52 protein-coding genes, 1 other RNA gene and 1 pseudogene (1 of these 54 running past the window's edge) are annotated in these 57,671 nt (G+C 56.2%); 46 read left to right on the top strand and 8 right to left on the bottom strand.

All coding sequences use genetic code 11. The annotated features are described in order from the left end of the window. The 3 genes from WD823_RS06615 to WD823_RS06605 all read left to right on the top strand — a co-directional run. On the top strand, window positions 1-613 hold the 3' portion of the coding sequence (locus WD823_RS06615) for an NRDE family protein (protein ID WP_368428694.1). The gene continues 209 nt to the left of window position 1, outside the view; 613 of the gene's 822 nt are visible here — the last part of the coding sequence; the start codon falls outside the window, past its left edge; it ends in the stop codon at window positions 611-613. Between the two features lie 106 nt (window positions 614-719). Next, on the top strand, window positions 720-1,301 hold the full coding sequence (locus tag WD823_RS06610; protein ID WP_368428693.1) for a DNA-J related domain-containing protein: 582 nt from the start codon (window positions 720-722) through the stop codon (window positions 1,299-1,301). Between the two features lie 661 nt (window positions 1,302-1,962). Next, complete coding sequence (locus WD823_RS06605; protein ID WP_368428692.1) at window positions 1,963-2,658, top strand: glutathione binding-like protein; 696 nt, start codon at window positions 1,963-1,965, stop codon at window positions 2,656-2,658. A 273-nt stretch (window positions 2,659-2,931) separates the two neighbouring features. On the opposite strand, the gene WD823_RS06600 is transcribed toward WD823_RS06605, so the two are convergent. Then, window positions 2,932-3,585: an adenylate kinase gene (locus tag WD823_RS06600; protein ID WP_368428691.1), complete on the bottom strand. Its 654-nt coding sequence runs from the start codon at window positions 3,583-3,585 to the stop codon at window positions 2,932-2,934. Window positions 3,586-3,835: 250 nt separating this feature from the next. On the opposite strand from WD823_RS06600, the gene WD823_RS06595 reads away from it, so the two are divergent. Then, window positions 3,836-4,387: a peroxiredoxin gene (locus tag WD823_RS06595; protein WP_368428690.1), complete on the top strand. Its 552-nt coding sequence runs from the start codon at window positions 3,836-3,838 to the stop codon at window positions 4,385-4,387. A gap of 17 nt (window positions 4,388-4,404) precedes the next feature. Here WD823_RS06595 and WD823_RS06590 read toward each other — a convergent pair whose 3' ends face one another. After that, entirely contained in the window at window positions 4,405-5,499 is a 1,095-nt protein-coding gene (locus tag WD823_RS06590) for a phosphotransferase enzyme family protein (protein WP_368428689.1), read from the bottom strand. A gap of 173 nt (window positions 5,500-5,672) precedes the next feature. Between WD823_RS06590 and WD823_RS06585 the strand changes: the two genes are divergently transcribed. From WD823_RS06585 to WD823_RS06470, 24 genes are all read left to right on the top strand, one after another. Continuing rightward, window positions 5,673-6,461 (top strand): dienelactone hydrolase family protein, encoded by a 789-nt coding sequence (locus WD823_RS06585; RefSeq protein WP_368428688.1) that lies wholly within the window; start codon window positions 5,673-5,675, stop codon window positions 6,459-6,461. Window positions 6,462-6,470: 9 nt separating this feature from the next. Beyond that, entirely contained in the window at window positions 6,471-6,851 is a 381-nt protein-coding gene (locus WD823_RS06580; RefSeq protein WP_368428687.1) for a hypothetical protein, read from the top strand. Window positions 6,852-7,089: 238 nt separating this feature from the next. Beyond that, window positions 7,090-7,446: RNase P RNA component class A (rnpB, locus tag WD823_RS06575), an RNA gene on the top strand. A 271-nt stretch (window positions 7,447-7,717) separates the two neighbouring features. Further along, window positions 7,718-8,173 carry a division/cell wall cluster transcriptional repressor MraZ gene (gene mraZ, locus WD823_RS06570; RefSeq protein ID WP_368428686.1) on the top strand — a complete coding sequence of 152 codons (456 nt, stop codon included), beginning with the start codon at window positions 7,718-7,720 and terminating at the stop codon, window positions 8,171-8,173. Window positions 8,174-8,182: 9 nt separating this feature from the next. Then, entirely contained in the window at window positions 8,183-9,130 is a 948-nt protein-coding gene (gene rsmH / locus WD823_RS06565) for a 16S rRNA (cytosine(1402)-N(4))-methyltransferase RsmH (protein WP_368428685.1), read from the top strand. Next, entirely contained in the window at window positions 9,111-9,401 is a 291-nt protein-coding gene (gene ftsL / locus WD823_RS06560; RefSeq protein ID WP_368428684.1) for a cell division protein FtsL, read from the top strand. The genes rsmH and ftsL overlap by 20 nt, the downstream gene beginning before the upstream one ends. Continuing rightward, window positions 9,398-11,113 (top strand): peptidoglycan D,D-transpeptidase FtsI family protein, encoded by a 1,716-nt coding sequence (locus WD823_RS06555; protein ID WP_368428683.1) that lies wholly within the window; start codon window positions 9,398-9,400, stop codon window positions 11,111-11,113. The genes ftsL and WD823_RS06555 overlap by 4 nt, the downstream gene beginning before the upstream one ends. Beyond that, entirely contained in the window at window positions 11,110-12,579 is a 1,470-nt protein-coding gene (locus WD823_RS06550; RefSeq protein ID WP_368428682.1) for a UDP-N-acetylmuramoyl-L-alanyl-D-glutamate--2,6-diaminopimelate ligase, read from the top strand. Before WD823_RS06555 ends, WD823_RS06550 begins: the two co-directional genes overlap by 4 nt. A 220-nt stretch (window positions 12,580-12,799) precedes the next feature. Further along, window positions 12,800-14,167, top strand: coding sequence for a UDP-N-acetylmuramoyl-tripeptide--D-alanyl-D-alanine ligase (murF, locus tag WD823_RS06545; protein WP_368428681.1), 1,368 nt, complete (start codon window positions 12,800-12,802; stop codon window positions 14,165-14,167). Then, a complete protein-coding gene (gene mraY / locus WD823_RS06540; protein ID WP_368428680.1) occupies window positions 14,168-15,250 on the top strand; it encodes a phospho-N-acetylmuramoyl-pentapeptide-transferase in 1,083 nt (360 codons plus the stop codon). Between the two features lie 92 nt (window positions 15,251-15,342). Beyond that, complete coding sequence (gene murD / locus WD823_RS06535) at window positions 15,343-16,683, top strand: UDP-N-acetylmuramoyl-L-alanine--D-glutamate ligase (protein WP_368428679.1); 1,341 nt, start codon at window positions 15,343-15,345, stop codon at window positions 16,681-16,683. A 358-nt stretch (window positions 16,684-17,041) separates the two neighbouring features. Continuing rightward, window positions 17,042-18,205 (top strand): putative lipid II flippase FtsW, encoded by a 1,164-nt coding sequence (ftsW, locus tag WD823_RS06530; RefSeq protein WP_368428678.1) that lies wholly within the window; start codon window positions 17,042-17,044, stop codon window positions 18,203-18,205. Then, complete coding sequence (murG, locus tag WD823_RS06525; RefSeq protein WP_368428677.1) at window positions 18,202-19,278, top strand: undecaprenyldiphospho-muramoylpentapeptide beta-N-acetylglucosaminyltransferase; 1,077 nt, start codon at window positions 18,202-18,204, stop codon at window positions 19,276-19,278. Before ftsW ends, murG begins: the two co-directional genes overlap by 4 nt. Further along, complete coding sequence (murC, locus tag WD823_RS06520; RefSeq protein ID WP_368428676.1) at window positions 19,271-20,674, top strand: UDP-N-acetylmuramate--L-alanine ligase; 1,404 nt, start codon at window positions 19,271-19,273, stop codon at window positions 20,672-20,674. The genes murG and murC overlap by 8 nt, the downstream gene beginning before the upstream one ends. Beyond that, window positions 20,671-21,570: a UDP-N-acetylmuramate dehydrogenase gene (murB, locus tag WD823_RS06515; RefSeq protein ID WP_368428675.1), complete on the top strand. Its 900-nt coding sequence runs from the start codon at window positions 20,671-20,673 to the stop codon at window positions 21,568-21,570. The genes murC and murB overlap by 4 nt, the downstream gene beginning before the upstream one ends. Window positions 21,571-21,817: 247 nt before the next feature. Continuing rightward, window positions 21,818-22,738, top strand: coding sequence for a D-alanine--D-alanine ligase (locus WD823_RS06510; RefSeq protein WP_368428674.1), 921 nt, complete (start codon window positions 21,818-21,820; stop codon window positions 22,736-22,738). Beyond that, entirely contained in the window at window positions 22,725-23,540 is an 816-nt protein-coding gene (locus WD823_RS06505) for a cell division protein FtsQ/DivIB (RefSeq protein ID WP_368428673.1), read from the top strand. The genes WD823_RS06510 and WD823_RS06505 overlap by 14 nt, the downstream gene beginning before the upstream one ends. Window positions 23,541-23,542: 2 nt before the next feature. Then, entirely contained in the window at window positions 23,543-24,784 is a 1,242-nt protein-coding gene (gene ftsA / locus WD823_RS06500; protein ID WP_368428672.1) for a cell division protein FtsA, read from the top strand. Between the two features lie 65 nt (window positions 24,785-24,849). Further along, a complete protein-coding gene (gene ftsZ / locus WD823_RS06495; protein ID WP_368428671.1) occupies window positions 24,850-25,986 on the top strand; it encodes a cell division protein FtsZ in 1,137 nt (378 codons plus the stop codon). 407 nt (window positions 25,987-26,393) lie between these two features. Next, complete coding sequence (gene lpxC / locus WD823_RS06490) at window positions 26,394-27,305, top strand: UDP-3-O-acyl-N-acetylglucosamine deacetylase (RefSeq protein ID WP_368428670.1); 912 nt, start codon at window positions 26,394-26,396, stop codon at window positions 27,303-27,305. Between the two features lie 77 nt (window positions 27,306-27,382). Next, window positions 27,383-28,312: a M23 family metallopeptidase gene (locus WD823_RS06485; RefSeq protein ID WP_368428669.1), complete on the top strand. Its 930-nt coding sequence runs from the start codon at window positions 27,383-27,385 to the stop codon at window positions 28,310-28,312. Window positions 28,313-28,406: 94 nt separating this feature from the next. Then, window positions 28,407-31,115, top strand: coding sequence for a preprotein translocase subunit SecA (gene secA, locus WD823_RS06480; protein WP_368428668.1), 2,709 nt, complete (start codon window positions 28,407-28,409; stop codon window positions 31,113-31,115). A gap of 3 nt (window positions 31,116-31,118) precedes the next feature. Continuing rightward, the gene (gene argJ, locus WD823_RS06475) at window positions 31,119-32,339 is read left to right on the top strand and encodes a bifunctional glutamate N-acetyltransferase/amino-acid acetyltransferase ArgJ (RefSeq protein ID WP_368428667.1); all 1,221 of its coding nucleotides are present in this window, start codon (window positions 31,119-31,121) and stop codon (window positions 32,337-32,339) included. After that, the gene (locus WD823_RS06470) at window positions 32,320-33,315 is read left to right on the top strand and encodes a Nudix family hydrolase (RefSeq protein WP_368428666.1); all 996 of its coding nucleotides are present in this window, start codon (window positions 32,320-32,322) and stop codon (window positions 33,313-33,315) included. The genes argJ and WD823_RS06470 overlap by 20 nt, the downstream gene beginning before the upstream one ends. On the opposite strand, the gene coaE is transcribed toward WD823_RS06470, so the two are convergent. The 5 genes and pseudogenes from coaE to pilB all read right to left on the bottom strand — a co-directional run bounded on the left by coaE (window position 33,312) and on the right by pilB (window position 37,819). Continuing rightward, on the bottom strand, window positions 33,312-33,920 hold the full coding sequence (coaE, locus tag WD823_RS06465; protein ID WP_368428665.1) for a dephospho-CoA kinase: 609 nt from the start codon (window positions 33,918-33,920) through the stop codon (window positions 33,312-33,314). The genes WD823_RS06470 and coaE overlap by 4 nt on opposite strands. 11 nt (window positions 33,921-33,931) lie before the next feature. After that, window positions 33,932-34,420, bottom strand: coding sequence for an A24 family peptidase (locus tag WD823_RS06460; RefSeq protein WP_368428765.1), 489 nt, complete (start codon window positions 34,418-34,420; stop codon window positions 33,932-33,934). 21 nt (window positions 34,421-34,441) lie between these two features. After that, window positions 34,442-34,816, bottom strand: a pseudogene (locus tag WD823_RS06455) (A24 family peptidase); the annotation flags it as partial. Window positions 34,817-34,867: 51 nt separating this feature from the next. Continuing rightward, on the bottom strand, window positions 34,868-36,094 hold the full coding sequence (locus tag WD823_RS06450; protein ID WP_368428664.1) for a type II secretion system F family protein: 1,227 nt from the start codon (window positions 36,092-36,094) through the stop codon (window positions 34,868-34,870). 3 nt (window positions 36,095-36,097) lie between these two features. After that, window positions 36,098-37,819, bottom strand: a complete 1,722-nt coding sequence (pilB, locus tag WD823_RS06445) for a type IV-A pilus assembly ATPase PilB (RefSeq protein ID WP_368428663.1) — start codon at window positions 37,817-37,819, stop codon at window positions 36,098-36,100. 472 nt (window positions 37,820-38,291) lie between these two features. On the opposite strand from pilB, the gene WD823_RS06440 reads away from it, so the two are divergent. From WD823_RS06440 to purF, 17 genes are all read left to right on the top strand, one after another. Further along, window positions 38,292-38,714, top strand: coding sequence for a rubrerythrin family protein (locus WD823_RS06440; protein WP_368428662.1), 423 nt, complete (start codon window positions 38,292-38,294; stop codon window positions 38,712-38,714). Between the two features lie 78 nt (window positions 38,715-38,792). Further along, window positions 38,793-40,142 carry a heterodisulfide reductase-related iron-sulfur binding cluster gene (locus WD823_RS06435; protein ID WP_368428661.1) on the top strand — a complete coding sequence of 450 codons (1,350 nt, stop codon included), beginning with the start codon at window positions 38,793-38,795 and terminating at the stop codon, window positions 40,140-40,142. Between the two features lie 51 nt (window positions 40,143-40,193). Beyond that, complete coding sequence (locus WD823_RS06430; protein WP_368428764.1) at window positions 40,194-40,790, top strand: DUF3501 family protein; 597 nt, start codon at window positions 40,194-40,196, stop codon at window positions 40,788-40,790. 131 nt (window positions 40,791-40,921) lie between these two features. Then, the gene (locus WD823_RS06425) at window positions 40,922-41,470 is read left to right on the top strand and encodes a CNP1-like family protein (RefSeq protein WP_368428660.1); all 549 of its coding nucleotides are present in this window, start codon (window positions 40,922-40,924) and stop codon (window positions 41,468-41,470) included. Window positions 41,471-41,501: 31 nt separating this feature from the next. Further along, a complete protein-coding gene (gene parE / locus WD823_RS06420; protein WP_368428659.1) occupies window positions 41,502-43,394 on the top strand; it encodes a DNA topoisomerase IV subunit B in 1,893 nt (630 codons plus the stop codon). After that, window positions 43,394-45,712, top strand: a complete 2,319-nt coding sequence (parC, locus tag WD823_RS06415; protein WP_368428658.1) for a DNA topoisomerase IV subunit A — start codon at window positions 43,394-43,396, stop codon at window positions 45,710-45,712. Before parE ends, parC begins: the two co-directional genes overlap by 1 nt. A gap of 117 nt (window positions 45,713-45,829) precedes the next feature. Further along, window positions 45,830-46,516 carry a DUF599 domain-containing protein gene (locus WD823_RS06410; protein ID WP_368428657.1) on the top strand — a complete coding sequence of 229 codons (687 nt, stop codon included), beginning with the start codon at window positions 45,830-45,832 and terminating at the stop codon, window positions 46,514-46,516. 69 nt (window positions 46,517-46,585) lie between these two features. Beyond that, the gene (gene truA / locus WD823_RS06405) at window positions 46,586-47,371 is read left to right on the top strand and encodes a tRNA pseudouridine(38-40) synthase TruA (protein ID WP_368428656.1); all 786 of its coding nucleotides are present in this window, start codon (window positions 46,586-46,588) and stop codon (window positions 47,369-47,371) included. 99 nt (window positions 47,372-47,470) lie between these two features. Then, window positions 47,471-48,574 carry a Rieske 2Fe-2S domain-containing protein gene (locus WD823_RS06400; RefSeq protein ID WP_368428655.1) on the top strand — a complete coding sequence of 368 codons (1,104 nt, stop codon included), beginning with the start codon at window positions 47,471-47,473 and terminating at the stop codon, window positions 48,572-48,574. 73 nt (window positions 48,575-48,647) lie between these two features. Next, entirely contained in the window at window positions 48,648-49,268 is a 621-nt protein-coding gene (locus WD823_RS06395; protein ID WP_368428654.1) for a phosphoribosylanthranilate isomerase, read from the top strand. After that, window positions 49,265-50,464: a tryptophan synthase subunit beta gene (gene trpB / locus WD823_RS06390; protein WP_368428653.1), complete on the top strand. Its 1,200-nt coding sequence runs from the start codon at window positions 49,265-49,267 to the stop codon at window positions 50,462-50,464. Before WD823_RS06395 ends, trpB begins: the two co-directional genes overlap by 4 nt. Next, entirely contained in the window at window positions 50,464-51,306 is an 843-nt protein-coding gene (gene trpA, locus WD823_RS06385) for a tryptophan synthase subunit alpha (RefSeq protein WP_368428652.1), read from the top strand. The genes trpB and trpA overlap by 1 nt, the downstream gene beginning before the upstream one ends. Continuing rightward, window positions 51,303-52,217: an acetyl-CoA carboxylase, carboxyltransferase subunit beta gene (accD, locus tag WD823_RS06380; RefSeq protein WP_368428651.1), complete on the top strand. Its 915-nt coding sequence runs from the start codon at window positions 51,303-51,305 to the stop codon at window positions 52,215-52,217. Before trpA ends, accD begins: the two co-directional genes overlap by 4 nt. A gap of 15 nt (window positions 52,218-52,232) precedes the next feature. Then, window positions 52,233-53,552, top strand: a complete 1,320-nt coding sequence (folC, locus tag WD823_RS06375; RefSeq protein ID WP_368428763.1) for a bifunctional tetrahydrofolate synthase/dihydrofolate synthase — start codon at window positions 52,233-52,235, stop codon at window positions 53,550-53,552. A gap of 5 nt (window positions 53,553-53,557) precedes the next feature. After that, window positions 53,558-54,178 (top strand): SPOR domain-containing protein, encoded by a 621-nt coding sequence (locus tag WD823_RS06370; RefSeq protein WP_368428650.1) that lies wholly within the window; start codon window positions 53,558-53,560, stop codon window positions 54,176-54,178. 6 nt (window positions 54,179-54,184) lie between these two features. Next, window positions 54,185-54,679, top strand: a complete 495-nt coding sequence (locus tag WD823_RS06365) for a CvpA family protein (RefSeq protein WP_368428649.1) — start codon at window positions 54,185-54,187, stop codon at window positions 54,677-54,679. A 231-nt stretch (window positions 54,680-54,910) separates the two neighbouring features. Beyond that, window positions 54,911-56,440 (top strand): amidophosphoribosyltransferase, encoded by a 1,530-nt coding sequence (gene purF, locus WD823_RS06360; RefSeq protein WP_368428648.1) that lies wholly within the window; start codon window positions 54,911-54,913, stop codon window positions 56,438-56,440. A 183-nt stretch (window positions 56,441-56,623) separates the two neighbouring features. Here purF and WD823_RS06355 read toward each other — a convergent pair whose 3' ends face one another. After that, a complete protein-coding gene (locus WD823_RS06355; protein WP_368428647.1) occupies window positions 56,624-56,866 on the bottom strand; it encodes a hypothetical protein in 243 nt (80 codons plus the stop codon). 165 nt (window positions 56,867-57,031) lie between these two features. On the opposite strand from WD823_RS06355, the gene WD823_RS06350 reads away from it, so the two are divergent. Further along, on the top strand, window positions 57,032-57,541 hold the full coding sequence (locus tag WD823_RS06350; RefSeq protein WP_368428646.1) for a hypothetical protein: 510 nt from the start codon (window positions 57,032-57,034) through the stop codon (window positions 57,539-57,541). The last annotated feature ends 130 nt before the right edge of the window (window positions 57,542-57,671 follow it).

Raw genomic sequence — 57,671 nt, 5'->3', positions numbered from 1 at the left:
CGGAGGAAGCTGGTTCGGGGTTAATGACCACGGTGTGGCGGCCGTGGTCATGGATCGCGAGGGAACGCTCGGGCCGCAGGTCGGCAAGCGCAGCCGCGGTGAGCTGGTGCTGGAGGCGCTGGATCATGCGGAGGCGAAAGCTGCGGTCCACGCACTAAAGGATCTCGACACAAATGCCTATCGTGCGTTTAATTTGTTTGTCGGCGATCCGGTGTCATGTTTCTGGTTACGTCACCGCGGCGGAAATGGCGCTCCTGGGTGTGTCGAGGACTTCGAGGTGCCGCCCGGTTTGCATATGCTGACAGCCCGTAATCTCGACGACATGAGCGTCACGCGCATTCGTTTGCACTTTGCCCGATTTCTTGAGGCGGAGATACCGGATCCGTCGGGCGATGACTGGGCTGATTGGCAGACGCTGCTCGCCAGTCGAACTTTTCCGGAGCAAGAAGGCGCACATGCCGCCATGAATCTGGATTTTCCCAATGGTTTCGGAACCGTCTGTAGCCATCTGCTTGCCATCCCTTGTTATCCGGGTTACGGACATAAACCGAGATTTCTTTTTGCACCCGGGCCACCCGATTCTGCCCCCTATGAACTCGTAAATCTGGATTAGCGCTACTTCCGCAGCGAATTCCCAGAAGAAGATTCGGGAGAATGTCTGTCCGGATCAGCGCTCCAGATTCTGAAAAAAGGGGGGCTGATGGACTATATTTTCTCTAATGCCAGGAAATCCTTTCAAAGCCTCCATTCTTTCGCTGATCAAAGCTCACCCGTCCGGAATCAGCGAATACAACCTGATTCAACGACTGCTGGATTGCGAGGAGGAATTCAGTTTCGCGGAAGAAGGTGCGAATCTCGCGCTCTTCCGTCAGCATTTCGTGGTCATGAACGCCTTGTACCAGCTGCAGACCGAATTGTTCAACGAAGGCATGTATCTCTCCATTTCACCGCTGGATATTCGACTTGGGCCGGTGACGGATCCGGGACTGGCTTCTCTGCCCGACGATAATTCGGCTACGCCATTGCGCGATTATTATCTTGATTGGGAGAATTTTTTTCAGACCAGTTACGCGGATGTCGAGACCATGCTGACCCGCTTCATGGAAAGATATCTCGCCATCGACGAACGTTTAGACGCGTTGCAAATATTGGAGTTGCCCGCAGATGCTCCGTGGGAGGTGATCAAGCAAACCTATCGGCGACTGGCGGCGCAGCACCATCCGGACAAGGGCGGCGATCCGGTACGCTTCCGGGCGATTCGCGGGGCCTATGAAATACTGATACGTTGTCATGCGAATTAACCAACGCCCGTCGCCGGATTATTTTCATCCATGCTTGTTTCATGCCGGTTTTCCCGGCATTGGCACGTCTTTTGCCTGTTATTTGCTAGGGTACCTGTGGGGATGCTGGCGTGAGACAAATACTTATTCTGCTGGTGGGCGCGACATTTGCCTGCCATTTAATGCCGGGTGCAAAAGCCGATTCGTATTTTCCCGGCTTGATCCCGACTCGCCCTCCGCAACCAATTATTGGAGTGTAAGCCGTTTAACGGACACTAGAATGGCTAGTCGCGCCTACGCCGAGAGGGGGTTGCGGTTTTACCTCCCTCAACACCGGGCCAGTGGAACCGCAACGGGGTACGGCGTTAGTTACCGGCTTAATGACTTGCCGTTTTCATCCTGGTTGGCCGAAAGAAAAATATTCCATGCAGGAATGGCATACAATCCTCGTGATATGAAAGTTTTTTTGACGATTGAGACAAAATCCTGGAGATATGCGCCGATACCTGGCAGTTCCACGCGGCATTCTGATCCGGATGTCGACTTGGCAGGAACAGATATAATGGATCGTTTCTATCAAATCCTCATTAACATCCCATTTTAAACCTACTCGCTCCAATACAGCGGGGCCAGAACAATCCGCTAGTTTTTTCTGCACAAGTGTTGTATGTAAGTGTTCGTCATGATTGATTTGTATTATTGGACCACGCCCAACGGACACAAGATCGCGATTTTTCTCGAAGAAACCGGCCTCCCGTATGCGCTGAAGCCGGTGGATATCGGGAAAGGCAGCCAGTTCGAGGCTGCGTTCCTGAAGATATCCCCGAACAACCGCATACCGGCGATTGTCGATCATCAACCGGTGGACAACGGTGCGCCGATCAGTGTCTTCGAATCCGGGGCCATTCTGCAGTATCTGGCCGAGAAAACCGGACTGTTGCTGCCGCAGGAATTGCGCGCGCGGACGGAAGTAATGCAGTGGCTTTTCTGGCAAATGGGAAATTTGGGCCCTTTGCTCGGACAAAACCACCATTTTGTTCAATACGCTCCGGAAAAAATTCCGTATGCGATTGAACGCTATGTGAAAGAAGCCGAGAGGCTCTACAGCGTGCTCGATCACCGGCTGGCGGACCGTGAATTCATTGCGGGGGAGTATTCCATTGCCGATATTGCGGCCTATCCCTGGACCGTGTCCCATCGTAAACAAAAAATAAACTTGGATGAATTTCCCCACGCGCAGCGCTGGTTTCAGTCCATGAAGGCACGACCGGCCGTGATCCGTGCCTATGAGATTGCCAAACAAGTTAACACCGCACCGGTTATTACCGACGCATCACGGTCGGTCTTGTTTGGTCAGGGCAAACAGCCCTCACGTTAGCGGTTTACATGGCAGCGGGGTTTCCTGCCAGCGGGAGGTCTGAGAAGGAGGGGTGGGTGATTTAACCATTAGCCGGCCGTGCTCCAAGCCCCGTAATTTCTCCTAAATCCATATTCTCATAGGATTATTTGCGCTCACTGCGCTCGCCAGCAATAGTTTCCGCTTTCCCTGATCCAGGCAGGAAGTTGTTCAACTAAACAGGGTTTATAGACATTTAATTATAACGACGCGTCGCCCTGTCAAGAACGCGGGCCGTTATTGTCATCCCGCCTGTCAAGGATTAGGCGGCGAGTATTTCCTGATCGCTTCGATCACCGCCTCGCTCGATGTCGCGCTCACCGTAAGCAACAAGCCTTCCTTTTCGTAGAAGCCGATTAAAGGCGCGGTTTTTTGATTATAAGTATCAAGTCGGTGGCTGATGGCCGCCTCGATCTCGTCCTCGCGTTGTACCACCGGGCTGCCGCACTTGTCGCAGATCCCTTCCTTCTTCGGCGGCATGCTCTTGACGTTGTAGATTGCCTGGCACTTGGGATTGGAGCAGGTGCGGCGGGTTGTGAGGCGGTCGAGGATCACATTACGCGGAACATCAATGTTTACCGCCATGTCGAGCTTGAGGCCGAGTTTGTTGAGCAACACATTCAAGGCTTCGGCCTGTGGAATGGTTCGAGGAAAGCCGTCGAGCAGAAAACCCTTCTGACAGTCAGGCTCCTGCAGGCGTTTTTCCATGATTCCCATGATGAGCGTATCCGGTACGAGGTCACCGCGGTCCATGTATCCCTTGGCCTGCTTGCCGAGTTCGTTGCCCGCTTGTACCGCCCCACGCAGGATGTCTCCGGTGGAAATCTGTATGGAACCATCCAGTTGTGTCAGTTGTTTGGCGACCGTGCCTTTGCCTGCGCCCGGGGCTCCTAAAAGAATCAACTTCATCGATTTTTTCCTCTCAGTTAATATAACCGGTTGTGGCAATCGCCATTCGGAAGGATCTCCCGTCCAGCCGACTCGCTGCAAAGTGGCGCATTTTGCCCTTTGGATACAGGTTAGATCAACAGGAAATTGAAAATAGTAAAATCGAAAGATGGTGCGGCCAATTCCGCCCAATAAATGAGTCGGAGCGGGAGGGAGATGCCCTGGACCGGAAAACGTTAGCCTAAGTTAAAGAGTCAGTGGAGCAAGCCGCATGAAAAATTATATGGTCGTTTATTATCTGGTATTGGTATTTTATGGGCTGACAGCGGCAAGTCCTCGAGCCAAGGCAGAAGAGACGGAAATGAAAGTGGGTCAAATGGCGCCGGATTTCTCGCTCCCGGATCAAAGTGGTGAGCCACGCGCCTTGGCGGACTACCGCCAGCGATGGGTCGTGCTGTATTTCTATCCCAAGGACGATACACCCGGATGCACCAAGGAGGCCTGCCAATTTCGGGACAATTTTCTCGCCATCAGGAATCTGGGTGCGGAAATTCTCGGGGTCAGCGTAGACAGCCAGGAGAGCCACGCTAAATTTGCCGGGAAATACAAGCTTCCTTTTCCCCTGCTGGCTGACACCGACGGCCGTGTGGCGAAACAATATGGCGCGCTTTGGTCATTGGCGTTTTTTCATATCGCACGTCGACATACTTTCATCGTCGATCCCCACGGCAGAATCGCCAAGATATACCGCGAGGTAGAGCCGGAAGCTCATAGCCGGGAAGTTATTGAAGATCTCAAAGCATTGCAGCGTTCCAGGAGTTGACACTAATGCAAGTTTGGTCAGACACCGGGCGACAGTTCATCAATAAGTGACCTTATCCGTTTCTCAGAATTTTCAATGCTCTCCGTGAGCCGGAACTGTACCATCGCGCGGTGCAAGTTCTGCCCCGGCCAGTCAGTCCTGAAATGACGGTTGCCTTCCAGATGATCCGTGAGAAACCGCATTCCCAATTCAAACGGAATCAAGCGAATAGTGTCATATAAAAAGCGGTAATCATGCCGCGTCAGAAAGCTTTGCGTCTCGGCGAGGTAACTTTTGAGCAGCGCATGACAGATGTCGAGGTCAAAATATACGGTCTCCATATCCGTGGGCGATTCACCCGCCGTATTAGCGCAGGATCGCAGGCAATCGCCAATATCGAAATGAATCAGACCAGGCTGGATGGTATCAAGATCAACCAGACTGACTGCTTTGCCGCTATTCACGTCGAATAGAAAATTATTCACCTTGGTGTCGCCATGGATGGGGCGCAGGAAAAGCATGCCTTCGCGCATAGCGGACTCGAGCACCGGCGCCAGTGCTTGACGTGATTCAATGAATGTAAAACAGTAACGCCATTCCGCCTTTTCCAGAGCACTCCGGTGTGAGGTTTGCATGAAACGCGCGAGGTGACTGGCCGCGTTGTGAAAACCGGGCAAAGTTTCATGGAGTTGCTTCGGATTGAGATCACAAATGAGGGCATGGAAACGCCCCAATACATGACCCACTTCCTCGGCTTGATAAAGGCTGGTAATTTTTTCAAGCGTGAAAGTATTTTCGATGAAACTCATTGCTCGCCAATATTCTCCGGCGGCGTCAAGAAAGAAACTTTTGCCATCATGAGTTCTGAGAATTTCGGGAAATTTCAACGCGTATATCCCGCTACCGGTACTGGTCATTTTCCCCACTACATGGTTTGTAAGGATGCGCAGATTTTCGGAAATAAGGTCAGGTCTTGGAAACACGCGCCGGTTGATACGCTGCAATATCACCCGACGATCGGTATCGGTGGTCAAAAGATAGGTATTATTGATTAGTCCATAACCAGACGGTCGCAACTCACGAACCCGCCCGCCGAGTTCAAACACCGCGGCGATGTCTTTTTCATCTGTCACGGTATGGTTTTGATCGATGTTGACCGGATATCATTCTTTGGTACTGTCGGATACCGTAATATAATGTCCGAACAGGCGTTGGCCCCGTGGTTGAGGGTGGACACAAGCCGCATTTGTCCGACCGGGTTGATGCTACCGGATCCATAAGCCTCATCGACGCAAGGAGACAGAACATGAAGAAATGGATAATCACAGTCGCACTGAGCTTTGGCATTTTGTCTGTGTCTCAGGCGGGAATCAAGGAAGGGCCGGTTGAGTATCGGGCTGGCGGTACCGTGCTCAAGGGGTACCTGGTGTACAACGATGCGGTCAAGCAACCACGTCCGGGTATTTTAGTCGTGCACGAGTGGTGGGGCCACAACGAGCACACGCGCAACAGTGCCCGTAAGCTCGCTGAGGCTGGTTACGTCGCACTTGCCGTAGATATGTACGGAGACGGGAAACAGGCCGATCACCCCAATGAAGCCGGTAAATTCTCAGGAGAAATACGTAAAAACCTTTCCTTGATGAAATCGCGTTTCGAAGCAGGCATGCAACTTCTCAAAAACCAATCAACGGTTGACAGCAAAAAACTTGTTGCAATCGGTTACTGTTTCGGTGGCAGTGTGGTGCTTGAAATGGCACGCTCCGGTGAGGACTTGCGCGGGGTAGCGAGTTTCCACGGCGGCCTGAATACCGAGCATCCGGCCCGGCCTGGAAAAACCAAAGCCAAAGTACTGGTAATGAACGGTGAAGCCGATCCGTTCGTCCCGGCAGGGCAGATTGATACATTCAAAAAAGAAATGGACAACGCCAAGGTGGATTACAAATTTGTAAATTACCCGGGAGCCAAACATGCGTTCACCAACCCGGGTGCCGATGCCCTGGGTACTAAATTCAATCTTCCGTTGGCATATAATGCTGTCGCTGATCGGGAATCTTGGAATGAATTACAATCGTTTCTAAAACGGGTTTTCAAGTAAAAATCACCCGTGGCTTCGACACTGGTTTGCTGGAAATGTGGAGCTTCGATCGCTGACCTTCCCTTACCCTTAAGCCGCCTGGCAGAGTGTTCGAAATGCCGGGCTTATCTCCATGCCTGCCGCCTGTGCGAATTCTACGATCCTCGTGTCACCAGCCAGTGCCGCGAGGAGCGGGCGGAAGAGATAAGCGACAAGGAACACGCGAATTTCTGTGATTGGTTTAAACCCCGGCCAGACGCCTACCGCCCACCCGGAGGGGAAAAGACTCAAGCGGCCAAAGCAAAGCTCGATAGTCTGTTCGGCAGTGAGGCCAGTTCGGCTGGCAATACCGACGTAACCCGGGACAAGCTCGGAAAACTTTTTGGTACCGACCATGACCCCAAAAAATAACCGCTCTGACATGAAGTCAGACCACCCGAAACGCGCGCATGACTTTGACACTCTCACGACAAAGTTCCGCAGCCATAATCCACGAATACACGCTCAAACCCGTAAGATATTACGCGCCCATTACGCGGCAAAATATCGTAGCCGTTAATTCTTATTAGTAATCTTGTCGGGAAACTTTTCGCTCTGTTGCGGGCGGTCAGGCAATACTTCTTGCCGGCATCACTGTTATAATGAAAGCGGAGTTGGCCAGACAGTCGCCGCCCGACCACGTCCGCGTGGCCGAGCGGAGGAAAGTCCGGGCTCCATAGGGCAGGGTGCCAGGTAACACCTGGGCGGCGTGAGCCGATGGAAAGCGCCACAGAAAATATACCGCCAGATCCGAAATGACTGGTAAGGGTGAAATGGTGCGGTAAGAGCGCACCGCACGGCTGGCAACATCCGTGGCACGGCAAGCCCCACCTGGAGTAAGGCCAAATAGAGGAACGATGGTGTGGCCCGCACTGTTCCTGGGTAGGCCGCCAGAGGCTCGCGGTGACGCGGGCCCTAGATGAATGACTGTCCGCGACAGAACCCGGCTTAACGGCCAACTCTTTTTTATTTTAGTTTGATCATTTAGTTTTATGTTTTTCCTGAAGTTTCTAGTTTAGATTTCAGAGGCAATCTATTGTCATTTGGTCGTATTGGCGACCGAGAGTACATTAATCCCCCTTCCATTCAGTATCCCTTCTTAACTCGCTGACCCGCAAAGAATAAATTTCGTAGTAGCCGTAGTTATTGCTTGACACCTCTTGGTGTCGCTATCTATAGTGTCAGTAAGTGGTGAAATGTGGTTTTTTGTGGAATAGAGCGGGGAAAAGCGGGGAAAAATGTTTCGTGGCGTCAATGCCGTAACACTCGACAGCAAGGGGCGCATGGCCATTCCGACGCGTTATCGCGAGCAACTCGCGCGCGCGTGCAACGGTCTGATGGTGGTGACCGTCGACCGCGACCACTGTCTGCTCCTGTATCCGCATCCCGAGTGGGAAGAAATCGAACGCAAGATCATGAAACTCTCGAGCTTCAACAAGCAGACCCGGCAACTGCAACGACTGCTGGTGGGCCACGCCACCGAATGCGAACTCGACGGCAATGGTCGCATTCTTCTGGCGCCGCCATTGCGTGAATTTGCGGGACTCAACAAGGATGTGGTGTTGATCGGTCAGGGAAACAAATTCGAAATCTGGGACGAAGGCGTGTGGAACGCGCGACGCGCCGAATGGCTCGAAAGCGAAGGCGAGGGAGGCGACAAGCTGCCGCCGGATCTCGAATCGCTTTCGCTCTAGTGCGAACGCGTGAAGGCAGGTAGTCATGTTCCGGTATTGCTGGAGGAGGCATTGCAGGCACTGCAAGTGAAGGAAGGCGGAATTTATGTCGATGCTACCTACGGACGTGGCGGACATGCGCGTCATATCGTGGAACGTATCGGGAGACTCGGCCAATTGCATGTATACGATCGTGATCCGGCTGCCTGTGATCACGCTCGACGACAATTCGGAAATGACCGCCGTGTCATCATTCATCAAGAGCCATTCTCGATGCTGAAGCAAACCTTCAACAGGTTGGGACTGACCGGACGCGTTCATGGCATTCTTATTGATCTCGGCGTTTCATCTCCCCAGCTTGATGAACCAAAGCGTGGTTTCAGCTTTCAGACCGATGGTCCGCTTGACATGCGCATGGATCCGAATTCCGGGGAATCTGCCGCCGACTGGATTCGGCATGCGGAGGAGAACGAGATCGCGCGTGTCATACGCGACTATGGAGAAGAACGGTTCGCCAAACGCATCGCACGCGCCATCGTCCGAGAGCGCTCCATCAAGCCGATCACCTCTACCAACCGCCTAGCTGAAATAATCTCGCGCGCCATTCCCGTCCGCGAAAAGAGCAAGAATCCGGCAACACGCACTTTCCAGGCGATACGCATTCATATTAATCGCGAACTCGATGAACTCACGAAGGTACTCCCGCAAACGGTGCACCTGCTCGCCAGTGGCGGACGATTGGTGGTGATCAGTTTTCATTCGCTCGAGGACAGGATGGTAAAACATTATTTCTACACTGAAGCAAAAGGAGCCGCACTCCCGCCTGAATTGCCGGTTAACAGGGATTATTTCCGTCCAAGACTGAAAATAATTGGCAAGGCCTTGCGCGCGCGAGAATCGGAGGCACGTAATAATCCGCGCGCCAGGAGTGCCGTGTTGCGGATCGCAGAGCGCACGGATGAAAAACCATATGTATAGGCGCCTGATTGTGTTGCTGGCGGCTGTGATGGTTACTTCACTCGCTGTGGTAAAGACGCGTCATGAAAGTCGCCAGTTGTTCGTAAAATTGCAAACTTATCAGGCTGAACGCGATGCGCTCGTCATCGAATGGGGAAAATTGCTTCTCGAGGAAGGCGCCTGGTCCCAGCATCGGCGTGTCGAGGTGATGGCGCGTAACCGCCTCGACATGAGCACACCCGATTCAGCGCGAATTCGCGTCGTGCGACTCGTTCGGGGATCCACACCATGAGCCGCAGCGCCAAGAGCCGTTACTCGGCGCGTAATCTGATCGTGTTTCTGTTTTTCCTTGGGCTTTTGATTTTGCTCGCGACGCGCGCGGTTTATTTGCAGGTTTTCAATTCCAATTATCTGCAAGAACAGGGTAATGCCCGGCATATGCGCCTCGTCAAAGACAATGCACATCGCGGCATGATTCTCGACCATAACGGTGCTCCGCTCGCAGTCAGTACTCCCGTGGATTCCGTGTGGGCGCATCCGGCAACCCTGGCAGAAGAACGCAGAAAGTGGCCGCACCTTGCAGCATTGCTCGGAATGAACACACGTGAACTGGCACAGCTCATCAGCAAACATAACGGTCGCGAATTCCTGTATCTCAAGCGGCATGTCACGCCTTCCATCGCCGAACGAATCACTGCCCTGCAGATTCCGGGTGTGTCGCTCACGCGGGAATATCGCCGTTACTACCCGCTTGGTGCCGTCGCCGGCCATGTAATCGGGTTTACCAATGTCGATGATCAGGGCCAGGAAGGAATTGAATTGTCCTATGATTCCTGGTTGCGTGCGGTACCGGGCGCCAAACGACTTTTGCGCGATTTGCAGGGAAATGCCGTGGAAATGGCAGAGAGTGTGGTACTGCCAAAGCCCGGCAAGGATTTGATGCTTTCCATCGACCGGCGGATTCAGTACCTCGCGTATCGTGAACTGAAGTCGGCGGTCATCGGTCATCAGGCGCTTGCCGGAAGCGTGGTTGTCCTTGATGTTCGCACCGGAGAAGTGCTGGCGATGGTGAACGAGCCGGACTTCAACCCCAATAATCGTTCCGAGCTGCGCAGCAGCGCCTTTCGCAATCGTGCGGTAACGGATCTTTTCGAACCCGGATCCACGCTAAAACCTTTTATGATCGCCTCCGCGCTGGAAAGCGGAAAATTCTCATCCACTACCTTGATCGACACCTCTCCGGGTGTATTGCGGGTTGGCGATCGCACGATTCGTGATGTGCATAACTACGGAGTACTTACGGTCGCCGGTGTTATCGAGAAATCGAGCAATGTAGGCGCATCCAAAATCGCGCTCGCCTTGGACAAAAAGAGCATTTGGAATACGTTGAGGCACGCGGGTTTTGGCAGCACGACGGGGGTACAGCTGCCCGGGGAAGTGCCCGGACTGCTTAATCCACCGTCAAGCTGGGTCCCGGTGGATCAAGCGAGCATTTCCTTTGGATACGGAATTTCCGTGACTCCGCTGCAACTGGCGCGAGCCTATCTTGCGATTGCCAACGATGGCATGGCATTGCCGCTGACGCTGAAACGGATCGAATCGCCACCGCAAGGCGACCGTGTATTGTCCCCCGCGACGGCGCGACGGCTTCAGTCAATGCTGGAACTGGCGGTCAGCGAGGCGGGCACAGGGAAAGCTTCGCAGGTGGCGAATTATCGCGTGGCGGGGAAAACCGGAACGGTACGCAAACTGACGGCAACCGGCTATTCAGAAGATAAATATGTAGCCTGGTTCGCCGGTTTTGCGCCCGCGTCTGCACCACGCCTGGTAATGGTGGTGACGGTGGATGAACCGACGCACGGCGGCTATTACGGCGGGGTGATCGCGGCACCGGTGTTCGGACGTGTGATGACCGGTGCCTTGCGGCTGCTTGACATACCTCCGGATGCTCCGCGCCAGGAGCAGCGCCTCATGACCGTGAAAAGCGAACCGGCGGCCGAATGACATCAACGACCTGTTATCTGAGTGATTTACTTCACGGACTGGCGGACGTTTCTGATGCTGCCCATCGCAAAGTGCACGGCCTGAAAATTGACAGCCGCAAGGTGAAGCCGGGCGATATGTTTATTGCGATGCCGGGAATGGTGATGGACGGACGCGAATTTATCGGCGACGCCGTTGCCTCGGGCGCGGTAGCGGTCCTGTATGAAAAAGGAGACGATTTTGAATTTCCCGTCGCACCGGTTCCGGTAATCGCCGTTCCAAACCTACGGCAAAATATCGGATTCATGGCTGATCGATTTTATGGAGCCCCCACACGACACCTTGTCGTGGTCGGCGTTACCGGCACGAACGGCAAAACCACCTGCACGCACTTGATGGCGCAGGCACTGGATCAGGCGCCGACGCGCTGTGCGTTGATCGGAACGCTTGGATCCGGATTTCCCGACGCGCTCAACACCGCAATCCTTACCACCCCCGATGCCATCACGGTACATTGCCTGATGGCGGAATTTCTTGCGCAAGGCGCGACGCATGTTGCCATGGAAGTCTCATCGCACGCGCTGCATCAAGGTCGCGTGAGGGGCGTGGCCTACGACGTGGCGGTATTCACCAATCTTACGCGTGATCATCTTGATTATCACGGCGACATGGCGATCTATGGCCAAGCCAAGGCCGGGTTATTTGCGCTGGAAGGATTGAAACATGCCGTCATCAATCACGACGATGATTTCGGCCGTGGCATACTCGCACGCCTCTCAACGAACATTAAAACGCTCAGTTACGGTATCGAGGGCGGAGATATCCGCGCAAGCAATATCCGTCCTGCACCCGAAGGTCTTGCCATGAATATCGGCACGCCGTTCGGCAATACCGAATTGCGCAGCCCGCTTATCGGCCGATTCAATGTCTATAACCTGCTGGCGGTGCTGGCCACATTGCTGGCACTGGGCATGAAGCTGGATGAGGCGGTTACGCGCCTGGCAAGGGCCCAGGCACCCACCGGACGCGCACAAAAATTCGGCGGTGTGAACGGATTGCCTCTCGTGGTGGTGGATTACGCGCACACGCCGGATGCGCTCGAAAAAATTCTGCTTGCCCTGCGCGAACATACGCGCGGAAAACTCTGGTGTGTTTTCGGTTGCGGCGGTGATCGAGACCGCGGCAAGCGCCCGGTCATGGGCGAGATCGCCGAACGGCTCGCGGATGTGGTGGTACTGACCGACGATAATCCGCGGCACGAATCGGGTGATGCGATCATCGCCGATATCCATAACGGCATGCGTACCACGCCCCGTGTGATCCGCGATCGTCGCACGGCCACCGCCGAGGCCATCCGCAGCGCTGGCGAAGGCGATATTGTGTTGATCGCCGGCAAGGGTCATGAAGACTATCAGCAGATCGGCGATGAACGTTTGCCTTACAGCGATCGCCTCGCCGTCCACGAATTGCTGGGAGTAGCGGCATGAGCCGCGGAGCCGGGGCCCCACGCCGTGGGGATGCGACCGGCGCATGCCGCAGGACGCCGACAGTGCAGAGGCGCGGATATTTTTCAACCCTGACGGAGGCGGTGGGCATGAGCCGCGGAGCCGGGGCCCCACGCCGTGGGGATGCGACCGGCGCATGCCGCAGGACGCCGACAGGATGGCGGCACGGAAGTATTTCTGATCGCACGGAGGCGGAAGCGTGATGTCGCTCTTGATTCTCGCCGAAGTGTTGAAAGCACCACTGACCGGGCGCGACGCGGTATTCACGGGTGTCAGCCATGATACCCGGACCTTGCAGCAAGGGGACCTGTACGTTGCCATCAAGGGCGAGCGGTTCGATGGACACAATTTTCTCGCCGAGGCCATTGCCGCGGGCGCCACCGGCGCCCTGCTGGGGCGCAAAATGGAAACGCCCTTGCCCTACGTGCATGTCCCGAACACCCGTCTGGGTCTCGGGAATCTCGGCGCATTCTGGCGCGGTCAATTCAGGATTCCCGTCATCGCCGTCACCGGCAGTAATGGCAAGACCACGGTCAAGGAAATGATCGGCGCGATACTGGAACAGACCGGTGCCGGATGTGTCACGCGCGGTAATTTCAATAACGATATCGGCGTGCCTTTGACGCTGACGCGCATGCGCGCCAGCGATCGCTATGCCGTGATCGAGATGGGCATGAATCATCTTGGGGAGATTGAATATCTCTCCCGTCTTGTTTGTCCGACAATCGCCTTGATCACCAATGCCGGTGAGGCGCACCTGGCGGGAGTCGGCACACTCGAAAACGCAGCCCGCGCCAAAGGCGAGATATTTTCCGGTCTCGCCGCCGACGGCACCGCCATCCTCAACGCGGATGATCCGTATTTTCCACTTTGGAAAACACTCACCGGATTGAAGAAATGTTTGACATTCGGCCTGGATCGGAAAGCCGATGTGAGCGCGGAGTACCGGCTCACCGACACCGGCAGCACCCTTCATCTAAAAACCACCACACACGGAGACATCGACATGCGCGTACCACTGCTGGGCAGACACAATGTCATGAATGCACTCGCGGCCGGCGCCGCCGCTATCACCGCCGGCGCTGCGCTCGACAATGTCAGAACCGGGCTTGAAAAACTGCGCGCGACATCCGGTCGCCTGGAAGTAAAACGGGGTATCAACGGGGCGCGAATCATTGATGATACTTACAACGCCAATCCCGCCTCGGTTACCGCCGGGTTGCAGGTACTCCGGGAGTTTCCCGGCGAACGCGTCCTGGTGCTCGGCGACATGGCTGAACTCGGAACGGCGTCGGCGGATATCCATTTCCGGGTCGGCGAACTCGCTCAGCGCATCGGAATACAACATCTGTATGCCTTTGGCGAACTCAGCCGCGTCGCGGTAGGCGCATTCGGCAAGGGCGCCCGGCACTTCGAGAACCATATAGAACTGATCGAGACGTTGCTGGATAGTCTCCACGCCGACATGACCGTGCTCATCAAAGGCTCGCGCGTCATGCGCATGGAGCGGATTGTTTCCGGAATCATCAATAAAACACAAACCTCCATGGAATCCGGAGGCATGCGCTAAGTGCTGTATTTCCTTTTTGACACACTGGCCCGGGATTTCTCGTTCTTCAACGTCTTCCGCTATCTGACGCTGCGCGGCATCCTGGGCGTGCTGACGGCGCTCGGAATCAGTTTCTGGATCGGCCCGGCCATCATCCGCCGCTTGGGTTTCAGCCAGATTGGACAGACGGTACGCCAGGACGGGCCGCAGACGCATTTGTCCAAGGCTGGCACGCCGACCATGGGCGGCGCCCTCATCCTTGTGTCTATTTTTATCGCAACGCTGGTATGGGCCGATCTGACCAACCGCTTCGTGTGGGCGGTGCTGTTTACGACCGCGGCGTTCGGGGCTATCGGCTGGGTGGATGATTACAAGAAGATTGTCAACAAGGATCCGCGCGGCATCGGTGTGAAGGGAAAATTTTTCTGGCAGTCGGTCGCGGGATTGTGTACCGCGTTCTTCCTTTATTACACCGCGAAAAGTCCGGCGGAAACCGCGCTGATCGTGCCGGTGTTCAAAAACATCGTCATTGACCTGGGCCCGGCTTACATCTTGTTCGCTTATTTGGTGATTGTGGGATCGAGCAATGCCGTGAACCTCACGGACGGTTTGGATGGTCTGGCAATCATGCCAACCGTTATGGTCGCCGGCGCGCTTGGAATTTTCGCCTACGTCATGGGCCATCACAATTTCTCCGCTTATCTCGGATTTCCCTATATTGCCGGGGCGGGCGAGGTGCTGATTTTCTGCGGCGCCATCGTCGGCGCCGGCCTGGGATTTCTCTGGTTCAACACGTATCCCGCCATGGTGTTCATGGGCGATATCGGGGCGCTTGCGCTCGGCGCCGCCCTGGGAACGATCGCCGTGGTGGTCCGCCAGGAGATCGTGCTCCTTATTATGGGTGGCGTGTTCGTCATGGAAACGGTTTCAGTGATGCTGCAGGTGGCTTCGTTCAAACTGACCGGGAAAAGAATATTCCGCATGGCGCCGTTGCATCACCATTTTGAGCTGAAAGGGTGGCCCGAACCGCGCGTGATCGTGCGCTTCTGGATCATCTCGCTGATTCTGGTGCTGATCGGTTTGGCGACGTTAAAGATTCGGTAGAAATAAAGATTCTCACCAACTCCCCCTCTCCCTTTTAGGGAGAGGGTAAGGGGTGAGGGTAACGGGGTAAACGAATAGTGACGGCATTGGCGATGGCAAAGACGGAAACAAAACGTGCGCTGGTGGTGGGCCTCGGACTCACGGGATATTCCTGCGTGCGTCATCTCGCAGCCCTAGGTTATGCAACGACAGTAGTGGATACACGCCGGGAACCTCCGAAACTCGAAGCGCTCAAGCGTGAATTTCCGCAGGTTGCGGTGTATACCGGCGAATTTCCACCCGCACTTTTTGACGATCCGGGTATGTTAGTGGTTAGCCCCGGGATGTCAGTCAGGCATCCGGAAATCGCTCGTGCCGTCGATAACGGCGTGCCAGTGGTGGGTGACATTGAGCTGTTCGCGCGTCAAGTGACCGCGCCGGTGATTGCGATCACCGGGTCAAACGGCAAAAGCACCGTCACGGCGCTGACCGGGGAAATGTGCCGGCTGGCAGGTTTGAAAACCGCGGTTGGCGGCAACATTGGCGTGCCGGCGCTGTCGCTGCTCGAGCAACCGGTGCCCGATGTCTACGTGATTGAACTTTCGAGTTTTCAACTGGAGCTGACCGCGTCGCTCAACGCCCGCGCGGCGACCGTGCTGAATATCACGCCGGATCACCTGGACCGGTATCGGGATATCGAGGAATACGCCGCGGCCAAGGCGCGAATCTTTCGCGGTAACGGCACGCTTGTGCTTAATGCCGACGATCCATGGGTGATGCGCATGTGTCTGTCAGGAAGGCGGATGGTCAGCTTTAACCTTGGACAGCCACTCGCGGCGCAGGATTACGGCCTCACCGAACGAAACGGAGAAACGTGGCTTGCGCGCGGACTTCAGCTGCTGATGCCAACACGCGATGTGCCGCTCGCGGGTCGTCACAATCTGGCTAATGTGCTGGCCGCCATGGCACTGGCGGAGGCCGCAGGCATTACACCGGAAGCGACCTGTGTGGCCGTGCGCGGTTTCAAGGGGCTGAAGCATCGCACCGAACTCGTGGCTGAACACCTGGGTGTGCGCTGGTACGACGATTCCAAGGGAACCAACGTGGGCGCGACAGTCGCGGCGCTCAACGGCATGACTGCGCCGGTGATTCTGATCGCCGGAGGCGATGGCAAGGGGCAGGATTTCAATGAATTAAAAATCGCGTGCCGCCAACATGCCCGTGCCGTGGTTTTAATCGGGCGCGATGCGCCGCAGATCGAAGCAACCCTCGGCGGTGTCATGGCAGTACGTCGCGCAAAAGACATGCATGACGCTGTACGCATCGCGCATGAACTGGCGCAAACCGGTGACGTGGTGTTGCTTTCGCCGGCATGCGCGAGTTTCGACATGTTCCGGAATTATGAACATCGTGCGGAGGTTTTTCGCGAAGCCGTGCGCGAGGTAGTGGCATGAGCCGCGGAGCCGGGGCCCCACGCCGTGGGGATGCGACCGGCGAATGCCGCAGGACGCCGACAGCACGGCGCCACGGATTCATTTCTGATCTTACGGAGGCGGCGGGCATGAGCCGCGGAGCCGGGGCCCCACGCCGTGGGGATGCGACCGCGAGCAGGGAGCCGGGCCCCCGCGCCGTGGGGATGCGACCGTCCGCGAGTCGCTCGCGGCCACCGGATTGGATTTTGTTTGTGGTGACAGCGCTTCCACCGTTTGGCACGAGGCTACGGAAAGGATTGCCGGTGGCGACCGGTGAATTGCCGCCGGCCACCGACGGTATGGTGAGCGGATATTATCCGACCTTGTGGAGGTGGCAGGCATGATTGACGCGATAATGCCGGACAGCGTACGCACCGCCGGCCGGGCCTTGCAAGTGTGGGACCGGTGGTTGCTCGGCTGCACGTTCGTGTTGCTCGCCTTGGGTGTGACCATGGTGTACTCGGCGTCCATCGCCTACGCCGAACGTGAAATGCAAAACAGTGCGTATTACCTCATACGCCATGTCAGCTTCGCGATTCTCGGACTCGTCCTGATGGTATTCGTCATGCATACGCGAATACGCTGGTGGGAAAAATCCGGCCCGTTTCTTTTGTTGCTCGGCATTGCATCACTTTGCCTGGTGCTGGTGCCGGGTATCAACGCACACGTAAACGGCAGCTCCCGCTGGATCAGGCTTGGGATCGTGAATATACAGCCGTCAGAGTTCATGAAACTTTTCATGGTGGTGTATCTCGCTGGTTATCTCGTGCGCAAGCAGGAGGCGCTCAGGAATTTCACCCAGGGAATCGTCATGGTGAGCCTGGTGGTGGCTGTGATCGGCACGCTGCTCCTGCTGGAACCCGACATGGGCACCCTGGTGGTGATGACGGTGACGGTGTTCGCTATGCTGTTTCTCGGAGGTGTCCGGTTCTGGCATTTCATGCTTGTACTCGCTGTGGGACTGGGCGGGATGGCGGTTCTCGCGGTCATCTCTCCTTACCGCATGGGGCGTGTAACGAGCTTCCTCGATCCGTGGGCCGATCCGTTCAACTCCGGATTTCAACTGGTTCAGGCGCTCATCGCTTTTGGACGCGGAGAGTTGTTCGGAGTAGGCGTGGGAGCGAGCGTGCAGAAACTTTTTTATCTTCCGGCGGCGCATACGGATTTCGTCTTCGCGGTACTGGCCGAGGAACTCGGGCTCATGGCCGTGCTCGGTGTCATCGTGCTTTTTGGAATTATTTTCGCGCGCGCCTTTGTCATCGCCCATCAGGCCGAGGCCGCGGGACAGTTATACAGCGCGCGCTTGGCGCAGGGATTGGGACTGCTGTTCGCTTCTCAGGCGATGATCAACATGGGCGTGAACATGGGATTGATGCCGACCAAGGGATTGACACTGCCGTTCCTGAGCTATGGCGGGTCGAGCTTGCTGGCGAGCTGCATGGCCATGGGCCTGCTGCTCCTTATCGGGCGCGAGGCGCGGGCGGCGGCCTGGGGTAGGACATGAGTTGCGTGTTGATCATGGCGGGGGGAACCGGCGGGCACGTTTTCCCGGGGCTTGCCGTCGCGCGCCGGCTGCTTGAAAAACGGGTGCACGTTGTCTGGCTCGGAACGCGGCGCGGCCTCGAGGCCCATGCCGTGCCGGCGTCCGGCCTGGCGATTGACATGGAGTGGCTCTCGATACGCGGCGTGCGTCGCAAGGGCTGGGTGCGCTGGCTTCTGTTCCCGTTCACGCTTGTCTATGCGATGGGTCAGGCGCTGCGTGTCCTGCGGCGGAGAAAACCGGATGCGGTGTTATCCCTGGGCGGCTTCGTAGCGGGTCCCGGTGGCCTGGTGGCGCGGCTGACGTGCACACCGCTGGTCATTCACGAACAGAACGCCATTCCGGGCATGACCAACAAATGGCTGGCGTTGATCGCTGACCAGGTATTGTGCGGATTTCCCGAGACGTTCGGCAGCCATATCCCGGCGCGCCCGGTGGGCAATCCGGTGCGCAACGAGATCATCGGACTGCCGCCGCCCGATGTGCGGATGGCCTCGCGCGGGGGACGATTGCGGTTGCTCGTTGTGGGCGGCAGTCAGGGCGCTAACGTATTTAATGACGTGGTCCCGGTTGCGATCAGGAATCTGCCGGAGAAGATCAGAGCGGAGGTGTGGCATCAATCCGGCCGCAACGCGGCCGCACACGTCACGGCGGCGTACGCCGGCTTACCCGCGAAAGTGACTGAATTTATCGATGACATGGCCGGGGCCTATGCGTGGGCGGATGTGGTTCTTTGCCGCGCGGGCGCCATGACGATCGCCGAACTGGCGGCCTCCGGATCGGCTGCGATCCTCGTGCCTTATCTCTACGCCGTGGACGATCACCAGACGGCCAACGCCCGTTTTCTTTCCGACCGTTCGGCCGCCGTGCTGATACCGCAAACGGAATTCACCGCCGACCGGCTGTGTGAACTGTTGTCCGGGTTTGCCGCCAATCGCGATCTTCCCTTGAAAATGGCGCGCGCGGCACGCCACTTGGCCGTGACCGATGCGGCCGAAAACGTGGCCGAAGTCTGCCTGGGGGTGATCGATGCGTGACCGCGTGCAACGCGTCCATTTTGTCGGCATCGGCGGAGCGGGCATGTGCGGCATCGCCGAAGTGCTGCATAACCTGCAGTACGAGGTCTCGGGATCGGATGCGCGCGAATCCCCGAATACCCGGCGTCTGAATACGCTCGGTGTAAAAGTGGCGATCGGTCATGACGCACAACTCGTCAAGGGCATGGATGTTGTCGTGGTCTCTTCAGCCGTCGATGAAACCAATCCGGAAGTTCGTGCGGCTCGCGCCGCCAAGATCCCGGTCATTCCACGCGCCGAGATGCTGGGAGAATTGATGCGACTGCAACGCGGCATCGCCATCGCCGGCACGCATGGCAAAACGACCACGACAAGTCTCGTCGCAAGTTGCCTGGCCGAAGGCGGGCTCGATCCCACCTTCGTGATTGGCGGACGCCTGAACAGCGCGGGTGCGCATGCACGCCTGGGACACGGCCAGTACCTGGTTGCCGAGGCCGACGAGAGCGACGCGTCATTTCTGCAGCTTTCCCCGTTCATGGCCGTCGTGACGAATATCGACGCCGACCATATGGGCACCTACGGCGGTGATTTCAACCGCCTGAAGCAGGCGTTCATCGATTTCCTGCAGCATCTCCCGTTCTACGGACTTGCCGTGGTGTGTCTCGATGATCCGGTGGTGCGCGAAATCATCCCGCAGGTGCATCGGCCGGTGTTGACATACGGCACGGTCCCCGATGCCGATTTGCGCGCTGTCCAGCTGCGCCAGGATGAAACCAGAATGTATTTCACGGCCGAGCTGCGCGGGCAAAAGAACTGGATGGCGGTAGAGCTCAACCAGCCTGGACAGCACAACGTGCTGAATGCGCTCGCCGCGATCGGCATCGCGCACGAGCTCGGCGTGAACCAGGAATCCATCGTGCGCGCGCTCGCCGCTTTCGCCGGTATTGGACGGAGATTTCAGATCAACGGTCGCGTCTCGCGTGCCGGGGGCGACGTCATTTTGGTGGACGATTACGCACATCACCCACGCGAGATTTCCGCCACCGTCGCCGCCGCACGGGCAAGCTGGCCGGACCGGCGATTGGTCGTGATATTCCAGCCGCACCGGTATACGCGTACCCGCGACCTGCTCGACGATTTCAGCACGGTGCTGGCTGACCTGGACCTGCTGCTGGTCACCGAGGTCTATGCCGCGGGGGAATCGCCCATCAGCGGTGCCGACGGCCGCGCGCTCTGCCGCGCGATTCGTGCGCGCGGCCGGACGGACCCGATTTTCATCGAAGACGTGAACACGCTCGCGCACGAGCTGCAGGACGTGGTTCGGGGCAATGACGTGGTACTCACCCTCGGCGCCGGCAGTATCGGCAATGTCGCGGCTTCGCTCCCGCAGACGCTGGTTTTCAGGAAAAGCGGATGATGCCGGTGAAATCGCAAAAACTCCGTGGACAATTGCTTGTCGCTGAACCCATGTCACGCCATACCAGCTGGCGCGTCGGCGGACCGGCTGACCACTTATATATACCCGCCGATCCCGATGACTTGGCGGGATTTCTTAAATCGCTGCCTTCGCAGGAGCCGGTCCATTGGGTGGGATTGGGCAGCAACCTGCTCGTGCGTGACGGCGGTGTGCGCGGGACGGTGATCATGACCAGCGGCGCGTTGAGTAATTTGCGCGTACTCCGTGAAGGGATCGTGCGGGCGGAGGCCGGGGTGCCCAGCGCCAAAGTGGCGCGATTCTGCACCGAGCACCAGCTCATCGGCGCGGAATTTCTTGCCGGCATTCCCGGCACGATCGGCGGGGCGCTCGCGATGAATGCCGGTGCCTTCGGTGGTGAAACGTGGCAGATCGTCGATCGAGTGGAAACAATCGACCGCACGGGCAGCCGACGCAAACGCCCTGCTTCGGATTATCGGATTAATTATCGTTCGGTTCACGGACCGCAAGACGAATGGTTTATCGCTGCGCACTTGAAACTTGCCAGGGGAGAAACAAAGCAAGGCAAATCGCTGATCAAAACACTTCTGGCCAAGCGCGGTGCCACTCAGCCGACGCAGCTTCCGAATGCCGGATCCGTGTTCAAGAATCCGCCCCACGATCATGCGGCACGTCTCATCGAGGCGAGCGGACTCAAAGGCGCCTGTGAGGGACAAGCCTGCGTCTCGGCGCTGCATGCAAATTTCATTGTCAATCAGGGTGGTGCCACGGCAGCTGAAATCGAACGTTTGATATCCCGGATACAGGCCGTAGTGGAAAACCTCCACGGGGTGACACTCGAGCCGGAAGTGCGCGTGATCGGGGAGGGGACGGTATGAGCCGCGGAGCAGGGGCTTTCTTGAAAGAGGGGATGCGACGCGACCGCGCAGCGCGGAGCAGGGGCCCCTTTGGGGATGCGACCGCTGCGCGGGATGCAGGCGCCGCTTACGCGCTCGCTGGCATCCGCTCCGCTGCCCGATCCCGTTTAACGGGTCCCTCGGGCAACGCTCCGCGGCGCCCGAATACCGCCGAACGCCGACAATGCGATGGGCAATATGGCCCCGACACAACGGAGGCGTTGACGGTATGAGCCGCAGGAAATTCGGCAAAGTGGCCGTATTGATGGGCGGACCTTCCGCCGAACGGGAGGTTTCGCTCAAAACCGGCAAGGCCGTGCTGTCCGCATTGCAACGCCAGAATGTGATGGCACGCGGGATGGATGCCGATAAATCGACTCTGAGAATTCTTGAGGATGAAAAGTTCGAGCGAGTGTTCATCGCCTTGCATGGCCGCTGGGGCGAGGACGGCGTGATACAGGGCGCCCTGGAAATGCTGGACATTCGGTATACCGGGAGTGGAGTGCTGGGATCGGCGCTGGCAATGGACAAGCTCCGCAGCAAATACCTGTGGTCCGCCACCGGTATTCCGACTCCGGATTTCATCGTGCTCGCCCCGGGGACCGATCTGGACGAAGTCGTAGTAAAGCTCGGATTACCGGTTTTCGTTAAACCGGTGCGCGAGGGTTCGAGCCTGGGTATCAGCAAAGCCAAGACAGTGGCGGAACTGAAGTCCGCCTGGGAAATGGCGGCTAAGTACGATGATCAGGTTATCGCCGAACGTTTTATAGGTGGCGCAGAGATCACCTGCAGCATTCTCGGTGATCAGGCCCTGCCGCTGATCAGGATTGAAACCGACCGTGAATTCTACGATTACGAGGCGAAATATATTCTCGACACAACGCGCTATCTGTGTCCCTGCGGCCTGTCTTCCGCCCAGGAAATGGAATTGCAGTCCCTCGCGCGGCGCGCATTCACCACCCTTGGCTGCTCAGGTTGGGGACGCGTGGATTTCATGCTCGACAACAGCGGCAAGCCGTATGCGCTTGAAGTGAACACGGTGCCCGGGATGACCGATCATAGCCTCGTTCCCAAGGCGGCCAAGCACGCGGGCATGAATTTCGACGAACTCGTGTTGCGGATTCTGGAGACAGCCGATGTACAACGTTGACGCGGGCAACGGTAAACCGGAAGCGGGCATGGGGCTTTTCAAGGCGGCGGTCTTGCTGTTTTCACTGTTGTTCGGATTGCTGGTGCTGGCATTCGGTGCCGACTGGTTGTTGCGCACAGACAATTTTCCTGTCAGGCATGTGCGCTTCGAAGGCGAATTCGTGCACGTAACGCAACAGGAACTGGAATCAACCGTGATGAATGCCGTGCATGGCAATTTCTTCCTGCTGAATCTGGATGCGGTAAAAGCGCGTGTGGAATCGCTCCCCTGGGTTTATCGGGCGTCGGTACGCCGTCAATGGCCCCAGGACATACATGTCCGGTTCACGGAACAGCGGCTGACCGCGCGTTGGGGGGATGGGGCTTTTCTCAACCAGGCGGGCGACGTGGTGCCCGTAACGGGACAAGATTTTCCCGCGGAACTTCCGCGCCTCGAAGGCCCGGAGGGTACCGGGCCGCAAGTGCTTGAGCACAGTAAAAATTTCAGTCAGATCATGGCCGCGGTCGGTTTGCAATTGGAACGGATCACGCTCACGCCACGACGGACCTGGCGGCTGACGCTCGCCAATGACATGGAAATCGTGCTCGATCAGGAAAATCCCGCGCAAAAACTGGAACGGTTTGCCCGGGTGTACGCGAAATCGCTCACGCATCTTGGTTCGGAAATCAAGCGGGTCGACCTGCGCTACAGCAATGGCTTTGCGATTGATCTGGCTGGCGACCACGGGGCCGGTATCAGCGGATCACCCGGCCACACGGAGACGCTTGGCACACAACGGTCGGAAACGTCTGACAAGGGGTAACCATGGCGAGACGAGACGATGAAAAATTGATAGTTGGACTCGATATCGGTACCTCCAAGGTGTTGGCGATTGTCGGGGAGCTCACTCCGACCGGAGAGGTGGAGATAATCGGCGTGGGTCACCATCCTTCGCGAGGGATGAAAAAAGGCGTCGTGGTGAACATCGAATCGACCGTGCAATCCATACAGCGCGCCGTCGAAGAGGCTGAGCTCATGGCCGGTTGCCAGATCCAGTCGGTATACGCCGGCATCGCGGGGTCGCACATCTCCAGCTTCAATTCGCACGGCATCGTCGCCATCAAGGACAAGGAAGTGGGACAGAGCGATGTCGAACGCGTGATCGAGGCGGCGCGCGCGCTCGCGATACCGGCGGACCAGAAAGTGCTGCACATTCTTCCGCAGGAATTCATCATCGACAAGCAGGAAGGCATTCGTGAGCCGATTGGCATGAGCGGCGTGCGGCTGGAAGCCAAGGTACATATTGTCACGGGTGCCGTGAGCGCGGCGCAGAACATAATCAAATGCGTTCGGCGCTGCGGTCTGGAAGTGGACGACGTCATTCTCGAGCAACTGGCCTCAAGTATGTCAACGCTGACAGAAGACGAAAAAGAACTGGGCGTTTGCCTGGTGGACATCGGCGGCGGCACGACCGACATCTCGGTGTTTACCGACGGGGCGATCCGTCACACCGCGGTGATTCCCATCGCGGGCGATCAGGTGACCAACGACATCGCGGTGGCATTACGCACACCGACGCAATACGCCGAGGACATCAAAAAGAAATACGGCTGCGCGCTCACGCAATTGGCGCATCGCGACGAAACCATTGAAGTGCCCAGTGTGGGCGATCGTCCTCCGCGCAAGCTGTCACGCCAGACGCTGGCTGAGGTCATCGAGCCGCGCATCGAGGAACTCTACAGTCTGGTTCAGGCCGAACTGCGACGCAGCGGTTTCGAAGACGTTATCGGGAGCGGTCTTGTCCTTACCGGTGGCAGCGCCAAGATGGAAGGCACGGTTGACCTGGCGGAGGAGGTATTCCACATGCCGGTCCGACTCGGCGTTCCGCAATACGTTGGCGGTTTGAAAGGCGTGGTGCATAACCCGATTTTTTCTACCGGCGTCGGGCTGGTGCTGTACGGCGCGCGATGCCGGGAAGGGAAACAGTATGTCCAGACACCGGGCATGGCCGTGGGAGTCAAGGGAGTATGGAACAAAATGAAAAGCTGGTTTCAAGGAAATTTCTGAAATGAGGGGAATGGGCCGAAACATCGTTCAACTGGGTTTGATAAACCGACACTGGAGGCAACGCTATGTTTGAATTAATGGATACTTACGGACAGCAAGCTGTTATCAAGGTAATCGGTGTCGGCGGAGGCGGCGGTAACGCTGTCGACCACATGGTCTCCGCCGATATTGATGGTGTGGAATTCATTAACGCCAACACGGATTCACAGGCGCTCAAGAAGTCGCGAGCAAAAACCATCTTGCAACTCGGCACCAATCTCACTAAGGGTCTGGGATGCGGGGCGAATCCCGATATCGGCCGCCAGGCTGCTGTGGAGGATCGCGAGCGCATCGCCGAAGTGCTATCCGGCGCGGATATGGTGTTCATTACTGCCGGATTGGGCGGTGGTACCGGTACGGGGGCGGCACCGGTAGTCGCGCAGGTGGCAAAGGACTTGAATATTCTGACTGTCGCGGTGGTGACCAAACCCTTTCCCTTCGAAGGCCGCAAGCGGATGGGTGTGGCTGATAAAGGCATCGCGGAACTCGCTCAATACGTAGATTCCATTATCACGATACCAAACGAAAAACTGCTGACCGTGCTCGGAAAGGAGGCAACACTGCTGGATGCATTCGCCAAGGCCAATCAGGTGTTGCAGAACGCGGTGCAGGGCATTGCGGAACTGATCACCCGCTCTGGGCTTATTAACGTGGACTTTGCCGATGTGCGTACGGTGATGATGGAGATGGGCATGGCGATGATGGGGGCTGCCTCGGCATCCGGTCCATCCCGCGCCCGCGAGGCGGCGATCGCGGCCGTTTCCAGCCCGTTGCTCGAGGATATCAATATATCTGGTGCCCGCGGGATTCTGGTCAATATTACGGCCGGCCTCGATATGTCCATCGGAGAATTCGAGGAGGTTGGCAATACCATCAAGGATTTTGCCTCCGACGATGCCACCGTGGTCATCGGGACTGTAATTGACCCGGAGATGCATGATGAGTTGCGTGTCACGATCGTCGCCACGGGACTCGGGTTGGAAAAGCAACGCAAGCAACCTTACAAAGTCGTCAAAACCGGCACCGGTACTACGGATTATGAAGATTTGGAAACTCCGACCGTAATTCGCAACCGCCGGACGGAACGTCCAGTCGGCGTCTCCAACGAGGCGGCAATCGAGTACCTGGATATCCCGGCTTTTTTGAGGAAACAAGCCGACTAGCGCCCAGTGCCCGAGGCGAATGCTCTTTCGGCAATGGGCGCAGATAGCCGCCATGAACCATGTTTCCATGGGCGCTACTGCCGCCGTCTCGGAAAGCGCTGCGCCACGGGATCCGGCGGCTAAGGAGGACTATTAGAGACATATCGGTCCATTTATCGGTCTAGACCGTCCGCAACCCCGTTTCGCTGAATTTTGGCTGGACAGGGGTGGGTTTTTATCCTTAAATACCTTGAGGGAGTGAGATTTTTTGTCGCCCCGGTTCTGCGAAATTACATATCCTGCATGCCGTATTGCAGGCATCGGTGCCACTCATACAAATGTGTTTTTTGCCCTGGCGGAGATGCAGAACGCTCTTCACGAAGACAATTTATTTTCTTCAATACTTTAAGGAAATCAAAAATAAGTAAATGATCAAGCAACGGACTTTGAAAAACGTCATCCGTGCTACGGGTGTGGGGCTGCACACAGGAGAAAAGGTTTATTTGACTCTGCGTCCGGCAACTTCTGATACAGGTATCGTCTTCCGCCGCACTGACTTGCCCGAGCCGGTCGAAATTCGCGCCTGCCCGGAAAATGTATCCGATACACGACTGTCGACCACGATTGAAAGCAACGGTGCCAGAGTCTCGACCGTGGAACATCTTATGTCCGCTTTCGCCGGACTGGGAATCGATAATGCCTATGTCGACCTGACGGCGGCGGAAGTACCAATCATGGACGGCAGCGCCGGGCCGTTTGTATTTTTGGTGCAGTCCGCCGGCATAGCCGAGCAATCGGCGCCTAAACGATTCATGCGCATCAAGAAACGGATTCGCGTGGAAGACGGGGACAAGTGGGCCTGTTTCGAACCGTTCGAGGGTTTCAAGGTTTCTTTCTGCATTGAATTCAATCATCCCACCTTTCGCGACTCGACTCAAAATGCGAGCGTCGACTTCTCCACGACCTCTTTTGTGAAAGAGGTAAGCCGCGCCCGGACTTTCGGTTTCATGGGAGACCTCGAGGCTTTGCGCGCCGCGGGGCTTGCGCGCGGCGGCGGCCTGGACAACGCGATCGTGCTCGACGATTTTCGGGTGCTCAATGACGACGGCCTGCGTTACGAAGATGAGTTCGTCAAGCACAAGGTCCTGGACGCGATAGGGGACCTGTATTTGTTGGGGCACCCGTTGATTGGTGCATTCAGCGCTCACAAATCCGGGCATTCCCTCAATAACTGGCTGTTGCGTGAACTGATCATGCACCAGGAAGCGTGGGAACTCATCACCTATAACGAGAATGATGAGGCACCGATCGCCTTCATCCGCACCATTCCAGCTGTCTGATGAGTGTGCGGGCGTAAAGACACGATAAGCAATGCTGGCTGTAACCGAAGATGTGAGTTGAAAGGGGTAGTAACGGCATGAACATTATTCTTGTACCGAGCAACCGTAATGGCAAAGGAAACAATGCCACCCTTTCACATCGACATCTGATCGTGATAGCGCTGGTGGCATTGGTGGTCTTGCCTGGCTTCTTCGGCGTCCTGGCGTATCATGCCCAAGAACTGATTTCGACTCACAGCCCCGATTCTCTACTTTCAGCACAACGACGCGAGCTGGCGGCGCAACGCATGGCGATTGCGGAAGCCAAACGCCGCGCAGAAACCCATCTTAATGCTTTGGCCCAACGTCTCGGACAGCTCCAGGCACAGGTTCTGCGGCTTAATGCGCTCGGCAGCCGGCTTACCCGGATGGCCGGTCTTGATACCCGCGAATTCAATTTTTCAGCCGACGCCGCCATGGGTGGCCCGGAAAAGGCCAGCGTGCTGTCCAGCCCTCCCGATCTGATGTCATCCATCGATCGCCTGACCCTGGAAGTGGAACGTCAGCAGGAGCGACTGGCCGCGCTGGAAAACCTGCTCCTCGACCGCAAGCTCAATGCCGCTGTCACACCCTCCGGCTGGCCGGTGGAAGGCGGATGGATCTCATCCGGATACGGCATGCGCGCGGATCCGTTCAACGGGCATCATTCCATGCACGAAGGCGTGGATATCGCCTCGCACATGGGTTCATCCGTGCTCGCCGTCGGTGACGGGGTTGTATCACACAGTGGCGAGAAAGCCGGATATGGGCTGCTGGTTGAAGTCACGCATGAGTCCGGCCTGATCACCCGTTACGCCCACAGCAGTGCTACGCTGGTCAAGGTGGGAGACAGGGTGAAAAAGGGAACGGCCATTGCCCTGGTTGGTACATCGGGGCGCTCCACCGGGCCGCATTTGCATTTTGAGGTTGTTCGCAACGGAGCATCAGTCAACCCCATGCGGTACCTGCAACAGGTAAGCACAAAATAATCTTTTCCGGCTGTAGCAAGCTTCAAGTCTCAACGCTTTTCCTCCATAATTGCCGCTCTTCCGGCACGTCTCCGCGTGAGATGCACAGAATTTCATGATTACGAAAGCGCTTACCAAAATATTCGGCAGTCGCAACTCCCGCCTCCTCAAGCGCATGCAGCATGATGTGGTGCGCATTAATGCACTTGAACCTGATTTTGAGAAGCTGACTGACGAGCGACTGCGCGCCAAAACCGCCGAATTTAAAACCCGTCTGTCTAACGGTGAAAATCTCGAGAGTCTGCTGCATGAAGCTTTCGCGGTTGTGCGCGAGGCCTCCAAACGTACTTTGGGCATGCGCCATTTCGATGTTCAGCTGATCGGCGGCATGGTGCTGCACCAGGGCAAGATTGCGGAAATGCGGACCGGCGAAGGCAAGACGCTCGTGGCCACGCTGTCGGTGTATCTCAATGCGCTGGCAGGCAAGGGCGTCCACGTGGTGACCGTCAACGATTATCTGGCACGTCGCGACGCGGAATGGATGGGCGCCATATACAAGTTCCTGGGAATGACCGTCGGTGTTGTCGTTCCCGGCCAGACTCGCGAGGAAAAGCGTGATGCCTATGCAGCCGATATTACCTATGGCACCAACAACGAATACGGCTTCGATTACCTGCGCGACAACATGGCGTTTCGCGCCGAGGAACGCGTTCAACGCGGACTCCATTACGCCATCGTTGACGAGGTGGATTCGATTCTCATCGATGAGGCCCGGACGCCGCTGATTATTTCCGGGGCCACCGATGAAAGTGCCGACTTGTACGTAAAGGTCAATACAATTATTCCCCATCTTACCCGGCAGGTCAGCGAGGGGGGACCGGGCGATTACAGCGTGGATGAAAAGGCGCGTCAGGCTTTTTTTACCGAGGCAGGCCATGAGCAGGTGGAGAAACTCCTTGTCCAGGCGGGGTTGCTGCAGCCGGGAACCAGTCTCTACGATGCGGCAAACCTGATATTGATGCATCACCTGAATGCCGCGCTGCGCGCCCATGCGCTGTTCAAGCGCGAGGTGGATTACATCGTGCGCGACAATGAGGTAATTATTATCGATGAATTCACCGGGCGCATGATGCACGGACGGCGCTGGTCGGATGGCCTGCATCAGGCTGTCGAGGCGAAAGAAGGCGTAAAGATTCAGAACGAGAATCAGACGCTCGCGACCATTACATTCCAGAATTATTTCCGGCTTTACCGCAAACTGGCCGGCATGACCGGGACCGCAGATACCGAAGCCTTCGAATTTCACCAGATTTATGGTCTCGAAGTCGTCGTGATCCCGACTCATAAGCTAATGGTTCGCGATGACATGGCGGACCAGATCTACCGCACCGCTGCGGAGAAACATGCCGCCATTTTCGCCGATATTCACGATTGCCACCAGCGCGGCCAGCCGGTGCTGGTCGGCACTGTAACCATCGAGGCCTCGGAGCATTTGTCTAATCTGTTGCAGAAAGAGAAAATTCCACATCAGGTGCTGAATGCGAAGCATCATGAACGGGAAGCGATGATTGTGGCGCAAGCGGGCCGACTCGGTGCCGTCACCATCGCCACCAACATGGCAGGCCGCGGTACCGATATCGTGCTGGGAGGGAATCTTGAAATGGAACTCAAGGAAATCGGCGACGATGATTCGAAACGCCAGGCGGCGCGATCGGAATGGGACCATCGCCACAAACAGGTTGTGGATGCGGGAGGACTTCACGTAATCGGTACCGAGCGCCATGAGTCGCGGCGCATCGACAACCAGTTGCGCGGCCGTTCCGGCCGCCAGGGCGATCCGGGTTCGTCGCGTTTTTATCTATCGCTCGAGGATAACCTGTTGCGCATTTTCGGCAGCGACCGGCTCTCGGGTCTGATGCAAAAGCTCGGCATGCAGCAGGGCGAAGCCATTGAACATCCGTGGGTAACACGTGCGATTGAAAATGCCCAGCGCAAGGTCGAAGGGCGGAACTTCGATATTCGCAAGCAATTGCTTGAATACGATGACGTGGCCAATGACCAGCGCAAGGTTATCTATGAGCAGCGCAACCGGCTGATGGACGTAGATGATATATCCGAGAGCATCACGACAATCCGTCATGAGGTAGTCGCTGAATTGATCAACCAGCATATTCCGCCGGAGAGTCTGGAGGAGCAATGGGATATCCCGGGCTTGGAGGAGGTGCTTGAGCGAGATCTCGGGTTAAATCTCCCTATCGCCCATTGGCTCAAAGAAAATGAAGCTCTGGAAGAGGAAAAGCTGCGCGCACGCATAGTGACCGAAGCCGACAGAATGTATGCTGAAAAGACGGCCACCATCGGACCGGATGTCATGCGCCATCTGGAAAAGGCAGTCATGCTGCAAGTATTGGACTCGCAGTGGAAGGATCATTTGGCGGCCATGGATTATCTCCGCCAGGGTATTCATCTGCGCGGCTATGCTCAGAAAAATCCGAAAGAGGAATACAAACGCGAGTCATTTCTGCTTTTTTCCGGCATGTTGACCCGCATCCGGCATGATGTGGTGAATCTCCTAGCCCATGTCCAGGTGAGAGCACAACATGATATTGAAGAGCTTGAGAGTCAAAATCGCCAGCCGCAGGAAATGCACTTCGCGCATCCGAGACTCGATGCGGGTGGCCAGCCGGAGGAAAACGAAGGCGGGGAAGCGGTGGCGACCGTGCAGAAGCCGGTTACGCGACGTCAGCCCAAGATCGGGCGGAACGAACCCTGCCCTTGCGGTTCCGGAAAGAAATACAAGCATTGTCACGGTAAACTGGCCTGATACATGCCCGTCGGCTTGCGCGAATTGCCGCCTCTTGATTCCGTCCCGGGCATCCGACTGGGGACAACCGCGGCCGGGATTCGTAAACCGGATCGGCCTGATCTGGTAGTGATCGAATGCGCTCCGGGCACGAACGTGACAGCCGTCTTCACCCGCAATCGTTTCTGTGCGGCACCCGTGACGGTGGCACGGGATCATCTAGAAACGGCTCCCCCCCGCGCCCTGCTGATCAATACGGGTTTTGCCAATGCCGGCACAGGTCCGTTTGGGCTTGAAGATGCGCGTGCCTGCTGCGCGGCGCTGGCCGGGCAATTGGGTTGTCGGACCGAGGAAATTCTTCCTTTTTCTACGGGTATCATCGGCGAGCGCCTCCCCGTATCGCGAATTGTCGCCGGGTTGCCAGGTTGCCTGATGAACCTCAATGAAAACGGCTGGGCAGAAGCAGCGCGCGGCATTATGACGACCGATACCGTACCCAAGGGAAGTTCAAGGAAAATCAATTTAGGATCACAAACGGTATTGCTGACTGGCGTTGCCAAAGGAGCTGGCATGATCCGGCCGGACATGGCAACCATGCTGGCATTTGTGGCTACCGATGCGGCGGTGACCCCTGCAGTGCTCAACTCTTGTTTGTTAACGGCGGTTAACCAATCTTTCAATCGCATCACCGTGGATGGCGACACGTCAACCAACGATGCCTGCGTGTTGATGGCCACCGGCCTCGCGAGGAATTCGGTTATCGACCGGGTGGAGGGAGAGGCGTATGCCAAACTGCTAGGTTCCGTGACAGAGACTTTCATCGGTCTGGCGCAGTCCATTGTGCGCGACGCGGAGGGAGCAACGAAGTTCATCACCGTTGAAGTTCGCGGCGGGCTGACCGAATCGGATTGCCTTGCAGTGGCCTATACCGTTGCGCATTCTCCATTGGTAAAAACCGCTTTTTTCGCCAGTGACCCGAATTGGGGGCGGATTCTGGCGGCTGTCGGGCGTGCGCCGGTAGAGCGACTCGATTTCAGCAAACTGGCGATACACCTGAATGATGTTTGCGTCGTACGTCAGGGCGCACCGGATAATGACTACACGGAAGCGAGAGGCATTGCCGTCATGCGACTTCCTGAAATTCTCATTCGCATCGATCTGGGAGTCGGGATTGCCACCGCGCGCATCTGGACCTCGGATCTGTCACATGATTATGTCCGTATCAATGCCGAATACCGGAGCTGATTCGCTCCTGCGCGTTGCCGTCGGCCTGCTCATGGATGGCAACAAGGTTTTTATCTCTCGCCGCGCACCCGGCAGTCATCAGGGAGGGAAGTGGGAATTCCCCGGCGGTAAAATCGAGCCGGGAGAAAATACCTTTGCTGCGCTCACGCGCGAACTCAGAGAAGAAGTAGGGATTGACCTGATTGCCGCACAACCTTATTTGCAGACACGGCATGTGTATCACGACCGAAATGTCCTGCTCGATGTTTGGCGCGTTACCGAGTATCGAGGAATTCCGCACGGACAAGAGGGACAGGAGGCAAAGTGGGTTCACTGTCACGACCTTACCGGGCATGAGTTTCCTGATGCAGATCAGCCGATCCTGGAACGAATCGCATTGCCTTCACTTTATCTCATTACCGATTCGAAGCAATTTGGAAATGGAGCGTTTCTTTCCCGACTTGAACGGGCATTAATCGCCGGCGCCAGGCTGGTACAGCTGCGCGAACCGCAACTTTCTCCCCAGGATTACAAGGCCATGGCACGCGAGACAGCCGGCATGTGTCATCGTCATGGCGCGAAACTTTTAATCAATGCGCAACCGGAATGGGTGCCGGAGTGCTGCGCAGACGGTGTTCATCTCAACAGCCGTCGTTTAATTGCGGGGCAAAATCGTCCCCTGCGGAGCGATTATTGGGTGGCGGCTTCGTGCCATGACATTGATGAGTTGACGCGGGCGGCACAACTTGGAGTCGATTTCGTTGTTTTAGGGCCCGTGAGTTCAACCGCTTCACACCCCCAGGCACAGCCCCTCGGATGGAAAATCTTTTCACAACTTTGTGCCAGCGCGAAGTTGCCGGTGTATGCCCTGGGAGGCATGCGTGCGCGTGATCTGGAACAGGCACGGCAGGCGGGAGCGGTGGGATTGGCGATGATCAGCGGAATCTGGGGCGCGGACTCCATCGAGCAAACGGTGGCTTTGCTCGCATCGAGCTAGTGTCTTTGCTGCGTCATTGCCAGGGCGAGGTACCATTGATGCAGACGTTCCACTTCAGCCTCGAGTCGTTTTCTGTCATCATTGTTATCGATCACGTCATCGGCTTTCTGCAAGCGTTGCGCACGCGTGGCTTGCGCGGACATGATCTTGCGGATTTCGACTTCGCTTAATCCGCTGCGCGCCACGGTGCGTTGAATCTGGGTGCTTTCGGAAACGTCCACCACCAGAACGCGATCGATGAGGTCGATGAAACCGGATTCAACCAGCAGCGGTACAACAATAATGCAGTACGGAGAATCAAGCTCGGGCAATTTTCTCCCTATCGCTTCGCGAATCCGAGGATGCAGGATGGCCTCGAGGCGGTGACGCTCATTAATGTTTTCGAAGACCTGTTCACGCAATTTATCCCGGTCAATTTTTTTATTTTCATCCAGAATTGCTTTCCCGAAGGATCGTATAATCTCGTCATGCGCGCCTTCCCCCGGTTCCGTCAACCGGCGCGCGATCTCGTCGGTATCAATGACCGGGACTCCGCGCATGGCCAGAAGCGACGCGACAGTGGATTTGCCGCTTCCGATACCGCCGGTGAGCCCGACTCGCAACATGTTTCCAATCTTCAACCGGAAATTCTTGCAAACTGGAGGTAGAAACGAGTAAGGGTGTCACCCCACATCAGTGCGATCCAGCCCGCCACGCATAGAAATGGCCCGAAGGGAATCGGAACGCGGCGATCATGACCGGAAAAAAGCATGAAGGTAATTCCAATGATGGCCCCGAGAAAGGAAGCCAGAAGAATAACCAGCGGAAGATTTTGCCATCCCAGCCATGCTCCGAAAACCGCAAATAGCTTGAAGTCGCCATACCCCATGCCTTCTTTACCGGTAATCATCTTGAAAACCTGGTATACGGCCCATAAAGACGTGTAGCCGGCCGCGGCGCCGATAACCGCCGACGCCAGCGGCGCGAAAACGGAAAATACATTCAACAGTAATCCGGCCCAGAGCAGCGGTAACGTGATGTCATCGGGCAGCAATTGCCGGTCGATGTCGATGAAAGTGAGCGCGATAAGGCTCCACGTAATGACCAATCCAGCCAGGGCCGCCATACTGAATCCGAATCGCCAAGCGATCAGTCCGGCAAGGCAGCCTGCAAGCAATTCAACAAAAGGATAACGCCAGGATATCGGTTTTTTACAGGCCGAACATTTTCCCTTCAGCCAGAGATAACTGAGAACGGGAATATTTTCCAAAGGCCTGATGGCATGGCCGCAATGCGGACAACGCGAACGTGGCACGGCTAGGTCAAATCTCTCAGGAGGCGTTGGGGGCTGCTGCCCGGCATTTAAGAGCTCGTGACACTGATTGCGCCACTGGCGATCCAACATGACTGGATATCGGTAAATGGTAACATTCACAAAACTTCCAACGGCAAGACCGAAGAGTACGGCAATCCAAGGAAACGCGGCAGGATAACTGGAAAAAAAGGCGTGGATTTCGGTCATCGGGCGGTATTATGCCCAAAATAAAACCAAAAAGTAGGGATCGCAGCGCGGTTAAACAGTGGCTGCCAGTTTGAAGATGGGCAGATACATGGCGACCACCAGACCGCCGATAACAATACCGAGAAAAGCCATAATGATCGGCTCAAGCAGGCTGGAAAGACCCGCCACGGCGTCGTCCACTTCCTGCTCATAGAAATCGGCGACTTTGCTCAGCATCTTGTCAAGCTCACCGGATTCCTCGCCGATCGCGACCATCTGCACGACCATGTTGGGAAAAAGCCCAGTGGCATTCATCGATGTTTGCAGCTGCATGCCCGTCGTGACATCGGCTTTGATGGCCATGGTGCCTTCATAGTAAACCCGGTTTCCTGAGGCGCCGGCGACGGAATCCAACGCCTCGACGAGCGGGACACCGGCGGCAAACATGGTTGCGAGCGTGCGTGAAAAACGCGCGATGGTGGCTTTCTTTACGATCTCGCCGAGGACTGGCATGCGCAGCAATGCCCGATCAAGGGCATGATGCATTTTCTCAGAACGTTTATAGGTATAACTCAGGAATACCACCGTACCCACAATGCTACCGATGATTGCCCACCACCATTCCTGAAATGCTCGCGATAGATCAATGACCATTTTTGTCAAAGCCGGTAAATCGGCTCCGAACCCGGCAAAAAGGCTTTCAAACTGTGGAATTACAAATACCAGCAATACCGCGGTAATGATAAAGGCGACAACGATAACGGCTGTCGGATAAAACAGGGCCGACTTGATTTTCCCCTTGATGGCTTCAATCTTTTCCTTATATGTCGCTACCTTGTCCAGAATACCGTCGAGAATACCTGCCTGCTCCCCGGCCTGGACCAGATTACAGTAGAGATCATCGAAATAGAGCGGGTACTTTCCCAGTGCCGGGGCCAGGGCGGTGCCGGATTCCACGTCCTGTTTAATCGAAAGGATGACTTCCTGCATGGAGGGGTTTTCATGCCCTTTGCCGACGATGTCAAATGACTGAGCAATGGGTATGCCGGATGTCAGCATGGTAGCCAGCTGACGCGTGAACACGGCAATATCTTTTGGTTTTATGCTCTTTTTGAATTTGAAGACGGCCTGTCGTTGTTTCACCACCTTAACGGGATTGACGCCCTGACGTCGCAAGGTGGCGTTCACGTAGGCGACGCTAGCCGCCTCCATGATGCCTTTTACTTTCTTTCCCTGTTTGTCAACGCCTTCCCATGTGAAGGCGTCGTATTTGGGTCTTTTTGCCGCGGCTTGAGCCATAAATTACTCGTTGGTTGCCCGTTCGATTTCATCCAGACTGGTGATACCGTCCTTGACCTTTTTCAAACCTGCCTGTCGCAGATCGGGAACATTTTCTTTTTTCGCCTGTTGTTCGATATCCAGCTGATTGCCCCCGCGCATAATGATGGAGCCGATTTCCGGAGTGACCGGCATGACCTGGTAAATACCCACTCGGCCCTTGTATCCCCCGTTGCACGAGTCACACCCGACAGCGCTGTAAACCGTGAGTCCGCTCAATTCTTCTTCCTTGTATCCGGCCTTGAGCAAAGCATGTTTTGGAATGTCGATTGGCTTCTTGCAATGAGCGCAAAGCCGCCGTGCCAGACGCTGGGCGATGATCAGATTGACCGCTGATGCGATATTAAAAGGAGGCACGCCCATGTTGGCGAGTCGGGTCAGTGTTGAAGGCGCGTCATTCGTATGCAGCGTGGATAGCACCATGTGGCCCGTTTGCGCCGCCTTGATGGCGATTTCGGCGGTTTCAAGATCGCGTATCTCGCCGACCATGATGATATCGGGGTCCTGACGGAGAAAAGCACGCAGGGCCGAGGCGAAGTTGAGACCCGCCTTTTCATTTATATTGACTTGGTTGATGCCCGACATATTGATTTCAACAGGATCTTCCACCGTGGAAATATTGTTGTCGGGTGTGTTAAGCATGTTCAAAGCAGTATAGAGCGTGACGGTTTTTCCACTACCCGTTGGTCCGGTAACAAGCACCATGCCGTAAGGGCGGTTGATGGCCTCGACAAAAAGCTGCTTTTGATTTTCTTCAAATCCCAGTTTTTCCACGCCGAGGGACGCCGAAGAAGGATCAAGAATACGCAACACGACTTTTTCGCCCCACAGCGTCGGCAGGGTGCTGACGCGGAAATCAATCGCGCGGTTTTTCGAGATTCGCATTTTGATACGGCCGTCCTGCGGTACCCGTCTTTCGGCAATATCGAGTCTGGAAAGAATTTTCAGACGGGCTGCGATACGGCCCGATAGCGCCAGGGGAGGATTGGCGACTTCATGCAAGATGCCGTCTTGTCGATAACGCACGCGGTAAGCTTTTTCATAAGGTTCGATGTGAATATCGGAGGCGCCCCGATTGATTCCATCCATCAGTACCTTGTTGACGAACTTGACTACCGGGGCATCGTTAATGCCTTCTTCGCCACCCAAGCCAGGAGCGTTGCTTTCATCCTCGCCGGTGACGATTTCAAGATTTTCAAGACTGTCATCTCCTGCCAGATCCGTGAGGGCGGTATCCTGGGCATCCAGGGTTTTTTCGATGATTTCTGCGAGCTTTGATTCCTCGACCAGAATCGGTTCTGTGCCCAGACCCGTATGGAATTTGATTTCGTCGAGCGCCTGGAGGTTGGTCGGATCTGCAACTCCGACAAAAAGTCTGGTACCCCGTTTGAACAGAGGCATGACACGATGGCGGCGGATAATCTTTTCATCCACCAGCTTGACCGGAGCCATTTCCAGATCAAGCGAACTGATTTCAAACAACGGGATTCCAAAATCCTCCGAGGCGACTTTGGCGATGGTCGGACTGTCCAGCTTTTTACTTTCAACCAATTGAGTAACAAATGATGTTTTTTTGCTGTGCGCTTCCGATTGAATGCGTTCCGCGTCCGCGGGGCTCAAAAGATTGTCACGAACCAGCCTGAGGGCCAGGCCAGTGAGATTTGAAGCCGTGCTTGCGGTAGCCATGATGGTGAATTCAGGAATGACTCACTACGTAATTACACCGAGTCATTCAAATATAGTGTAGATAGCCAGGCACGCCAAATCATTTTTTCTCCCTGTAATTCCAGCCGATCCCGGTGAAATCGCCGCGCTCCTTACAATACATTCTTTGCTCGCAATCCATGCTGGCAGACCTGCTGAGGTCAAACTGATTCGAATTTGTAACCGGGCAAGAACGACGCTGGACCTGCCTGATGTTGCGGGTGCACTGTCCATGTGTCGCTTTTCTCGCTTAAAGAATAGCTCATTCCTTCGGTCCTTTGTCTTTGCCGTTCGTCGCGTGAATGGCTTCTTAAAGCAATGTATGTCGTGGAGTTGACATGACGTGGCAAAGTAATTTAGAATAATTCTAAATTAGCAAATTGAATTCAAAAAGCGACTCGGATTCATAATATTCCCATAAATTGTAGTGATATATCTGAAACAGGAGCGAACCATGAAAAATCTTAAAGGAACCAAGACGGAAGAAAATCTCAAGGCGGCGTTTTCAGGCGAATCCCAGGCCAACCGTCGGTACCTCTATTTTGCCGCTAAAGCAGACGTTGAAGGTTTTAACGATGTTTCCGCAGTGTTCCGCTCGACGGCGGAAGGTGAGACCGGTCATGCCCACGGCCATCTGGAGTATCTCGAACAAAGCGGTGACCCGGCAACGGGTCTTCCGATCGGTGCAACTTCGGATAATCTGAAGGCCGCCATCGCCGGTGAAACCCACGAATACACCGATATGTATCCGGGCATGGCCAAGGCGGCACGTTCAGAGGGATTCGACGAAATCGCCGACTGGTTCGAGACGCTGGCGAAGGCCGAACGCTCTCATGCCAATCGATTCCAAAAGGCATTGGATACTCTCGGGAAGTAACCCAGAGTTACCCGTCGCGCGACAACGGGGCCGAAAAACCGGCCCCGTTCGCCGCAGGTTTCAATCCAAGGATAGTGAATGACTTCTGCAAGTGATGACCGACGCGAAGGCAGCCTGCAGGCTCCGAAGCGTCATGCCCTAGACTGGCGCAATCCCGAGTTTTATGAAGAACCGGCGCTCATGACGGAGCTCGAGCGCGTATTCGACATCTGCCATGGATGCCGGCGATGCGTCAGCCTATGCAACGCTTTTCCGACCTTGTTCGATCTTGTGGACAATTCATCCACCATGGAAGTCGATGGAGTAAACAAAAACGATTATTGGCAGGTGGTGGATCATTGTTATCTCTGCGATCTGTGCTTCATGACCAAGTGTCCTTACGTCCCGCCGCACGAATGGAACGTCGATTTCCCGCACCTCATGCTGCGTGCCAAGGCTGTGAAGTTACAGAAAGGGGCAGTTAAAACCCGCGACAAAATACTTACCAGCACAGATAGGATCGGCAAGCTGGCGGGGATTCCGGTAGTAGTTCAAATAGTCAATACCGCGAACAAATCCGGCACCTTTCGCAAGTTCCTGGACAAAGTGCTGGGAGTTCATCCGGATGCTCTGCTGCCCGTTTACCACAGCAAGACATTGCGAAAACGCAACAAGCGTCTCAGTAATCGAAATAATAATTCCGCCGTACCCGCCGGACGTACCAAAGGCAAGGCGGTATTGTTCTCGACATGTTATGGCAACTACAACGAACCACAGATAGGCGAAGACCTCATTGCCGTATATGAGCACAACGACATTCCAGTAAGGATCGTCGAAAAGGAACAGTGTTGTGGAATGCCGAAGCTTGAGCTGGGAGACCTTGAGACCGTGGCACGTGCCAAAGAGGCCAATATTCCCATCCTGGCAAAACTGGTAAGTGAGGGATGGGATATCGTGGCGCCGGTTCCATCTTGTGTGCTCATGTTCAAGCAGGAAATTCCACTAATGTTTCCGGACGATCCAGATGTGGTCAAGGTCAAACAGGCGATATATGATCCATTCGAATATTTGATGTTGCGAAACGCAGAGGGCCTGTTTAAAAAAGATTTCGTCAAGGAACTTGGAACCATCGCGTATCACGTACCCTGCCATCAGCGCGTGCAGAATATCGGACCCAAGACGCGCGAAATTCTGAACCTCGTTCCCGGTACCGAAATTGAGACCATCGAGCGATGTTCCGGCCACGACGGTACCTACGCTGTGAAACGCGAGTTCCACGAGATATCCATGAAAATTGCCAGACCTGTCGTCAATCGTGTCACTCAAACCGGTCCGGATCATTATTCAAGCGATTGCCCCATGGCGGGGCATCAAATCGAAAATGGGCTGAAAAATGGTAAAAAACCGGAACATCCGATATCGCTGTTGCGGCTGGCTTACGGTATTTGAATGCGGGATGCCATGATGAGCCTGGAAAATTCCATAACCGAAATGTTGCCCATGAAAAAGCTGACACGTTCCGACCTCTATACACTCGAAAAGTACACCGAAATCCGGCCGGAATTCCGCGAGCGTGTCCTCGCGCACAAAAAGAATCGGCAAGTCGCGATCGGTCCTAACGCGACACTTTATTTTGAAGATCGCCTGACCATACAGTATCAGATTCAGGAAATGCTACGCATCGAGCGCATCTTCGAGCCGGAAGGCATCAGCGATGAGCTCGAGGCGTATAATCCGCTTATCCCGGACGGTTCGAATTGGAAGGCGACTTTCATGATAGAATTCCCGGATGTTAATGAACGCCGCAAGGCACTAGCGTGTCTGAAGGGTATCGAAGACAGGGTGTGGGTGCGTGTCGCCGGTTTCGATCCGGTTCGCCCGATCGCGGACGAAGACCTAGAACGCGAGAACGATGAAAAAACCTCCGCCGTCCATTTCCTGCGCTTCGATCTGACTCCGGGTATGGTTTCGGCGGTTAAGCAGGGTGCGGCGATTGCCATGGGTATCGACCATCCGCGATACACTCATCAGGTCGACCCGATTCCAGCGTTCATCCGTGATTCACTGGCTCAGGATTTGTCTAATTCGACAGATTAACGTCGGTATTTTTTTCCGCTCATCATTGACGCAAAACCGCTGCTTAACTCGTACCTGACGACCATCTACTGTATACTGCGCGCCCGATGCGTGGGATCACATGGTCTTCTGCTTTTCGAATCGGGAAGCGCTTGCTCTCCAGTTGGCGCCAGCTGCTGATCACGGCGCTTTTTCTCATGGTTTGGCCCTCGCAGGCCAAGCAAGATCGATACGCAGACGAACCCGAGACCTTTGTTTACGACGAGAGTCTTGAAGATAAATGGAAGGAGAGCAATGTTGTACTACCTTCATATCCGAAGGACTCCGATCTGATTCCGGTTACGTTGGCTAAATCCTTCACCCTAAAAATTTATCTCGACAGCAAATCTATTTCTCAAGCCGAGGACCGTGTCGTCCGCTTTTCGCTAATTGTCGAAAGCCCTTCAGGCGCCAGAAGCGTGTTTTACGACGGAATGCGATGCGAAACCCGGGAATATAAAACCTACGCCATTGGAAGCGCCGAATACCGGTTAGAACCCGTGAAGGATCCGCAATGGCAGCGGATTCCCATGCTTGAATTCAACTCGTTTCGCGACTATCTCTATCGTCACTACGTCTGCGATGACTACTCCACTGCCCGCAGTCCGGCTGAACTCGTGCGAATAATAAAATATGAACCTTATATAAAATATGAAAATTGATGATTTTATCCGACCGCTCCCCCTCTAGCCCATGAGTGCTGTCTACGATTCGTCCGCCATTGAAGTACTCAGCGGTCTCGAGCCGGTGCGCCGGCGTCCGGGCATGTATACCCAGACAGACCGGCCGAACCATCTTGCCCAGGAAGTCATTGACAACAGCGTGGACGAAGCTATCGCCGGCCACTGCAGCGCCATCGATGTCACGATGCATTCCGACGGATCGCTGTCGGTGGCGGATAACGGCCGCGGCATGCCGGTGGACAAGCACAAGGAAGAGGGCGTTTCTGGAGTGGAGGTGGTCCTGACGCGACTTCACGCGGGCGGGAAATTCTCTAACAAAAATTATACCTTTTCCGGCGGATTGCACGGTGTCGGAGTTTCCGTGGTCAACGCGCTTTCGCACAAGCTGGAAGTCACCGTCCGGCGCGATGGCAAGGAATACTTCATGTCCTTCGCCGATGGACAGAAAACCTCCGAATTGAAAGCGGTAGGCAAGTCGGACAAGCGCGTGACCGGCAGCGTCATACGCTTCTGGCCCGATTCAACCTTCTTCGATACGGTGAAATTTCATGTTCCGCGACTCAAGCAAATCTTGCGCGCGAAGGCAGTATTGTGTCCAGGCTTGTACATCAGTTTCACGAATGAAGGCGACGCCAAGGATAACGAGGAATGGCATTATGAAGATGGTCTGAAGGATTATCTGAGTACACAGATCGAAGGTTGGGAGTATCTTCCCGTCGACCCCTTTGTCGGCCGGTTCAAGGACACTGACGGCGAAGTGGATTGGGCTATCGTATGGCTGCCCGAGGGAGGCGAGCCGATCATGGAAAGTTATGTCAACCTGATCCCAACCACCCAGGATGGCACGCACATCAATGGTTTCCGCGCCGGACTGACCGAGGCCATGCGCGAATTTTGCGAGTTCCGAAACCTGTTGCCACGCGGATTAAAGCTCGCGCCCGAAGATGTGTGGGGCAAATCGAGTTATGTTTTTTCGCTCAAAATGCACGAACCCCAGTTTACGGGGCAAACCAAGGAGCGACTGACATCGCGCGAAGCCGCGGGTTACGTGCAGGGCGTTACTAAAGATGCCTTCAGCCTGTGGCTGAATCATCACGTCGCCGATGCCGAGCGGATTGCGCTCCTGGCCATTGAGACGGCCCAGGAACGAATCCGCGCGGATAAAAAAGTGGCACGCAAGAAAATAGGTTCTGGCCCTGCGCTGCCAGGCAAACTTGCGGATTGTATCGCACAGGATCTGTCGCGCACGGAGTTGTTCCTGGTCGAAGGAGATTCCGCCGGCGGTTCAGCCAAGCAGGCGCGCGACCGTGAATTCCAGGCCATCTTGCCTTTGCGTGGAAAAATTCTGAACACCTGGGAGGTGGACCCGGCTGAAGTTCTGGGCTCTCAGGAAGTGCACGACATTGCGGTGGCGCTGGGTGTTGATCCGGGATCCAGTAACCTCTCCGGATTGCGCTATGGAAAAGTCTGCATTCTCGCCGACGCCGATTCCGATGGCGCGCACATTGCCACGCTTTTATGCGCGCTTTTTGTGCGACACTTCCGCCCGCTGGTCCAGGACGGGCGAGTGTGCGTGGCCATGCCGCCGCTTTACCGTATCGATGCAGGCAAGGAGACGTTCTACGCCCTCGACGATGAGGAAAGGCTGTCCATTCTCAAACGCATGGAATCGAACGGCACTCGTGCCAAACCGCTGGTGACCCGTTTCAAAGGCCTGGGCGAGATGAACCCTGAACAATTGCGCGAAACCACCATGGATCCGAAAACGCGCCGTCTGGTTCAACTGGAAATCAAGTCCGGTGACAACACCCAGAAGCTTCTGGATATGCTGCTTGGAAAGAAGCGCGCCGCCGACCGCAAAGAATGGCTCGAAAAGAATGGTGACAGGGCGGAATTGATCTGATGGCGAAGAAATCGGCTGGTAAGGAGCAAGGAAAAAACAAGAAACCATCGCTGCGCGTCAAATCGCAACCGCTGACTCGTCCGCGCGCCGCCTCGATTGAACGTCTTCCGCTCAGCACCTTTACTGAAAAGGCGTACCTGGATTACTCCATGTACGTCATCCTCGACCGTGCCCTTCCGCATCTCAGCGATGGCCTTAAGCCCGTGCAGCGTCGCATTGTCTATGCCATGTCGGAACTGGGCCTTAGCGCCGCCTCCAAGCACAAGAAATCGGCGCGCACCGTCGGCGATGTGCTCGGAAAATTTCATCCGCACGGGGATACCGCCTGTTACGAGGCCATGGTGCTCATGGCCCAGCCATTCAGTTACCGTTATCCGCTGATCGACGGCCAAGGCAACTGGGGATCGCCCGACGATCCCAAGTCGTTTGCCGCCATGCGTTACACTGAGTCGCGGCTCACACGTTTCGCGCAGATATTGCTCTCCGAGCTCGAGCACGGTACGGTCGACTGGACCCCCAACTTCGACGGCACGTTGCAGGAACCCAAGATTATGCCCGCACGCCTGCCGCACGTGCTGTTGAACGGCACCACCGGCATTGCGGTCGGCATGGCAACCGACATCCCGCCGCACAACGTGCGCGAGGTCGCCGCCGCCTGCGTCCATTTGCTCGAAGCGCCGGACGCCGGCATCAAGGATCTGTTCAAGCACATTAAAGGTCCGGACTATCCCACCGAGGCCGAGATCATTACGCCGAAGAGCGAAATTCGCACGATGTATGAAACCGGCAACGGCTCGATCCGGGCCAGAGCCAAATGGGAGCGCGAAGACTACGACATCGTCATCACGGCACTGCCCTATCAGGTATCTGGCTCGAAGGTGATCGAGCAGATCGCGCAGCAGATGCAGCAGAAGAAGCTGCCTATGGTCGAGGACCTGCGCGATGAATCCGACCATGAAAATCCGACACGCCTCGTGATCGTTCCACGATCCAACCGGATCGATCCGGTAGAACTGATGTCGCATCTGTTTGCCACGACCGATCTTGAGCGCACTTACCGTGTGAACCTAAATATAATCGGTCTTGCCGGACGGCCGCGCGTGTATAACCTCAAGGACCTGTTGACCGAATGGCTCAAGTTCCGTACCGAGACCGTGCGCCGGCGCTTGCAGCACCGCTACGAGCGCGTGCAGGCGCGGCTGCACATCCTCGACGGCCTGCTGATAGCTTATCTTAATCTGGACGAGGTCATCCGTATTATTCGCAAAGAGGATGAGCCGAAACCCAAGCTCATCAAGCGCTTCAAGCTGACCGACATTCAAGCTGAGGCGATTCTTGAAACCAAGCTGCGCCACTTGGCCAAGCTTGAAGAAATGAAAATTCGCGGCGAGCAGGATGAGCTCACGCGCGAGCGCCATCACCTCGAAAAGACGCTCAAGTCCACAAAGTTGCTGAAGCAGCTGGTGCGTGACGAGATCATCGACGACGCCAAGGAATTTGGCGACGCACGCCGTTCCCCGCTCATCGAGCGTGAAGCCGCGCAGCAGATTGACCAGACCGCGTTGCTGCCGACCGAGCCGATCACCGTGGTGCTGTCCGAGAAAGGTTGGGTGCGCGCCGCCAAGGGTCACGAGATGGACCCAAAAACGCTCGACTACAAGGTCGGCGATAAATTCCACCAGGCCGCGCGCGGCAAGAGCAATCAGCTTGCGGTATTTATCGATTCCATCGGCCGCACCTATTCACTTCCCGCGCACAAGCTGCCTTCGGCGCGCGGTCATGGCGAGCCGTTGAGCTCCCATCTCAATCCACCGCCCGGGGCGACCTGGACCGGCGTCATGATGGGTAATCCGGAAGACAAGTATCTGCTCGCCAGCGATGCCGGATACGGTTTTGTTGCCAAACTTGACGACCTGATGGTCAACAAGAAAGCCGGCAAGACGGTGCTCCGGGTGCCGAACGGGAGCCGGGTTCTTCCGCCCCAGCGAGTGGAAAGTATTGACAGCGACTGGCTTGCCGTCGCGACCAATCAAGGCCACTTGCTGGTATTGAAGGTGGATGAATTGTCGCAACTCGCCAAGGGAAAAGGTATCAAGATTATCAATATTTCTCGGGTGAAGGCGGCCAAGCGTGAGGAATATATCGCTGGAATTACCGTACTCAAAGAAGGTCAGGATCTTCTGATTCACTCGGGAAAGGGCGAGCTGATTCTCAAGTCCGGCACGGAGTTATATAAATTTGTCGGCGAACGGGCCTTGCGGGGAGCGAAACTTCCGCAGGGACACCGGGAAGTCAGGGAAATCGAAGCCGGAAATTAATCATCGTCGCGGCAAAGATTTTTCATCTGGGCATATAATACCTGCTGGCGGCATCTCACCGGGAAGGGTGATGACCGCGGCGAATAAAATTGCCTGGCGATTGATGGAGTATCCATAATGTCACAAATCCCAACGGTTGATCTCTTGGCCCTAGCGTGGTTTGTCGCGGCTTGGATCGGATACACTTGGTACGCTGACCGCAGTTCGCGTCGAGCGCACTCGCTGCGCGCGGTGATGTTCGCGCATCGCCACGAATGGATGAAGCGCATGGTTGAGCGCGACAACCGAATTGTCGATGCCAACATCATCGGTAACCTGCTGCAGAGCGTGTCGTTTTTCGCGTCCACCACGCTCCTGATCATGGCTGGACTCATGACATTGCTGGGTTCGACCGACACAGCGATTCCCTTGATTCGCGTCCTGCCCTTCACCTCGAAAGTGACACACATACTCTGGGAGCTCAAGCTGCTGGTGTTGATCATTATTTTTGTGTATGCCTTCTTCAAGTTCACCTGGGCGTTGCGCCAGTTCAATTATTGTTCGGTTCTGATCGGAGCGGCGCCGAATACTCCCTCCCCGAATGTCAATGAGGTTTATGTGCATCGCGCCGCGCAGGTGAGTACGCTGGCGTCGAAGGATTTCAATCAGGGTCTGCGGGCCTACTATTTCAGTCTGGCAGCGCTGGGGTGGTTCATTAACCCGTGGTTTTTCGTCGGGGCGACGACGCTTGTGGCAGGCGTCCTCTATTGGCGCGAGTTTCATTCCGAGACCCTGAAGATGCTGGCACTGACCGGCACAAAATAATCGATGCCAATTCGCCTGGTTCCGATTGTCTCCACGGGAGCGGGAGCAAACGGTTAAAATACGCCACTCATGCGTATCGCCGCTATCCTTGAATACGACGGGTCCTGCTTCTCCGGCTGGCAGCGGCAAGATCAGGCACGCTCGGTGCAGGCTGTCGTGGAGGAGGCATTATCCAAGGTTGCAGATGAGCCGGTTCAGGTGACGGTCGCGGGGCGCACGGATGCGGGGGTGCATGCGTTAGCGCAGGTGATTCATTTTGATACCACCGCCGCGCGCAACGCCTATTCCTGGGTACGTGGCGCGAACAGTAATCTTCCCGACGATGTCGCGGTGCTTTGGGCGGAGGAGGTGAAAAACGACTTTCACGCGCGTTACTCCGCCACCGGACGATACTACCATTACATTATTCTGAACCGGCCGATTCGACCGACTTATCTCGCTCGCCATGTCACGCACGAATACCGCCCGCTTGATGTTGCGTCAATGCAGGATGCCGCCCGGTTCCTTACCGGAGAGCATGACTTTAGCTCTTTTCGTGCCGCGGATTGCCAGGCGAAAAACCCGGTTCGCACTTTGCGACAACTCGAAATTTACCGTCATTCCGATTTGGTACATATTCACGCTCATGCCAATGCGTTTCTGCACCACATGGTGCGCAATATCGCAGGTGTGTTGATGACCATCGGCGCGGGCGAACGCAAATCGTCATGGGCCGAGCAAGTGCTTGAAGCCCGTGATCGGACGGTGGGTGGCATCACGGCGGCACCAGACGGGCTTTATCTGGTTTCCATCGGGTATCCCGAGACCATGAATATTCCCGTGGTTGCTCCCGCATTTCCACAAATTGTGGATTAACGATATCGCCTTGACTTGCCGTTCTCCCTCGCGGAACCTTACCCTTTCATTTCTCGGAATGGGAAACCGGCACCCGGGAAATCTTCCAAGGAGGATAAAATGGATAAGAAGCCATGGCACGACCTGGGCCTGATTGAAAATTTCCAGAAAACACCGCTCACAGAGGTCGTCTGTCAGAATACGAAGCTGGCGGTTTCCTGGCACGATGGAAAATTCGGAGTCATCTCGGGAATTTGCAATCACGCCGGTGGCCCGCTCGCGCGCGGACACCTTGACGGCGAATACATAGTCTGTCCGTGGCATCACTGGAAATTTCACTGCCGCACCGGGCTGGGCGAGCCGGGTTACGAGGAAGACGCCGTGCCACGTCACGCGTTCAAGATCGAAGGCGGACATCTCCATGTGCAACTCGAGCCGCAGACGCCGCGCAGCAAGAAACCGCACCCACCGCATCCGCTCGAGCGACCGATCAAGCGTGCAGCGGGTCCGGTTCGCGTCGTAGGCATTTCCGCGACCGCGATGGATCGGTCTTATCCGCGCTATTCCACTTCCGAATCGCTGCTGCAGGTGGCGCTCGATCATGCCGCTTCGGAACTGCAATGCGAAACCCGCCTGATTCGTCTGGATCAGCTGCGGTTTCGCGCCTGTGAAGGTTATTATTCAAAAAGCGCGCGTGCCTGCACCTGGCCGTGCTCCATCACGCAAATGGACCCGAAGGACCAGATGGATCAGGTATACGAGTCGCTGGTGCACTGGGCCGACGTGGTGCTGCTGGCCACGCCCATCCGCTGGGGCGCGTCGGGATCGCTTTATTACAAGATGGCCGAGCGGCTCAACTGTGTACAGAACCAGATTACCATCAATGATAACGTGCTGATCCGCAACAAGGTCGCCGGATTTATCATCATGGGCGGCCAGGATAACGTGCAGGACGTAGCCGGCCACCTGCTCGGATTTTTTTCCGAACTGGGCTTCCAGTTTCCGCAGTTTCCCTATATTGCCCATTCACGCGGCTGGTCGGCCGAGGACATGGAACGCAACGTCATGCACGTGCAGCAGAGCGAGGAACTGCGCCGCGGTGCCCGCCAACTGGCTCAGCGCAGCGTGGAATTCGCGCGGCTGATGCTTGAATACTGCGGTGCGGTGGAGAAAACCGAACGCGGCGGCCGCAAGGCCCACCGGCTCGATATCGAAACCGCGTGATATCGCCAAGACGGGCATGCGCCTTCCGCCGCCTGCCGGGCTCTGGTAAGCTTCGCGGCCTTCCGGAGCGACCATGCGCACGCGCGTGAAAATCTGTGGCATCACCCGCATCGAAGATGCCATCGCGGCGGCGCAAGCCGGGGCCGATGCGATCGGATTTGTGTTTGATTCGAACAGCCCGCGCTATATATCCTCCGATCAGGCGCTGAAAATTTCCCGCGCGATCCCGCCTTATGTCACGACAGTGGGTCTGTTTGTGGATGCGCCACCCGACAAGATTGAAGCGATCCTGAAGCGCGTCCCGCTTGATCTGTTACAATTTCACGGCAACGAAACCCCCGATCATTGTCGCCGCTACCACCGACCGTATATCAAGGCCATTCCGATGGAAACCCGTGTCGACCTGCATGAAAAGGCACGCCTTTATGGCGATGCCACCGGCCTGTTGCTCGATACGCATGCTATGCAGGTGGCTGGGGGTTCCGGCCAGACTTTTGACTGGGGCCGTGTTCCTCCGGATTTGAACAAACCGCTGATTCTCGCAGGCGGCCTGACGCCTGAGAACGTTGGCGAGGCGATCCGCCGCGTGCGTCCCTACGCCGTGGATGTCTCGAGCGGCGTCGAGCTGACCCGGGGTGTAAAAGATGCGGGGAAAATCGCCGATTTTTTAGCAGCCGTGGGGAAAACTTCATGAGCGCCTACGATCTGCCGGACAAGCGCGGCCACTTCGGTGAATACGGCGGGATTTTCGTGGCCGAAACACTGATGCAGCCGCTCAAGGAATTGCGTGAAGCCTACGAACGCCTGCGCAAGGATAAAAAATTTCAACAGGAATTCGCCGAGGACCTGCGCCAGTATGCCGGACGTCCGAGCCCGTTGTATTTTGCGCCACGTCTGACCGAGAACTGGGGCGGCGCCCAAATTTACCTTAAGCGCGAGGATTTGAATCACACCGGCGCCCACAAGATCAATAACACGATCGGTCAGGCGCTGCTTGCGCGTCATATGGGAAAGAAACGCGTTATCGCCGAGACCGGAGCCGGCCAGCATGGCGTGGCCACTGCGACCGTGGCCGCGCGTTTCGGCATGTCATGCGTGGTGTACATGGGCACGGAAGACATGAGGCGCCAGTCGATTAATGTCTATCGCATGCGGTTGCTGGGTGCGGAGGTCGTGCCGGTCGAATCCGGCTCGAAGACGCTCAAGGACGCGCTGAATGAAGCCATGCGCGATTGGGTGACCAATGTCGACGACACGTTTTATATCATCGGCACCGTCGCCGGCCCGCATCCATACCCGATGCTGGTGCGCGATTTCCAGTCTGTGATCGGCCGTGAAACCCGCGCGCAAATCAGGAAGCAGGCCAAGCGGCTTCCGGATGCGCTGGTCGCGTGCGTAGGCGGGGGTTCCAACGCCATTGGACTGTTTTATCCTTTTCTCAAGGACAAGCGCGTGGCGATGTACGGCGTCGAAGCGGCCGGCGAGGGTCTGGAAACCGGGCGTCACGCCGCGACACTGTGCACCGGCAAACCCGGCGTGTTGCACGGCAATCGCACTTACTTGCTGGAAACCGAAGACGGGCAAATCGTGGAAACCCACTCGATCTCCGCCGGACTCGATTACCCCGGCGTGGGGCCGGAACATGCGTATCTCAAGGAAATCGGGCGCGTGCAATACGTTTCCATTACCGACCAGGAAGCGCTGGCATCGTTCCACGAGCTGACGCGCACGGAGGGCATCATGCCGGCGCTCGAATCGAGCCATGCGCTGGCTTATGCCCGGAAACTTGCTCCCCGGCTGGGGGGAAAAAAAATCATCGTGATCAACCTCTCCGGTCGTGGCGATAAAGACATTCACACCGTGGCCAATCTCGAAGGAATCAAATTTTAATGTCGCGGATTACTCAAACATTCGAGACATTGAAACAACAGGGTCGACGAGCGCTGATTCCTTACATCACGGCGGGCGATCCAGAGCCTTGGATAACGGTGCGGCTGATGCACGCTTTGGTAAAGAGCGGGGCGGATATTCTCGAGCTGGGTGTGCCGTTTTCCGATCCCATGGCCGACGGCCCGGTAATCCAGCGCGCCGCTGAACGGGCGCTCCGGCACAAGATCAGCCTCCGGCAAGTTATCGCCATGGTGCGCGAGTTTCGCGAAAAAGATCAAACCACACCGGTGGTATTGATGGGTTATCTCAATCCCGTCGAAGTGATGGGATATGACCGTTTTGCCAGCGAGGCCGCGGCAGCCAAAGTGGATGGTGTGCTCGTCGTGGACCTGCCGCCGGAAGAAGCCGCTCGCCTGCATACCCCACTGAAAAAACATGGGCTCGATGCCATTTTTCTGCTGGCACCCACCAGTTCCGCCGAGCGCATCAAACGCATCGCCCGCGCTGCCAGCGGATTTATCTATTATGTATCGCTGCGTGGTGTTACGGGCGCGGCGCACCTTGATCCGCGCGAGGTCGCTGCCAAACTTAAGGAAATACGGCGCCAGACCCGCCTGCCGCTGGGCGTGGGATTCGGGATCAGCAGCCCCGAAGCGGCGGCACAAGTTGCTGAATTCGCCGATGCCGTTATCGTGGGCAGTGCCGTGGTCAAACGCATGGAAGACATGGTGGCAAATCCGGACAAAATCCTGACCGAGATACCGGCCTTTATCGCACGCCTGCGCGCGGCGATGGACCGGGTCACGGGCGCGCCGTCATCCGCCACGGGACCGAGCCGATGAGCTGGTTTGACAAGCTGGTCCCGCCCAAGATCAAGAGCAAGGGCATCAAGAAAGCCTCGGTGCCCGAAGGTTTGTGGAAAAAGTGTTCCGGCTGCGGCACGGTGCTGTACAACGCCGAGATCGAAAGCAATCTCGATGTTTGCCCCAAGTGCGGGTATCACATGCGTATTTCTGCGCGCCGCCGGCTGGATATTTTTCTTGATCCGGAACCACGCGTGGAAATCGCGGCAGGGCTGTTTCCGGTTGATCCGCTCAAGTTCAAAGACACCAGAAAATACCGTGACCGGCTGGCTGAAGCGCAGCAGACCACCGGCGAGCGCGACGCACTCGTGGTCATGGAAGGCGCGCTGAAGGAAATGCCGCTGGTCGCGGCTGCCTTCGAGTTCGGTTTCATGGGCGGATCCATGGGGGCGGTGGTAGGAGAGCGTTTCGTGCGCGGTGTTAATGCCGCACTTGAGAAGAAAATACCCATGGTGTGTTTCTCGGCCAGCGGCGGGGCGCGGATGCAGGAAGCCTTGTTATCCTTGCTGCAAATGTCAAAGACCAGCGCCGCGTTGACGCAGTTGGGGGAGGCAGGGATCCCTTACATCTCCGTACTGACTGACCCGACCATGGGTGGTGTGTCAGCGAGTCTGGCCATGCTGGGAGACATCGTGGCGGCGGAGCCGCGGGCGCTCATCGGTTTTGCCGGTCCGCGCGTGATCGAGCAGACCGTGCGCGAGAAACTGCCCGAGGGTTTTCAGCGTTCGGAATTTCTGCTGGAACATGGGGCGATTGACCTGATCATCGACCGGCGCGAAATGCGCGATAAAATTGCCGATATTCTGGCGCTGCTTCTACGCCGGGAAAAGCCAGACAGCGCCGCGCGCAAGCACCCGGATATGGAATCCGGAATCTCGAATTCTCCTTAAACCCGATTCACTCGCCTGAAAACCAGAACCCTTTTCGACTGGCTAACTTGGATTGAGAAGCTGCATCCACGCTCGATCGAGCTGGGGCTCGAGCGGGTGCACGCCGTGCTCGACAACATGCGACTGCGCCGTCCGCGATTTGCCGCCATCACGATATCCGGTACCAATGGCAAGGGATCGGCTACCGGCATGGGAGAAGCCATACTCCGCCGGGCGGGATACCAGGTCGGCGCCTATACCTCCCCCCATTTGATCACTTATAACGAGCGCATACGCATCAACGGCATCCCTGTCACGGACGATGAATTATGCGCTGCGTTCGAGCGCATTGAAGCGGCGCGTGGTCCGATACAACTGACTTACTTTGAATACGGGACCATTGCAGCATTTGACCTGTTCCATGCCGGGGCCATTGATATCGCCGTGCTTGAGGTCGGCATGGGTGGCCGCCTCGACGCGGTGAATGCCATCGACGCCGATGCGGCGATTGTGACTTCCGTGGACATCGATCATACCTCCTGGCTTGGCCATACCCGCGAGGCCATTGGCCGCGAGAAGGCCGGCGTCTTCCGCCGCGGCCGTCCGGCGATTTGTAGCGACCCCGACCCGCCAAGGATAATTGCCGAGGAGGCAGCGCGAATTGGCGCACAACTATTACAGATCAACCGTGATTTCTTTATCGAGCGCACGGCGACGGAATGGAACTGGCGCTACATCTCGCCAGGACGCACGCATGCCGTGGGAGAAGACAGCTTAGGTTTGGCTGATCAGCGCTTTCGCGTCGGGCTGCCGTACCCGGCTTTGCGCGGTGATTATCAATTGTTCAACGCGGCCGCGGTGCTCATGGCGCTTGAGGCCATCGGCGGCCGGTTTCCCGTCACGCAGGCGGATGTCCGTGATGGTCTGCTCTCCGCGGTGATGCCCGGCAGGTTTCAAGTCCTTCCCGGACGTCCGATACGAGTGCTGGATGTGGCGCACAATCCCCAAGCGGCGCGTTCGCTAGCGGCAACTCTGCGACAACAGCCGGTTATGGGCCGGACGTTTGCCGTCTTCGGAATGCTGAAGGACAAGGATATTGTATCCGTGGCGAGTGCCATGGCCGGCGCGGTGGATCACTGGTATCCGGTAACACTTCATGTGCCGCGTGGCGCAACCGCGGCGGAATTGATGGAAGCGCTGAGCGCGGCTGGCGCGACGGCGCCCAGTCGTGGATATGACGACGTGCTTCAAGCCTATGGCGCCGCTTGCCGCGATGCGACCGAGTCGGATCGCATCGTCGTTTTTGGCTCATTTTATACCGTCGGTGATATACTGGCCGCCTCAAGGAAGGTGTGATGGTCATGGCGGAAAGAGACGACGCCGGTTACGAAGTTAATCCCAAATACCGCATCGTCGGCGCAATCATCCTGGTGTCGCTCGTGGTGATTTTCGTGCCCATGGTGTTGAATGAAAGTGAACCGCCTCCGGAACTAAAAGCGCGCAGCAATTCACTCCCGCAAGGCAATAGTGCTGACACCAGGGTTATCGTGTCACCGGTCACGCCCGAAGCACCACGCGCTGTGACCGAAGGTGTCCCGAATACCCAGACGACTACGCCAGCGATTGCGGCAACGTCAACAAGCGCTACGAAAATCGAGCCCAAAACTGAAGCACCTGCGACTCAGTCCCGACCACTCCCAGCACCGGAAAAGCCAAACCCGACATCCACTCTGGCGGAGAACATCACGAAAGGCTGGATCGTTCAGGTTGGCACGTTTACCCATATTGAAAATGCCGTCCGCCTGCGAGACAAACTCAAAAAACAGGGCCACACGGTTCTGACGGAAACGACGACCGTGGCGGGAAAAAAAGCGCTGCGATTACGTGTTGGCCCGTTTCAGGACAAGGAGCAGGCGAGCCAGTCCATGGCGAAAATTCGCAAAGAGACGGGCGTCAAGGCGGTGGTAAAAACCTATCCATGACGGCGCATGAACCTGTTTGATTTGTCGATATTGATCACGCTGCTGGTCGCCACCCTGATCGGGGCGTGGCACGGCTTCGTGCGGGAAGTGATTTCCACCCTGACGTGGATATTGGCATTTGTAATTGCCTGGCTCTTTGCCGGATCGCTGTCCACGTTCTTTTCCGGATTTTTGGATGAGCCGGTCTTGCGTCATGTGCTCGCTTTCGTGCTGATTTTTGTCGTGATTTTCGCCCTAGGTATGGTCGCGTCATGGCTGATTCATAAAATCATCCCGCCCAAGCGGATCTTGCGTTTCGCCAACATGGCACTGGGCGGGCTGGTGGGCGTCGTCCGTGGCGCCGTGATCGTGATCATCGTCTTCCTGGTTGCCGGATTGACCTCCATTCCGCAACGATCCTGGTGGTATGGAGCCGCCTTTACCCCGTTTTTCGAACGCGCGGCGGTGTATGTGAGCAGCTATATCCCCAGCGATATTGCCCGCCACATCCGCTACGGCTAAAATTGGACTTTATAGCCCTCACTTAATCACCTTGAAAGCGGCCAAACCGACACCGAAAGCATTATTGATTCTGCCCCAGAGCGGTATGCGCCGGGTCAATGAAAAGGCCGCAAGAATATCCGGGATTATTGAGGCGGCAGGCATGTCGGCGGTTTCAAGGTTGAGCGCAACCCCGCTCCCCGCAAGTCAGGCACGACACGTGCCGCCTCAATAATCCCGGAGATTATCCCCATGTGTGGCATCATCGGCATCATCGGCAAAGGCCCTGTGAACCAGTCGGTGTACGACGGACTGCTGGTGCTGCAGCACCGCGGCCAGGATGCCGCCGGAATTCTCACCTGCGACGATGAGCGCGTGCACCTGCGCAAGGACAACGGCTATGTGCGCGATGTGTTCCAGGAACGCCACATGCTCGGTCTCACCGGCAACATGGGTATCGGTCATGTGCGCTACCCGACGGCAGGTTGCGACTCTCCCGCCGAAGCCCAGCCGTTCTACGTAAATTCGCCTTTCGGACTGGCGCTGACGCATAACGGTAATCTCACCAACTCCGAACAACTCAAAAATGAACTGTTCCGGGATGACCTGCGGCATATCAACACCGATTCGGATTCCGAGATTCTGCTCAATGTCTTCGCGCACGAGCTGCAGGCGGTCGCCAAACTGCGTTTGGCCCCCGATCACATTTTCCGCACCGTCTCGTCCGTGCATCGCCGCTGCCGCGGCGCCTATGCCGTGACCATGCTGGTCACGAGTTTCGGCATACTCGCGTTCCGCGATCCGTACGGCATTCGTCCCCTGGTGTTTGGCAAGCGCGACACCGATCAGGGAACGGAATACATGTTCGCCTCGGAATCGGTCGCGCTCGATGTGTTGGGTTTTGACTTGGTGCGCGATGTCGCGCCGGGTGAGTGCATCGTGGTGGACTTGAACGGGCAGGTGCACAGCCAGCAGTGTGCCGAGAAGCCGATACACGCCCCGTGCATCTTCGAATTCGTGTACTTGGCTCGTCCCGACTCGGTGATGGACGGGATTTACGTGCACAAGACGCGGCTGCGGATGGGTGAACGGCTCGCGAGCAAGATCAAGCGCGAATGGCCGGACGTGGACATCGACGTGGTGATCCCGATTCCCGATACGTCGCGCACCGCGGCCTTGCAAATGGCCTACAAGCTCGACCTCCCGTACCGCGAGGGATTTATCAAGAACCGTTATATCGGCCGGACCTTCATCATGCCCGGCCAGGCGGCGCGCAAGAAATCGGTGCGCCAGAAGCTGAACGCGATCGATGTCGAGTTTCGTCGCAAGAACGTGCTGCTGGTGGACGATTCCATCGTGCGTGGCACGACTTCGAATCAGATCATCCAGATGGCGCGCGAAGCCGGCGCCCGCAAGGTGTATTTCGCCTCGGCCGCGCCGCCGGTACGTTTCCCTAACGTCTATGGCATCGATATGCCGTCGCGTCGGGAACTGATCGGCCACGGTCGCACCGAGGACGAGATCGCCACGGCCATCGGCGCCGACCGGCTCATCTACCAGGACCTTGAAGACCTGATCGAGGCCGCGCGTGAGGGCAATCCCAAGATCCAGAGCTTCGATTGCTCCTGCTTCAACGGCGAGTACATCACCGGCGACGTGGATCAGGCCTATCTCGATCGCATCGAGAATGAACGCAACGATTTCGCGAAAAACAGCCGCCGTGTGAATGGACTCAATGATATTGAACTGGTGACAGCGGAAGTGTTGACGTTTCCGAGATGAGATGTCACCCCGGCGAAAGCCGGGGTCCAGGTATTAAATTAAAAGCCGCCTTTCGGGCGGCTTTGTTTTTTGTACGGCCTGCGGCCGTGTGTAATTGTGGGTGGCTGACCCACGAGAGCACCGTCATTCCGGCGAAGGCCGGAATCCAGGTTTTGAATGGTATCGCGCGTATTGCGCGCGATCTCAAAGGATAATTGCGGGTGGCTCCACCCCTGCACCCTGGGTGACTTTCTTTTGTTCGGCCAAAAGAAAGTCACCAAAGAAAATGCCGCCCGGATGGCGCGACATCTTCCCCGCGCTTCTCGCCGGAACCGGCGCGCGCCCCAACTCGCCGGGCGCTATACAGCGCGCCCCGGGCTCGAACACGAGGCGCGCGACAACCCCGGTTCCGGCTGCGATGCTCGGGCGCGCCATACGGGGTTTCATAAAAACATTTGAAGTGCCAGTTGACAATTATCTTAAGGGGCACAAAGGTGTATTAGCTAGTAATGATTTCTGGCTTCCCAATTAATTTATCAGTATGCTCATATAATTGTGGATAAAATAATTATTCACTGCCAAAGAATGTTTTTTTACGCTTATCTTTGATTTATGAAAGTTGAAGATTCTTGTCGTGAAGTATTGTTCTGTATAGCTACAGCGATCATCTTTGCTGTATTGGCATATTTTGCCAGCTCTGGTGTGAATGTTATTCTCGCCGATACTAGATCTGATTATTTTCTTCTCGGCCTTCTCCTATCTGTCCACGGTGGTGGGATTTTTACGTTTCTTCTTAATTTGATGCTTGAAAAGTACGAGCCGGGGTTGAAAAAGGAAAATCAGGAAAAGAAAGATAAGAAGAAAAAGCAGCCAAACGTACCAAGCTGCTTAACCGGGTTCATAGAGCGTTTCATTTTCACCGCAATTATTGGAATCGCCGGCACAGCCAGTCTGCCGTACGTTGGCGGTCTTATGGGAGGATGGCTAGGCCTTAAGCTCGCAGCGAACTGGCAACAAAGGCACGACGATTTTGCTAGAGCACGTGGAATCCTAGCTTTAATAAATGGACTCGTATCACTGTTTTTCGCTCTTGTTGGCGGGTTAATCACCAATCTAAAATAAATTAAGCCCACCACCTCCTTTTGTGAGAAACATTTTTCATGTTGACACGATGATGTCGGTAGTATATTTTTTGTTTCGATTGGCGCCGATTTGAGCTTCAGCTTGCGGGCGCGATACAAATGCCGCTAAA

This window comes from Sulfuricaulis sp., assembly GCF_040901545.1.
Taxonomy (GTDB): Bacteria; Pseudomonadota; Gammaproteobacteria; order Acidiferrobacterales; family Sulfurifustaceae; genus Sulfuricaulis.
This window is presented reverse-complemented; position numbering and strand designations above follow the sequence as displayed.

Bases quoted from the DNA above. Each gene is read 5' to 3' on its own strand.
- WD823_RS06610 (WP_368428693.1), top strand. From the start codon at position 720: ATGCCAGGAAATCCTTTCAAAGCCTCCATTCTTTCGCTGATCAAAGCT.
- WD823_RS06605 (WP_368428692.1), top strand. From the start codon at position 1,963: ATGATTGATTTGTATTATTGGACCACGCCCAACGGACACAAGATCGCG.
- WD823_RS06600 (WP_368428691.1), bottom strand. From the start codon at position 3,585: ATGAAGTTGATTCTTTTAGGAGCCCCGGGCGCAGGCAAAGGCACGGTC.
- WD823_RS06595 (WP_368428690.1), top strand. From the start codon at position 3,836: ATGAAAAATTATATGGTCGTTTATTATCTGGTATTGGTATTTTATGGG.
- WD823_RS06585 (WP_368428688.1), top strand. From the start codon at position 5,673: ATGAAGAAATGGATAATCACAGTCGCACTGAGCTTTGGCATTTTGTCT.
- mraZ (WP_368428686.1), top strand. From the start codon at position 7,718: ATGTTTCGTGGCGTCAATGCCGTAACACTCGACAGCAAGGGGCGCATG.
- ftsL (WP_368428684.1), top strand. From the start codon at position 9,111: ATGAAAAACCATATGTATAGGCGCCTGATTGTGTTGCTGGCGGCTGTG.
- WD823_RS06555 (WP_368428683.1), top strand. From the start codon at position 9,398: ATGAGCCGCAGCGCCAAGAGCCGTTACTCGGCGCGTAATCTGATCGTG.
- WD823_RS06550 (WP_368428682.1), top strand. From the start codon at position 11,110: ATGACATCAACGACCTGTTATCTGAGTGATTTACTTCACGGACTGGCG.
- murF (WP_368428681.1), top strand. From the start codon at position 12,800: ATGTCGCTCTTGATTCTCGCCGAAGTGTTGAAAGCACCACTGACCGGG.
- murD (WP_368428679.1), top strand. From the start codon at position 15,343: ATGGCAAAGACGGAAACAAAACGTGCGCTGGTGGTGGGCCTCGGACTC.
- ftsW (WP_368428678.1), top strand. From the start codon at position 17,042: ATGATTGACGCGATAATGCCGGACAGCGTACGCACCGCCGGCCGGGCC.
- murG (WP_368428677.1), top strand. From the start codon at position 18,202: ATGAGTTGCGTGTTGATCATGGCGGGGGGAACCGGCGGGCACGTTTTC.
- murC (WP_368428676.1), top strand. From the start codon at position 19,271: ATGCGTGACCGCGTGCAACGCGTCCATTTTGTCGGCATCGGCGGAGCG.
- murB (WP_368428675.1), top strand. From the start codon at position 20,671: ATGATGCCGGTGAAATCGCAAAAACTCCGTGGACAATTGCTTGTCGCT.
- WD823_RS06510 (WP_368428674.1), top strand. From the start codon at position 21,818: ATGAGCCGCAGGAAATTCGGCAAAGTGGCCGTATTGATGGGCGGACCT.
- WD823_RS06505 (WP_368428673.1), top strand. From the start codon at position 22,725: ATGTACAACGTTGACGCGGGCAACGGTAAACCGGAAGCGGGCATGGGG.
- ftsA (WP_368428672.1), top strand. From the start codon at position 23,543: ATGGCGAGACGAGACGATGAAAAATTGATAGTTGGACTCGATATCGGT.
- ftsZ (WP_368428671.1), top strand. From the start codon at position 24,850: ATGTTTGAATTAATGGATACTTACGGACAGCAAGCTGTTATCAAGGTA.
- lpxC (WP_368428670.1), top strand. From the start codon at position 26,394: ATGATCAAGCAACGGACTTTGAAAAACGTCATCCGTGCTACGGGTGTG.
- WD823_RS06485 (WP_368428669.1), top strand. From the start codon at position 27,383: ATGAACATTATTCTTGTACCGAGCAACCGTAATGGCAAAGGAAACAAT.
- secA (WP_368428668.1), top strand. From the start codon at position 28,407: ATGATTACGAAAGCGCTTACCAAAATATTCGGCAGTCGCAACTCCCGC.
- argJ (WP_368428667.1), top strand. From the start codon at position 31,119: ATGCCCGTCGGCTTGCGCGAATTGCCGCCTCTTGATTCCGTCCCGGGC.
- WD823_RS06470 (WP_368428666.1), top strand. From the start codon at position 32,320: ATGCCGAATACCGGAGCTGATTCGCTCCTGCGCGTTGCCGTCGGCCTG.
- coaE (WP_368428665.1), bottom strand. From the start codon at position 33,920: ATGTTGCGAGTCGGGCTCACCGGCGGTATCGGAAGCGGCAAATCCACT.
- WD823_RS06460 (WP_368428765.1), bottom strand. From the start codon at position 34,420: ATGGCGGCCCTGGCTGGATTGGTCATTACGTGGAGCCTTATCGCGCTC.
- WD823_RS06450 (WP_368428664.1), bottom strand. From the start codon at position 36,094: ATGGCTCAAGCCGCGGCAAAAAGACCCAAATACGACGCCTTCACATGG.
- pilB (WP_368428663.1), bottom strand. From the start codon at position 37,819: ATGGCTACCGCAAGCACGGCTTCAAATCTCACTGGCCTGGCCCTCAGG.
- WD823_RS06440 (WP_368428662.1), top strand. From the start codon at position 38,292: ATGAAAAATCTTAAAGGAACCAAGACGGAAGAAAATCTCAAGGCGGCG.
- WD823_RS06435 (WP_368428661.1), top strand. From the start codon at position 38,793: ATGACTTCTGCAAGTGATGACCGACGCGAAGGCAGCCTGCAGGCTCCG.
- WD823_RS06430 (WP_368428764.1), top strand. From the start codon at position 40,194: ATGAAAAAGCTGACACGTTCCGACCTCTATACACTCGAAAAGTACACC.
- parE (WP_368428659.1), top strand. From the start codon at position 41,502: ATGAGTGCTGTCTACGATTCGTCCGCCATTGAAGTACTCAGCGGTCTC.
- parC (WP_368428658.1), top strand. From the start codon at position 43,394: ATGGCGAAGAAATCGGCTGGTAAGGAGCAAGGAAAAAACAAGAAACCA.
- WD823_RS06410 (WP_368428657.1), top strand. From the start codon at position 45,830: ATGTCACAAATCCCAACGGTTGATCTCTTGGCCCTAGCGTGGTTTGTC.
- truA (WP_368428656.1), top strand. From the start codon at position 46,586: ATGCGTATCGCCGCTATCCTTGAATACGACGGGTCCTGCTTCTCCGGC.
- WD823_RS06400 (WP_368428655.1), top strand. From the start codon at position 47,471: ATGGATAAGAAGCCATGGCACGACCTGGGCCTGATTGAAAATTTCCAG.
- WD823_RS06395 (WP_368428654.1), top strand. From the start codon at position 48,648: ATGCGCACGCGCGTGAAAATCTGTGGCATCACCCGCATCGAAGATGCC.
- trpB (WP_368428653.1), top strand. From the start codon at position 49,265: ATGAGCGCCTACGATCTGCCGGACAAGCGCGGCCACTTCGGTGAATAC.
- trpA (WP_368428652.1), top strand. From the start codon at position 50,464: ATGTCGCGGATTACTCAAACATTCGAGACATTGAAACAACAGGGTCGA.
- accD (WP_368428651.1), top strand. From the start codon at position 51,303: ATGAGCTGGTTTGACAAGCTGGTCCCGCCCAAGATCAAGAGCAAGGGC.
- WD823_RS06370 (WP_368428650.1), top strand. From the start codon at position 53,558: ATGGCGGAAAGAGACGACGCCGGTTACGAAGTTAATCCCAAATACCGC.
- WD823_RS06365 (WP_368428649.1), top strand. From the start codon at position 54,185: ATGAACCTGTTTGATTTGTCGATATTGATCACGCTGCTGGTCGCCACC.
- purF (WP_368428648.1), top strand. From the start codon at position 54,911: ATGTGTGGCATCATCGGCATCATCGGCAAAGGCCCTGTGAACCAGTCG.
- WD823_RS06355 (WP_368428647.1), bottom strand. From the start codon at position 56,866: ATGAAACCCCGTATGGCGCGCCCGAGCATCGCAGCCGGAACCGGGGTT.
- WD823_RS06350 (WP_368428646.1), top strand. From the start codon at position 57,032: ATGAAAGTTGAAGATTCTTGTCGTGAAGTATTGTTCTGTATAGCTACA.